This is a genomic window from Archangium sp. (assembly GCF_057119385.1).
Genome location: NZ_DBNGVP010000025.1, coordinates 1 through 52,871, shown reverse-complemented (window position 1 = coordinate 52,871; position 52,871 = coordinate 1). Strand labels below are relative to the sequence as shown.

The 52,871-nt window shown below is 70.5% G+C and carries 36 protein-coding genes and 1 pseudogene; 33 read left to right on the top strand and 4 right to left on the bottom strand.

The genetic code is table 11. The features are described from left to right. Positions 1–494: pseudogene (locus tag AC16DP_RS06820) on the top strand (hypothetical protein); the annotation flags it as partial. Beyond that, on the top strand, positions 491–1,831 hold the full coding sequence (locus AC16DP_RS06815) for a hypothetical protein (RefSeq protein ID WP_483956653.1): 1,341 nt from the start codon (positions 491–493) through the stop codon (positions 1,829–1,831). The pseudogene AC16DP_RS06820 and the gene AC16DP_RS06815, both read left to right, overlap by 4 nt. Before the next feature lie 164 nt (positions 1,832–1,995). Here AC16DP_RS06815 and AC16DP_RS06810 read toward each other — a convergent pair whose 3' ends face one another. Then, entirely contained in the window at positions 1,996–3,921 is a 1,926-nt protein-coding gene (locus tag AC16DP_RS06810) for a GNAT family N-acetyltransferase (RefSeq protein ID WP_329730210.1), read from the bottom strand. Positions 3,922–4,221: 300 nt separating this feature from the next. On the opposite strand from AC16DP_RS06810, the gene AC16DP_RS06805 reads away from it, so the two are divergent. Beyond that, complete coding sequence (locus AC16DP_RS06805) at positions 4,222–7,170, top strand: PAS domain S-box protein (protein WP_329730209.1); 2,949 nt, start codon at positions 4,222–4,224, stop codon at positions 7,168–7,170. 49 nt (positions 7,171–7,219) lie between these two features. On the opposite strand, the gene AC16DP_RS06800 is transcribed toward AC16DP_RS06805, so the two are convergent. After that, on the bottom strand, positions 7,220–11,569 hold the full coding sequence (locus tag AC16DP_RS06800; RefSeq protein ID WP_329730208.1) for a carboxypeptidase regulatory-like domain-containing protein: 4,350 nt from the start codon (positions 11,567–11,569) through the stop codon (positions 7,220–7,222). A gap of 148 nt (positions 11,570–11,717) precedes the next feature. Next, positions 11,718–13,499: a glycoside hydrolase family 88 protein gene (locus AC16DP_RS06795; RefSeq protein WP_329730207.1), complete on the bottom strand. Its 1,782-nt coding sequence runs from the start codon at positions 13,497–13,499 to the stop codon at positions 11,718–11,720. A 166-nt stretch (positions 13,500–13,665) separates the two neighbouring features. On the opposite strand from AC16DP_RS06795, the gene AC16DP_RS06790 reads away from it, so the two are divergent. Next, positions 13,666–14,358, top strand: a complete 693-nt coding sequence (locus AC16DP_RS06790) for a hypothetical protein (RefSeq protein ID WP_329730206.1) — start codon at positions 13,666–13,668, stop codon at positions 14,356–14,358. A gap of 29 nt (positions 14,359–14,387) precedes the next feature. On the opposite strand, the gene AC16DP_RS06785 is transcribed toward AC16DP_RS06790, so the two are convergent. Continuing rightward, a complete protein-coding gene (locus AC16DP_RS06785) occupies positions 14,388–14,789 on the bottom strand; it encodes a 2TM domain-containing protein (protein ID WP_329730205.1) in 402 nt (133 codons plus the stop codon). A gap of 111 nt (positions 14,790–14,900) precedes the next feature. Here AC16DP_RS06785 and mgtA point away from each other — a divergent pair, with 111 nt between their 5' ends. The 29 genes from mgtA to AC16DP_RS06640 form a co-directional block, all read left to right on the top strand. Further along, positions 14,901–17,450, top strand: coding sequence for a magnesium-translocating P-type ATPase (gene mgtA / locus AC16DP_RS06780; protein WP_329730204.1), 2,550 nt, complete (start codon positions 14,901–14,903; stop codon positions 17,448–17,450). A gap of 121 nt (positions 17,451–17,571) precedes the next feature. Next, positions 17,572–18,555 carry a sigma-54 interaction domain-containing protein gene (locus AC16DP_RS06775; RefSeq protein WP_329730203.1) on the top strand — a complete coding sequence of 328 codons (984 nt, stop codon included), beginning with the start codon at positions 17,572–17,574 and terminating at the stop codon, positions 18,553–18,555. Between the two features lie 282 nt (positions 18,556–18,837). Further along, positions 18,838–19,431, top strand: coding sequence for a Pvc16 family protein (locus AC16DP_RS06770; RefSeq protein WP_329730202.1), 594 nt, complete (start codon positions 18,838–18,840; stop codon positions 19,429–19,431). Beyond that, on the top strand, positions 19,428–20,243 hold the full coding sequence (locus AC16DP_RS06765) for a hypothetical protein (RefSeq protein WP_329730201.1): 816 nt from the start codon (positions 19,428–19,430) through the stop codon (positions 20,241–20,243). Before AC16DP_RS06770 ends, AC16DP_RS06765 begins: the two co-directional genes overlap by 4 nt. A 14-nt stretch (positions 20,244–20,257) precedes the next feature. Further along, positions 20,258–22,285: a phage tail sheath family protein gene (locus AC16DP_RS06760; RefSeq protein ID WP_329730200.1), complete on the top strand. Its 2,028-nt coding sequence runs from the start codon at positions 20,258–20,260 to the stop codon at positions 22,283–22,285. 21 nt (positions 22,286–22,306) lie between these two features. After that, the gene (locus AC16DP_RS06755; protein WP_329730199.1) at positions 22,307–22,759 is read left to right on the top strand and encodes a phage tail protein; all 453 of its coding nucleotides are present in this window, start codon (positions 22,307–22,309) and stop codon (positions 22,757–22,759) included. Between the two features lies 1 nt (position 22,760). After that, positions 22,761–25,547, top strand: a complete 2,787-nt coding sequence (locus AC16DP_RS06750) for a hypothetical protein (protein WP_329730198.1) — start codon at positions 22,761–22,763, stop codon at positions 25,545–25,547. Further along, the gene (locus AC16DP_RS06745; RefSeq protein WP_329730197.1) at positions 25,548–26,012 is read left to right on the top strand and encodes a phage tail protein; all 465 of its coding nucleotides are present in this window, start codon (positions 25,548–25,550) and stop codon (positions 26,010–26,012) included. Between the two features lie 2 nt (positions 26,013–26,014). Continuing rightward, positions 26,015–26,704: a CIS tube protein gene (locus AC16DP_RS06740; RefSeq protein WP_329730196.1), complete on the top strand. Its 690-nt coding sequence runs from the start codon at positions 26,015–26,017 to the stop codon at positions 26,702–26,704. A gap of 25 nt (positions 26,705–26,729) precedes the next feature. Beyond that, positions 26,730–26,903, top strand: coding sequence for a hypothetical protein (locus tag AC16DP_RS06735; protein ID WP_329730195.1), 174 nt, complete (start codon positions 26,730–26,732; stop codon positions 26,901–26,903). A gap of 6 nt (positions 26,904–26,909) precedes the next feature. After that, on the top strand, positions 26,910–27,983 hold the full coding sequence (locus tag AC16DP_RS06730; protein ID WP_329730194.1) for a phage late control D family protein: 1,074 nt from the start codon (positions 26,910–26,912) through the stop codon (positions 27,981–27,983). 3 nt (positions 27,984–27,986) lie between these two features. Then, complete coding sequence (locus AC16DP_RS06725) at positions 27,987–28,889, top strand: phage baseplate assembly protein V (RefSeq protein ID WP_329730193.1); 903 nt, start codon at positions 27,987–27,989, stop codon at positions 28,887–28,889. Continuing rightward, positions 28,886–29,608: a hypothetical protein gene (locus AC16DP_RS06720; protein WP_329730192.1), complete on the top strand. Its 723-nt coding sequence runs from the start codon at positions 28,886–28,888 to the stop codon at positions 29,606–29,608. The genes AC16DP_RS06725 and AC16DP_RS06720 overlap by 4 nt, the downstream gene beginning before the upstream one ends. 5 nt (positions 29,609–29,613) lie before the next feature. Then, positions 29,614–30,006, top strand: coding sequence for a GPW/gp25 family protein (locus AC16DP_RS06715; protein WP_329730191.1), 393 nt, complete (start codon positions 29,614–29,616; stop codon positions 30,004–30,006). A 9-nt stretch (positions 30,007–30,015) separates the two neighbouring features. Next, positions 30,016–32,262, top strand: coding sequence for a baseplate J/gp47 family protein (locus AC16DP_RS06710; RefSeq protein WP_329730190.1), 2,247 nt, complete (start codon positions 30,016–30,018; stop codon positions 32,260–32,262). 1 nt (position 32,263) lies between these two features. Further along, complete coding sequence (locus AC16DP_RS06705; protein ID WP_329730189.1) at positions 32,264–34,615, top strand: phage tail protein; 2,352 nt, start codon at positions 32,264–32,266, stop codon at positions 34,613–34,615. Continuing rightward, positions 34,612–36,018 carry a hypothetical protein gene (locus tag AC16DP_RS06700; protein WP_329730188.1) on the top strand — a complete coding sequence of 469 codons (1,407 nt, stop codon included), beginning with the start codon at positions 34,612–34,614 and terminating at the stop codon, positions 36,016–36,018. Before AC16DP_RS06705 ends, AC16DP_RS06700 begins: the two co-directional genes overlap by 4 nt. Beyond that, positions 36,015–37,304 (top strand): hypothetical protein, encoded by a 1,290-nt coding sequence (locus AC16DP_RS06695; protein WP_329730187.1) that lies wholly within the window; start codon positions 36,015–36,017, stop codon positions 37,302–37,304. Before AC16DP_RS06700 ends, AC16DP_RS06695 begins: the two co-directional genes overlap by 4 nt. A gap of 34 nt (positions 37,305–37,338) precedes the next feature. Further along, on the top strand, positions 37,339–38,496 hold the full coding sequence (locus tag AC16DP_RS06690; RefSeq protein ID WP_329730186.1) for a hypothetical protein: 1,158 nt from the start codon (positions 37,339–37,341) through the stop codon (positions 38,494–38,496). 36 nt (positions 38,497–38,532) lie between these two features. Continuing rightward, positions 38,533–39,873, top strand: a complete 1,341-nt coding sequence (locus tag AC16DP_RS06685; RefSeq protein WP_329730185.1) for a hypothetical protein — start codon at positions 38,533–38,535, stop codon at positions 39,871–39,873. After that, positions 39,860–42,520 (top strand): hypothetical protein, encoded by a 2,661-nt coding sequence (locus AC16DP_RS06680; RefSeq protein ID WP_329730184.1) that lies wholly within the window; start codon positions 39,860–39,862, stop codon positions 42,518–42,520. Before AC16DP_RS06685 ends, AC16DP_RS06680 begins: the two co-directional genes overlap by 14 nt. Before the next feature lie 11 nt (positions 42,521–42,531). Continuing rightward, on the top strand, positions 42,532–44,565 hold the full coding sequence (locus tag AC16DP_RS06675; protein WP_329730183.1) for an AAA family ATPase: 2,034 nt from the start codon (positions 42,532–42,534) through the stop codon (positions 44,563–44,565). Between the two features lie 4 nt (positions 44,566–44,569). After that, positions 44,570–47,473 (top strand): eCIS core domain-containing protein, encoded by a 2,904-nt coding sequence (locus AC16DP_RS06670; RefSeq protein ID WP_329730182.1) that lies wholly within the window; start codon positions 44,570–44,572, stop codon positions 47,471–47,473. Positions 47,474–47,475: 2 nt separating this feature from the next. After that, positions 47,476–47,949 (top strand): SMI1/KNR4 family protein, encoded by a 474-nt coding sequence (locus AC16DP_RS06665; protein WP_329730181.1) that lies wholly within the window; start codon positions 47,476–47,478, stop codon positions 47,947–47,949. A gap of 541 nt (positions 47,950–48,490) precedes the next feature. Next, positions 48,491–49,876 (top strand): eCIS core domain-containing protein, encoded by a 1,386-nt coding sequence (locus tag AC16DP_RS06660; RefSeq protein ID WP_329730180.1) that lies wholly within the window; start codon positions 48,491–48,493, stop codon positions 49,874–49,876. A gap of 239 nt (positions 49,877–50,115) precedes the next feature. After that, a complete protein-coding gene (locus AC16DP_RS06655; protein WP_329730179.1) occupies positions 50,116–51,066 on the top strand; it encodes a hypothetical protein in 951 nt (316 codons plus the stop codon). A gap of 69 nt (positions 51,067–51,135) precedes the next feature. Further along, positions 51,136–51,453, top strand: coding sequence for a hypothetical protein (locus AC16DP_RS06650; RefSeq protein ID WP_329730178.1), 318 nt, complete (start codon positions 51,136–51,138; stop codon positions 51,451–51,453). Positions 51,454–51,549: 96 nt separating this feature from the next. Further along, positions 51,550–52,212, top strand: a complete 663-nt coding sequence (locus AC16DP_RS06645) for a phosphoribosyltransferase (RefSeq protein WP_329730177.1) — start codon at positions 51,550–51,552, stop codon at positions 52,210–52,212. Between the two features lie 156 nt (positions 52,213–52,368). Next, on the top strand, positions 52,369–52,871 hold a 503-nt coding region (locus tag AC16DP_RS06640; protein WP_483956652.1), incomplete at its 3' end, for a clostripain-related cysteine peptidase.

Sequence of the window (52,871 nt, the reverse complement as noted above, 5' to 3'; positions counted from 1 at the left end):
CCCGGGGCATGGCCTTCGAGCGCGACATGGTGAAGCTGCTGCAAGAGGACGCGCTGAAGCCTCGGGCCGAGCGCCGCTTCCTGGGGGACTTCGACAGGCCCCGCGTTGAAACACAGGTGGGCGTACGCAAGCCGGGCACCGGCCTGCGCTTCGCGGATGTGCTCGTCATCGAAGAGGGAGGAATTGGCGGTGGGCCACGGCGCGTGGAGGCGTTCAGCTTCAAGAGCCGTGACCTCTCGGGATTGAATTACGAAGCCCTGAAGGCACAGATGATTGCAGACGCGCAGGAGGCTTTGACCAGGTATGGCGAGGTGCTCAACATCCGCCGGGACTCACTCCAGTCCCTTTTTCGCGAGGGCGGCGATGTGACTGTCCAGCGGGTCCGCCTCATTTACGAGGGGGGCGACCTCAAACCGAAGAATGCACGCGACTCAAGGACAGCCATGGAAGAAACCAGGAGCACGGTTCCGGGAGTGGAGGTGCTGTTTCAATGAAGGTGCTCGAATTCTACGGTTCGAGAGATGAGGACTACCTCACGCTCACCTTCAAAGGTGCCTTCGACCCGCTGGCAGCATTCGACAGCGAGTTGGAGCCCTTCTTCCGCGCGCTTGAAGAGTATGCTGACGGATGGATGCCGGACGTCGTCGAGGGCAAACGGCGACGCAAATACGCCCGCGCTGCAATCTGGAAAGCGCTGGAGGAGAAACGTGACGAAAACAGCACGTCCATCGGGCTCTACCGGACGAAGTGGCCCGCATTGGACATGTCGCTCGGACTCTGGCTCCCACCGCGGCACCCCAGACTGACCATCATCATCAAGGTAAAGCCGCTCTCATTCTTCACGGAGGCGGAGCGCTGCCGCCGCTTCGTGGAGATGGTGCGCGCCTGGGCCAGCCGCTACCCGGTCCCTCATGCCATGGCCCACAGCGCTGATGACGGGGAGTTGGCGGACTTTCCGAGCTTCGGCCGCGACGACGAGACATTGTTCAGAGATGGCTTCGATAAAATCTACGAGGTGTTCTGGCTCAACGTCTTCGGCCCCAAGCTGGTGGAGACGGTCGGCCGCGATCGCATGCTGTCCACGCCGGCTCACCGGGTGGAGGAGTTGCCCAATGGCTGCGTCCTCCTGGTGACGTGGCCCACCGCCGCGGACTTCGTAAGCAAGGAGGCACGGCTCGCCCAGGCCCGCGCCCACGCCCACCTCCGGCCGGACCTCGACTTCAACACCGTGCTGCGCTCCTTGAATGAGCGCAGCGCCATGCTCGCTCCCGTGGAGCCCCGTTTCCATCCGGACCTGGCCCTGCTCCTCTCGCTCGTGGTGGATCGTGCCGCCAGTTACGAGCGTCAACGGAGGATTGCCGAGCTCAACGCGTGGCGCCCTCCTGAGCCCGAGGAGTGGCGCCCCGCCGACTCCGCTCTACCTCCGGACGTGGACAACCTGGAGCGCTCGCTCGAGTATTACAGCGATCTCGCCGAGCACCTCGTGGCGCTGCTGCACTCGGAGGTGCCCTCCGTCTTCAAGGCGACGCCCGAGTCGCTCACGGACGCCGACTTCTACTTCTGGTGCGAGGAATTCCCGAAGAGCCGCCTGCGGGAAGCCATCGACGAGCACGCGGTGCCCGCCATTGGCGCGTACCTGGGGGAGGTGCTGGTGCGCAACCTGGGCGGCCGGTGGATTCCGCGCCAGAGGCTCGAGGAGGCCCAGGTCCTCGTGGGCAACCGCGTGTGGCTTCCCTTCGTCCGGGCCCGCAACTACATGCGCTCGCGGCAGTCGCTGCTGGACTACTCCCTCACCTGGCTCTACCGCGTGGCAGAGCGGCACCGGGGCTGACGGGCGAAACGACACGGTGCCTGGTACACGGCGAACTGGAGCCTGGGGGACGGCCCGGGGTGGCTGGAGCTGCAAGCCCAGATGATGCTGGAGCCGGAGGAGGCCGCGCCCTCCTTCGACTTCGCCGACCAGCTCGCCAGGGAAGCTGTTGCCCACGGACATCTTCATGCGCCGGAGCCCGTCGTCCTCCGAGCCGGGTCCGCGCTGGGTCCCTCCCCCGGCGCCCTGAGCCCGCCCGGCACGCGGTCGGGAAACAGCAGCTCCAGGTGGTAGCTGCTGCCCTCCAGGCGGGCCTGCACGGGCAGCCCGCTCTCGTGGAAGACGTCGAGCATGGGCTTGTTCGACACCAGCACATCCGCCTGGAAGCCCGGCAGCCCCCGCGCCTGCGCCGCCTCGCGGATGCGCCTCATCAACGCCGTGCCCACGCCCCGGCCCTGCCAGTCATCGCGCACCACGAAGGCCACGTCCCCCAGCCCCGTCGCGGCCACCACGTCGTAGCGCACCACGCCCACCAGCTCCTCCGTGCCCGGCATGCTCGCCACCAGCGCCATGTTCTGCTCGTAGTCCGGGTTCACCAGCTCCTGCACCTCCTCGTGGGGGTGCCGCTTCTTGAAGCACAGGAAGCGCCGGTACGTGCTGTCGTCGCTCAGCCCGTACAACAGCTCCTGCAGCGCCCGCTCGTCGGTGATGCGCGCGGGCCGGATGAGCAGCTCCTGCCCGGAGAGGATGCGCTCCACCCGCTCCTCCGTCCACGGATAGCGCGCCTTCGGCACCACCTGGTCCGGCAGCACCCAGTGCCGCGCCTTCGCCGCCGCCATCAACTCCGCCCGGAAGTCCGGGTGGGCGATGTGGATCAGCGCCTTGGCGCGCTCGCGGATGTTCTTCCCCCACAGGTCCGCCACCCCGTACTCCGTCACCACGTAGTGCACGTCTCCGCGGCTCGTCACCACGCCCGTGCCCGCCTCCAGCGCCACTTGAATCCGGCTCAGCGAGCCGCCCTTCGCCGTCGAGGGCAGCGCGATGATCGGCCGCCCTCCCCGGCTGCGCGCCGCGCCCCGGATGAAGTCCACCTGCCCGCCGATCCCCGAGAAGAAACACCCGCCCAGCGTGTCCGCCGCCACCTGCCCCGTCAGGTCCACCGCCAGCGCGCCGTTGATGGCCACCATCCGCTCGTTCCGCGCCACCACCCCCGGATCATTGGTGAAGTCGCTCGGCCTCATCTCGATGGCCGGGTGCTCGTGCGCCCACGCGTACAGCTCCCGGGTTCCCATGATGAAGGACGTCACCAGCTTGCCCGGCAGCAGCGTCTTCCTCCGTCCGGTGATGACGCCCGCCTCCACCAGGTGCATCACCCCGTCGGACATCATCTCCGTGTGCAGCCCCAGATCCTTGTGCCCCGTGAGCTGCGCCAGCACCGCGTCCGGAATCCTCCCGATGCCCAGTTGCAGCGTGGCCCCGTCCGGAATCAGCCGCGCGATGTGGCCGCCGATCTCCCGCGACACCTCGTCCTGCGCCTCGTGGGGCCGCTCCAGCAGCGGTTGATCCACCGGCACCAGGCGGTGCAACCGGCTCACGTGGACGAAGGAGTCCCCATGGGTGCGCGGCATGTGCGGATTCACCTCGGCGATGAGCAGCGAGGCCGCCTCCACCGCCGAGCGCACCACGTCCACCGAGACACCCAGGCTCACGTACCCGTGCGCGTCCGGCGGGCTCACCTGCAGCAGGGCCACGTCCACCCGGACGCGGTTGCTCCGGATGAGCTCGGGGATCTCCGAGAGGAACACGGGCATGAAGTCCGCCCGGCCCTCCTGGACCGCCTTGCGCGTGTTGGCGCCGATGAAGAAGGCGATGTGCCGGAAGCGGTGCTGGTACTCGGGCTCCACGTAGGGCGCCGGCCCCAGCGTCATCAGGTGCACCACCTCGTTGTCGGCCAGGTGCTCGCCCTTCTCCACCAGGGCCTTGACGAGGGCCACGGGCTCGGCCGCCCCCGAGCCGATGAGGATGCGCCGCCCCGGCCGGATCAGCCGGATGGCCTCCTCCGCCGTCGACACCTTCTCCGCGTAACGCTCCCGCCAGTCCCGCGCGTCCATGCGCCCTCCCGTCCTGCCGCGCTAGCAACCTTCGTTCCAACGGTGCGTCCAGGGCCCGGCGGTGTCATCCGGCGCAAACCGTGCGCTCCGGTGGGGCACCCGGCGCAACCCCCGCGCGGCTCGCTCTCCCGGGGACCCGGGAAGCAGGAAGGGATCTCCCGCCTCGTCCACCCGGAGGCGGGGCGAGTCCGCGCCCCGCCGGGTGCTCTCCCCCAGGCCCATGGCGTGGGCCGGGCGCCTGTTCATGTTGAGCAGGGTATCCACTCGCAGCGCCACAGGGGCAGTCCCTCCTCCAGAGCCATGACGACGTCGCCGCATCGGGCTTCCCTCCATCGGTTCCAGCAGGGGCTCGCGCGGCTGGCCTCCATCGCCAGTGCGCTCGCCGTCCTGGTCGCCGGTGTCGATCTGCTCGGCTGGGCCCTGGGGAGCAGGTTCCTCACCCAGCTCCTTCCCCTGCCGGGCGCGGGCCTCATGATGCCCAACACCGCCATCGGCCTCGCCCTGAGTGGTACCGCGCTCTGGCTGCTCCACCCGAAAGGAGCGAGCCGGCCGCGGCGCGTGTCGGGCAGGGCCCTGGCACTCATCCCCCTGCTGCTGGGGGGCCTGGTCCTCTCCGAGTACCTCTTCGGGCTCGATGCCGGTATGGATCTCCTCTTCTTCGGCGAGACCGTCCAGCGCATGGCGCCCATGCTCCCGGGACGGCCCTCGCCCATGGGGGCGCTGAACTTCTGCCTCCTGGGGCTGGCCCTCCTCCTGCTGCACGTCAGGACCCGCAGGGGGTGGCTCGCCGCCCGGCCGCTTGCCCTGATCGTCACGCTCACCTCCGCCCAGGTCCTCATCGGGTACCTGTACCTGGAGGGGAGCCTGGCCGAGCCCAGGCGGCTCTTCTCCTTCCTGCCGCCCTTCACGCCCATGGCCGTGCATACGGCGGCGCTCTTCCTGCTGTTGTCACTCGGCATCCTGTCCGTCCATCCCGAGCACGGGCTGACGGGGGTGCTCCTCCGGGACGATGTGGGGGGCATCCTGGTGCGCCGGCTCCTGCCCGCCCTCCTCCTCACCCCCCTGCTGGTGGGCGGCGTGTGGATCCTGGGAGAGCGGCTGGGGCTCTTCGGGACCACCCTCGGAGTCTCCCTCTTCGTGCTCGTCACCATGGTGGCCTTCCTGCTCGTGATCGCGCGCAACGCGAGCACCCTCTCCCTGCTGGATGCGCAGCGCCACGCCATGGAGCAGTCCCTCCGGCTGTCGGAGGCCCGCTTCGCCGGCATCGTCTCCACCGCGGCCGATGCCATCATCTCGGTGGACGAGGCGCAGCGGATCACCCTCTTCAACACGGGGGCGGAGCGCATCTTCGGCTACGCGGCGAGCGAGGTCCTGGGCCAGTCCCTGGATCTGCTCGTGCCCGAGCGGTTCCAGGCCCTCCACCGGCAACACCTCCGGGAGTTCGCGGCCAGCGAGCGGACGGCCCGTCACATGGGAGAGCGGCGGACCATCACCGGCCGGCGCAAGAATGGCGAGGAGTTCCCCGCGGAGGCCAGCATCTCGAAGCTGCGGGTGGACGGAACGCAGCTGCTCACCGTCATCGTGCGGGACATCACCGCGCGCCAACGCGCCGAGGAGGGACTTCGCAACAGCGAGGAGCGCTTCCGGACCTCGTTCGAGGATGCCCCCATCGGCATGGCCCTGGTGGGCCTGGATGGCCGGTTCCTGAGCGTGAATGGCTCGCTGTGTGGGATCGTCGGCTACTCCCCCAAGGAGCTCCTCACCAAGACGTTCCAGGACATCACCTGGCCGGAGGATCTGGAGCTGGACCTGGCCAACGTGCACCGGCTGCTCCAGGGGGAGATCAGCTCGTACCAGATGGAGAAGCGCTACATCCACAAGGACGGCCACCGGGTGACCATCCTGCTCACGGCCTCGCTGGTCCGCGGCGCCCGGGGAGAGCCGCTCCATTTCATCTCGCAGATCCAGGACATCTCCGAGCGCAAGCAGCTCGAGCAGGCGTGGCGCTTCCTGGCCGAGTCGGGCCCACGGCTCGCGGCGTCGCTCGACTCACGGACCACGCTCACCACCGTGGCGGGCCTGGCCGTTCCCGCGCTGGCGGACTGGTGCCTGGTCGAGCAGCTCGACGAGGAGGGACGGGTGAAGCGGGTGGAAGGACTGGCGGCCTCCCCGGAGAAGTCACGGCTCCTCCGCGAGCTGCTCACGCCCCCTCCCCAGGGCGGCCCCTCCCATCCAGGACACCTCATTTCCCAGGTGCTGCGGACGGGGCAGCCGGCGCTCCTGCCGGAGCTCTCCGAGGCGGTGCTCGAGTCGGCGGCGGAGGACCCCCATCACCTGGAGCTGCTCCACCATCTGGAGCCCCGCTCGGGCCTGATCATCCCCCTCGTCACCCGCGGGCGTACGCTGGGCGCGCTCGTCCTCGTGATGTCCGAGTCCGGGCGCCGCTACGAAGCCCGGGACCTGGCGCTGGCGGAGGAGCTGGCCCAACGCGCCGCGCTCGCCCTCGACAATGCCTGCCTCCACGAGAAGTCCGAGCAGGCCACCCGCACCCGCGACGAGGTGCTGCGGATCGTCGCCCATGACTTGCGCACCCCGCTCAACGTCATCTCGCTGAGCACGAAGGTGCTCCTGAAACATCCGCCCGAGAAGCGGGCCACCGACACGAAGCCGCTCGAGGCCATCCAGAAGTCGGTGGACCGGGCCACCCGGCTCATCCTGGATCTGCTGGACATCGCCCGGATGGAAGCCGGCCGTCTGTCCGTGGACCGGGGATGGGAACAGACCGCGCCCCTCGTCCGGGAGGCCGCCGAGCTGCATCGCGCGCTCGCGGAGGAGAAGTCCATCCAGCTCAGGGTCGCCGTCCCCGAGGACGCGCCCCCCGTCTTCGCCGACCGCGACCGGGTGCTGCAGATCCTCTCGAACCTGCTCGGCAACGCGCTCAAGTTCACGCCCATGGGAGGGCGGATCCTCCTCCGGGCCGAGCCGGTGGGGAGCCGGGTGCGCTTCTCGGTGAGCGACACGGGCTCCGGCATTCCCGAGGAGGATCTGCCCCACCTCTTCGAGCCCTTCTGGCAGGCCTCCGCGGGAAGGAAGCAGGGAGCGGGCCTGGGACTGGCCATCGTGAAGGGGCTCGTGGACGCGCACGGCGGACAGATCTGGGTCGAGAGCAGCCCCGGGGTGGGGAGCACCTTCTTCTTCACGCTCCCCACCGCGAGTCCGGCCGAGGCCCATCCCCCGGCTCACGCGTGAGACACACGGGGAGGCAGCGCGACGGCCCGCCTCCCCGTGCCCGGACCGCCTAGCGATCCGGCCGCTGGAAGACCCTCACGGCGTTGACGAGCGGATCCCCATACCCCTCGCGCGGGACGAACCGGAGGTTGAGCTGGCCGTCGGTGACCTCGAGGAAGAAGCTGTGGTCATCCGCCCTCCGCCGGCCCACCTCTCCGGCGATGTCATGCGCCGGCAGCAGGAGGGTCTGCTCGCCCACCACGTCGAAGACGCGCTCCAGACGATCCTCGCTCTGGATCTCCGCGAAGCGCAGATCGATCTGATACACGCCCGGCGGCAGGCCATCGAAGCGGTACTCGAAGAAGCCGCGCCGCCCCGTCTGGTAGAGCGGATCATCGTCCGTGCCACTGATGGAGGAGCTGGTCCGCACCGTCCGCGACGGGTCGACATACCCCCAGCTTCCGCGGCTGTAGCGCTGATCGGCCGCCCAGACGTTGCCCGCGCGGTCCACATAGGTGCCATCACCCGCGTTCACGCCCTGGTAGTACGCCGGGACGATCATCACGATGGGGATCTGCAGCGTGGGCGCGCGCCCGCTGTTGCTCTGCAGGTACAGCGTGGCGTGGTAGATGCCCGGCTCCAGGCCCGTGGCATCGGCCGTGACGGCGATCCGCTGGCTGAGGCCCACGCCCAACGTCCCGCTGTCCGGGCTCTCCGAGAGCCAGGGCACGTCCGTGAAGACCGGCACGCCGCTCTCGATGAGGTACGCCTGGCGGCTGTTCTGGCTGACGGTCCACAGGTTGCCCTGCTCGTTCAGCTCCAGGCCCGCGCCGCTGAAACCGGGGTTGGGGTGCGCCAGGGTCGCCAGCACCGTGCAGGTGTCCGGGTTGAGCTCGTAGAGGGTGTCGCTGGGGCTGTTGGTGGCCATCCAGAGCACGTTGAAGGACGGGTTCCACGCCAGGCCGGAGATGCTGCCATCCGCCGGACTGCACTGGCCGATGACGGCGCCCCGGTCCGGATGGGACAGGCCCTTGACGTGGTAGATGATGCCCTCGTTCCAGCCACCGACGTAGAAGGTGTCGTCATCGGGCCGGTAGGCCAGGCCGCGCTGCGAGGTGGCCGTCCAGGGGAAGTCGCCCGTGATGGCGTCCATCACGGCGCCCGTGGCCGGCTCCCAGCAGTGGATGCCGTTGTCACCGCCGACGTCGAGCTGGCACATGAGGCCTCGGCCCGCGTCATGGGCCATGTCCGCCGGCCACTGCCCCACCCACGTCGCCAGCCAGTCGCGCCCCGTGTCCACCCCGTCCACGGTGAACTCGTGGTTGCTCCGGGAGGTCGGATCCGAGAGCCAGACGTTGCCCGTGTAGCCCACCCCCCAGGGCAGCTCGAGCCCCGTCGGCCAGCTGCGCAGGACGTCTCCCACCAGCGTCGGCCCCCAGCCGGGAAGCGGCTCGCCCCCGAAGACGTCCCGCGTGGTGTGGCTGTTCGGATCGAACTTCAGGCCCGGGGTGGGCCGGCGCCGCGGGACGACGCTCGCCCGCTCTCCGCCCGTCTCGCGCAACCTCCACTCCAGGGGCGCGGAGCCCGTGTTGCTCAACGTCAGGTACTGGGTCCGCCGCTCGCCCCGCGGCACGATGAACTCGAGCACGGTGGGGGTGATGACGGCACGCGCCGTGCGCAGCACCCAGTCGCGCGTCACCCCCTCGCCATCCGTGGAGAGCGTCACCGTGTCCGTCCCGGTGACGTAGTTGGGCGCGGAGGCCTCCAGCGTGTACGTGCCCAGGAAGAGCTGCAGGCGGTAGCGGCCGTCCGCGCCGGTGGTGACCTGGCGCACCACCGTGCCCCCCGCGAGCGCGCGCACCGTGGCCCCCGCGATGGGCAGCCCATCGTTGGCGTCGGTCACCACGCCCTCGACGAAGCCGTTGGGCGGCAGGACGAAGCGGATGGCCCGCTCATCCCTCAGCGCCGGGCTGTTGAACGAGTACTGCAGCGCCACGGTGCCCGTCTCGTTCTCGATGCCCACCGTGGCCGACTCGCCCCGCTCCAATCCGGTGTCCGCGAGGTTCCGGTACTGCATCAGGACCTGGCCCCGCTCGGTGAGGATGATCTCGAAGTCGACGCGCTGGGACGTATCGGTGAGGAAGGCCACGTTGCGCCACTCGACGACGAGCTCGCGCGCCGGAGCCTCGCCACGCGTCAGCGTCAGGACGCTGGACTCCCCATCGACGAGCAGATCGTCCCAGAGGGCGTAGATGGCGGCGTTGGGCGGATTCGGGCTGGGCAGGGACTCGTTGGCGAAGTTCGCGTTGGGCGCGAGGAAGTTCAGGTTGCCGTTGGTGGAGACGTAGGCGGAGCCGTACGTCTGGCCATAGAAGGTGAAGGGAAAGGGCAGGCCCACCTGGACCACGCTGTCATCCCCCGCCAGCGGGAGGGGCGTGGTGGCCTCGACATAGGCGGGCGCCTCGTACCGGCAGGAGTAGCCGTAGGCATCCGTCCGGGACTCCAGCACCAGGTCCAGCGACTCGCCGCCGTCCACGAGCAGGTGCTCGGTGCGAGGCAGGAAGCAGCCGTCCGCCTCCACGCGCACGTCGTACTCGCCCTCCGGCACGCGCTCGAAACGCCAGGCGCCGGCCGCGTCGGTGAGGACGGTGCCCAGGGGGGTGCCCAGGAGGGTGACGCGAGCGAAGGCGATGGGCGCCCCGGAGGCGTCGAGCACCCGGCCCGAGACGGCATGCGAGGGCACCGGGCTCAGCGCGAAGTCCACGGGGGTGACACTGCCCTCGGTCACCTCCACGGCTTCCACGACGCGGCGCTCGTAGCCGAAGAAGGTGGCGGAGACGCGGTACGTCCCCGTGGGGAGCGTCAGGGAGTACCGGCCCTCCTCATCCGTGAGGGTGTCCCGCGAGAAGGGACCCTCGGCCAGGACGCGAGCGCCGGGCAACGGGGCGCCGGTGGAGGCATCCGTCACCACGCCGCGCACGATGCCGGTGGGGCCCGTGGGAGCGCGCTCCACGGCGGCGAAGGCGTCGAGCTGGCCCTCGCCCCAGACGTTGTTGTCCGCCGCGGTGCCGCCGCAGCTCAGGTCCTCCCGGTCCACCGCCGACGCATCGAGCAGGGCACGGGTGGCCTCCACGTCTCCCACCAACGACGGAGCGGCGGACCACATCAGCGCCACCGTGGCGGCCACGTGGGGCGTGGCCATGGAGGTGCCACTCAAGACTTCGTAGCCGCCGCCCGTGAAGCTGCTGCGCACGTTGACACCGGGCGCGGCGATGTCGGGCTTGGTGAGGCCGTCGAAAGCCGAGGGGCCCCGGGCGGAGAAGGAGGCGATGTTCCCGTTGATGTCGAAGGCGCCCACCCCGTAGCTCTCCGGGTACGCGGCCGGCACGCCCACGCTGCCACAGGGGGCGGGATCCGGGTTGCCCACGGCGAAGGTGGGGAAGATGCCCGCGGCGACCCACGCCTGCACGATGGGCCGGAAGAAGGGATCCGACGGCCCGTCTCCCCACGAGTTGTTGAGGATGTGCGGCCGCAGCTCCGGCCGCGGGTTGTTGCCACTCAGGTCCGTGGGGGCGAGCATCCACTGGCCGGCGGCCAGCAGGGCCCCCGTCGAGCAGCCCAGGTCCTCGCACCCCTTGGCGGAGATCCACCGCGCGCCCGGGGCCACGCCAATCTGGTTGCCGCTGTCATCGTCCCCCGCCATGGTGCCCATGGTGTGCGTGCCATGGCCCACGTTGTCGCAAGGGGCCAGCGAGGGGCTGCCACAGACGCTGGAGGGATCGAACCAGTTGTAGTTGTGATCGAGACTGCCATCCGCGAGGCGTCCCCGGTACTGCCGGGCCAGCGCGGGGTGATCGAACTGGACGCCGGTGTCGATGCTCCCGATGACGATGCCCTCGCCGCGGGTACCGAAGGTGGACCAGACCTCGGGGGCGCGGATGCGGGCGATGTTCCACTCGATGTCCGAGGGAGTCGGAGGCGAGCGAGTGCCGGGGATGGGCGTGGGGATGCGGTAGTCCCCTTCCTGGAGGATGTGATCGACGTCGGGCCGGCTGGCCAACGCCTTGAGGGCCGCATCGTCCGCCTTCACGCGGACGGCGTTGACGAGCCAGAAGGACTGGTGGTCCAGGCCGTGGGCCCGCAACTGGTCGCGGAGATCACCCTGGCTGCTGCGGGCCACGGACTGGAGTTGCTCCACGACGAAGCGTCCGCGGGCATTCCAATCCTTCATCCCGAAGGCCGGGCTCAGGTCCGCCTGCTGACGGAGGAAGACCCAGGCGGTGCGGGCCGGGGCGGGCGGCGGGGGTGGCGGATCCTCCGCGGGAGTGTCTGGTTTACACGCCTGCAGGAGCACGGCCAGCGACAAGAAGATCGCGAGCAGCCGTGCAGTCGGCCTGACAGCGAGGAACGCGTGTTTCATCCGTGTCATGACTCCCCCCACCGCTCCTGGAAGAGCGGCTGGCATTGCAAAGGCTTGCGTTATGAGCCATTTCGCGCCGCCCCTCCATCGGCCGCCGGGGTCGGGGAGAGCCGCTCTTCCAACACCTCCCGGAATCCCTCTGGTGGGCCTACTTCTTGTCCGAAGGCGGCGGCCGGCGCGAGGGCCGCGGCGTGCGCGCCTTGGAGGCGGGCTGGGCGGCCGGGGCCTGGGCGGCGGCCGTCTCCGGCCTCACGGTGTGGTTCTGCACGCGGATCTCGTTGTCGAAGATGGCGCTCTTGAGCGCCACCTTGCCCACGTCATCGATGGCGGGCGCACCGGTCCGGAAGACGTAACGATCCGCCACGAGGATGGGCGCGCCTCCCGGAGGAGTGATCCAGACGCTGTAATTCCTGGCGGTGAGATCGGCCCGCATCCGGATGTGGTAGGTCTTGTTGGGATCGTACTGCACCGGGGTGATGGCCGCGAAGTCGGTCCCCCGGCGGACGTCGAAGGTTCCGCTCCGGTTCAGGCGGATGGTCATGGGCAGATCATTGTAGGACGTGGGGTTGGTGGAGGTATCCGTGTAGCCGATGACGGCATCCACGGGCTCGGTGAGCGGGGTCACGTCGAACTCGACCACCTGGACGCCGGTGTTGGCGGTGCCCAGGCTCTGCACGCTCGGACCGAAGGAGATGGACGCCACCCACCCGCCCGCGGCCTGCAGCTTGTAACGCTGCAGCGCCTCGGCGAAGTAGTAGTCCGAGTAGATGAGGCCCGCGTTGATGTCCTGCCCCTTCTCGTAGAAGCCCACGCCCCGCTTGAGGACCGCGGGGCTGTTGCTGGTGCCCATGACCAGGTAGTCCGGCGAGCTGAGGACATCGAGCGTGGCGAGGGCCGCGTTGCGGTAGCGCTGGGAGATGACCGGATCCCGGACGTACCGGCTCAGCTCCAGCATCGCCGAGGCGGCGATGGCGGCGGCCGAGGAGTCCTTCTGCTGGGGCGCCTGGGGATGGAAGTCCCAGTTGGGGATGAAGTCCGCGGGCAGGTTGTTGAGGTAGAAGTCGGTGACCTTCTGCGCGGTGGCCAGCATCTGGGGATCCGTCGTGTAGCGGTAGGCCATGGTGAAGCCATACATGGCCCAGGCATGCCCGCGGGCCCAGGTGGCCTTCGTCTGGTCGGCACAGCGCGTACAGCCCTGGTACGAGCCCTTGGAGCGGATGGCGCCCGTTTTGGAGTAGTCCACCACGTGCCAGGTGCTGCCGTCCGCGCGGACCATGTCGGTCATCGTCTTGCGGGCATGGCTGAGCGCCTTGTCGTTCATGCTCGCGTCGCCCCCGTTCCGGGCCGCCCAGAAGAGCAGCTCCAGGTTCATCATGGTGTCGGTGACCATGGGGACGTCCCACTGCGGCGCGTTCCAATCGCAGCAGCTGATGACACCCACCTCGGCTTTGTAGCGGGTGGCCAGTGCGCGCGCGGCGTTGAGCAGCACGCCCTGGTAGGCGGTATTGCCCGTCAGGCGGTAGCCCTGGCCGTAGCTGTTGAAGAACTTGAAGCCCATGTCATGCGTGGTGGCGTTGTTCTGCTGCACCGCCAGCGGCGTGGTCCACGTCTCCGCCCGCGTCCGCCATGCGGGGTCGCGGGTCTTGTCGTACATCTGCCAGAGCAGGCCGGGGAAGAACCCCTGCGTCCAGCCGGGGAGGTCATTGGCGGCGACGGTCGTCCAGCTCCCGGAGTCCAGCGGACTCGTCTTGGGATACTGGCCCGGCGTGCCCTCGGCGGCCGTCCAGAACATCTGGTGTTGGGTGAACTGCCGGGAATAGTCCGCTTTCGTCTCGTTGAAGTCGGCCCGGGCCGGACTCGCCAGCCCCCCCAGGCAACCCGCCCACACCCAGACGAACACCCTTGCTCGATTCTTGGCAATCATTGTCATCCTTCCCTCCAGTGCTCGCGGGAAGATGGCGCACGTGGAGCCGGAGACCATTGGCTCATTGGTGGACGGAAGGTTGAAGGGTGGACGCGCCCCCCTCCCACCCGGCCGATGGCGGCCAGGGACTCGCGTGCCATCTTGTCCGCCCACTCACATGGAGCCGGAATCCATGCACGCCCGCGACACCGCGTTCTACCGGCGATGGATCCTCGCGAATGGCCTGGCGGAAGCCGCCGGGCTGGGAACGACCTTCGTCGCGGGACGGTGGGTGGCGCCCCACCTCGAGCGGGTGACGGGCGTGACGGCCATCCTCGGAGGAGCGCTCGCCGCGGTCCTCCTGGGCATCCTGCTCGAGGGCGTGGTCGTGGGCGTGCTCCAGGAGCGGGTGCTGCGTCAGCGCCTCGTGGACCTGCGCCGGGGAGCCTGGGTCCTCGCGACCGCCGCCGGGGCCGGGCTGGCCTGGCTGCTCGGGATGGTGCCGAGCACGATCATGGCTCTCGGCACCCAGGCGTCCTCGGGCCCGGCCCCCGAGGAGCCGGGAGCGCTGCTCAAGTCCGCTCTGGCCATGGGGCTGGGGCTCGTCACCGGCCCCATCCTCGGCCTCGCTCAATGGACGGTCCTGCGCGGCCTGGTGCCGCGGGCGGGCCGCTGGTTGTGGGCCAACGCCCTGGCCTGGGCCGTGGGAATGCCCGTCATCTTCTTGGGGATGGACCTCGTGCCGTGGACGGGGCCCTTCGGGCTCGTGGCGATCAGCCTGTACCTGCTCTGCGGCGTCACGGGCCTGGTGGTCGGCGCCATCCACGGGCGGGTGCTGGTGCGGCTCCTGGAGCCGCCCGGGCACCCGCCCCCCTCCAGGCCATGACCCGGAAGTCTGGAATCAATGTCTTCCACTCAAGGGGCCAGGGGCCGGGGTGGCCGGGGAGGGCCGCCCGTGCGCTCCCTGTCGCGCTCCATGAGCTGGCGGGTCTTGCGCTCCTCCCACCGCTCGCTGAAGAAGGACCCCTCCATGAGCACGGAGAAGCCGTGCATCATCACGACGATTCCCCAGCCGATGAGCGGCCAGTAGAACCAGGGCCCGCCGGGGGTCGCCATGTCGATGGCGAACAAGCCGAGGTTCACCACCAGGTACCACATGAAGTGCATGTAGAAGTCGCGCAACGTGACGACACGTTTGTGCGCGCGCTCGTATGCCTGGTTGTTCTTGTCGGGCTCGGGCATGGGGTTCTCCTCCACCTTCGAAGCTGGGGAGCCGTCCCGGCCCGCGTCCAGCGGCACGCGCAAGCCCCTGTGCATGGCCCCCTGCCCGGGCAGCGGTCCCCGCGCCGGAGCCCCGCTCCCGCTTCAGCGGCCCGAGTCCCACGATAAGGGGCACGGCTCCCCGAGCCAGGTGCCATGGAGCTGGCCATGAAGCCTCGGAGTCCCACGAGCCAACCGGAGGAGCCGCCCGCCTGGTGCGGGCCACGGGAGGCCCTGCTGTCACGGCTGGCGTGCTCGCCCGGGGGGCTGACGCAGGACGAGGCCACGGAGCGGCTCGCGCGGTACGGGCCCAACACCCCGGGGCAGCAGGCCCGGCGCCCGGCCTGGGTGCAATTCCTCCGGCGCTTCACCAACCCGCTCGTGCTGGTGCTGCTGGTGGCCAGCGGGGTGTCCTTCCTCACGCATGAGCTGACGAGCTCCGCCATCATCGCCAGCATCGTCCTGGTGAGCGTGACGCTGGACTTCCTCCAGGAGTGGCGCGCGGACAACGCGGCGGAGCGGTTGCGGAGCTCCGTGGCCCTGAAGGCCACCGTCCTCCGGGACGGCGCGCAGCGGGAAGTGCCCGCCCGGGAGCTCGTCCCGGGGGACGTGGTGCTGCTGTCCGCGGGCAGCCTGGTGCCGGCGGACGCCCGGCTGCTGGAGGCGAGGGATCTCTTCGTCAACCAGGCCATGCTCACCGGCGAGTCCTACCCGGTGGAGAAGCAGCCGGGAGAGGAAGCCGTGGGGGGGGAGCCCACCGAGGCGCGCAACGCCGTCTTCATGGGCACCGCCGTCATCAGCGGCACGGGGCGGGCGCTCGTCTTCGCCACGGGGGGGCGCACCACGATGGGGGACATCGCCCGCGCGCTCGCCGAGCCCACGCCCTCCACCGCCTTCGAGCGGGACACGCGCCACTTCGGCCTGATGCTGATGAGGCTGACGGTGCTGCTGGTGCTCTTCGTCCTGCTGGCGGCCGTGCAGGCACACCGGCCGCTGCTGGAGTCCTTCCTCTTCGCGGTGGCGCTGGCGGTGGGGCTGACGCCCGAGCTGCTGCCCATGGTGCTGTCGGTGACGCTCGCGCGAGGGGCCATGCGGATGGCGGCGCGCCATGTCATCGTCAAGCGGCTGAGCGCGGTGCACGACCTGGGCAGCATGGACGTGCTGTGCACGGACAAGACGGGCACCCTCACCGAGGCCCGCATCCACCTGGAGCAGCACGAGGACGCCACGGGGCAGCAGAGCGAGCAGGTGCTGCGGTGGGCCTGGCTCAACAGCCACTTCGAGTCCGGGCTGCGCAGCCCCATGGACGAGGCCATCCTCGCCCACTCGGAGGTGGAGGCACGGGACTGGCGCAAGGTGGACGAGGTGCCCTTCGACTTCGAGCGCCGCCGGGTGTCCGTGCTGCTGGAGCACGAGGGGCGCCGGGTGCTGGTGGTGAAGGGCGCGCCCGAGGACATGCTCACCCGCTGTACCCGGTACGAGCTGGACGGGGCGCCGCGCGCGCTGGACGCGGAGACCCGGGCGCGGGTGCGGGCGCGCTTCGAGGCCCTGGGCGCGGAGGGCTTCCGGGTGCTGGCGGTGGCCTGGCGCGAGGAGTCCCCGGACATGCGGGTGGCCCACCTGGACGACGAGACGGAGCTGGTGTTCGCGGGCTTCGCCGCCTTCCTGGATCCGCCCAAGCAGAGCGCGCGGCCCGCGCTGGAGGCCCTCGTGCGCGCGGGGGTGATGGTGAAGGTGGTGACGGGCGACAACGAGCGGGTGGCGCTGCACGTCTGCCGCCAGCTCGGGCTGGAGGTGGAGGGGGTGCTCACCGGCGCGGAGGTGGGGACGATGGACGAGCCCGCGCTCCGGGTCCGCGCCGAGCGCACCACGCTCTTCGCCCGCGTCTCTCCGGGGCAGAAGAGCCGCGTCATCCACGCGCTGCGCGGGCGGGGGCACGTGGTGGGCTACCTGGGAGATGGCATCAACGACGCGCCCTCGCTGCACGCCGCGGACGTGGGCATCTCCGTGGACAGCGCGGTGGACGTGGCCCGCGAGGCGGCGGATCTGCTGCTGCTGCGCCAGGACCTGGCCGTGCTGTACGACGGCGTCCTCGAGGGCCGGCGCACCTTCGGCAACGTGATGAAGTACATCCGCATGGGGACCAGCTCCAACTTCGGCAACATGCTGAGCATGGCCGGGGCCTCGGTGCTGCTGCCGTTCCTCCCCATGCGTCCCATCCAAATCCTGCTCAACAACCTCCTCTACGACGTGTCGGAGCTGGCCATCCCCCTGGACGAGGTGGATCCGGAGCTGCTGGAGCGGCCCACGAGGTGGGATCTGCGGCTCGTCCGGCTCTTCATGGGGGTGCTCGGCACGCTCAGCTCCGTGTTCGACGCGGCCACCTTCGGCGTGCTGCTGCTCTTCTTCCACGCGGGCGCGGCGCTCTTCCAGACCAGCTGGTTCATGGAGTCGCTCACCACGCAGGTGCTGGTCATCTTCGTCATCCGCACCCGCCGCAATCCCCTGCGCAGCCGGCCCTCGCGGTGGCTGGTGGCCAGCTCGCTGGGGGTGGTGCTGGTGGCCAACGTGCTGCCCTTCACGCCGCTGGGCGCCTGGTTCGGCTTCGAGCCCCCACCCCTCGCCCTGCTGGGCGCGCTCGCGGTGCTCGTCGTGGGCTACCTGCTGTCCGCCGAGCTCCTCAACCGCTGGTTCTTCCGCCGCTACGTCCCGGGCTGAACGGACGATTCGAGGACGGCTCAGGGGAACCCCTCAAACCTGTCTCCAAAACCACACTTTCCCCGTCCCGCGGTTCAATGCCCACCGGGCGCCGTGTGGCCCAGTCTGCCTGCCCCGACGTATGACGACGCCCATCCTTGGCACCAGCGGCACCCACGCCCAGCTGCTGGAGTTCGTCGCCTCCGCGGCGAGCTCCGACGCGGAAGTCCTCATCCAGGGCCCCAGTGGCGTGGGCAAGGAGCTCTACGCCCGGAGGATCCACGAGCTCAGCGCCCGCGCCCAGGCCGCCTTCGTCCCCGTCAACTGTGGCGCCCTCCCCGCGGACCTCTTCGAGAACGAGCTCTTCGGCCACGCCCACGGCGCCTTCACCGGGGCCCGGACCCGCTCCAACGGGCTCGCCGCCGAAGCCCACCAGGGCACCCTCTTCCTGGACGAGATCGACTCCCTCCCCCTCGCCAGCCAGGTCAAGCTGCTGCGCTTCATCCAACTGAAGGAGTACCGGCCCCTCGGCGACCCGCGCCTGCGCCACTCGGACGCGCGCATCATCGCCGCCACCAACGCGGACCTCGTCACCGCGGTCCGTGAAGGGCGTTTCCGCGCCGATCTCTTCTTCCGCCTGCGCGTGCTGCCGCTCGTGGTTCCGCCCCTGCGCGAGCGCCGCGAGGACATCCCCGCCCTCCTCGAGCACTTCCTGCGGCGCTACGCCGCCGAGTACGGCAAGCCCCCCGTCTCCTTCTCCCGCCAGGCCCTCCAGCACCTGTATGCCTATGACTGGCCCGGCAACATCCGCGAGCTGGAGAACTGTGTCCGCTACCTGCTGTGCACCCGGAGCGGGGGCACCGTCCACCCCGAGGAGCTCCCGCTGTTGAGCCACCTGGAGCAGGAGACCGCGGCCGCGTCCCCCCCCGAGTCCGCCGCTGCGCTCCACCAGGAGACGTTCCAGTCCGCCAAGCGCCGCGTCGTCTCCGCCTTCGAGCGTCAGTACCTGCAGCGCACGCTCCAGGCCCACCACGGCAACATCGCCGCCGCCGCGCGCGCCAGCGGGAAGCACCGCCGCGCCTTCTTCGAGCTCATGCGCCGGCACGGGCTCACCCGCGAGCAGTGAGCCTCCCTCCACGGTAGCCACCCCGGGCCCGGGCCTCTCTCCACGCGGGGAGGAGCCCGGGTGCGTGCGTCTTCCGCGCGCCCTCCCCCCTGGACGAATCCATCCACCCTCCTCCCTCGGGCGCGCACGCGGTTGTCCCGCGCGGGTGGATGATTTCGTCCCACGCCTCCACCCCCTGAAGACAAACACACACACGAACCCCCTGGAATCACACCGCGCCCGGCGCCAGGCGGGCTGGCGCGGACGTTGCTCGACAAGAGGCGAGGAGAGGAGGGGTGTTCGGTGGCAACCTACGCGGCAATCCCAGCCATCGGGCAGGCACTCCTCGGGTTGTTGAAGCAGTCCTGTCCCAAGCCCGAGTTCGCGAACGCCAGCTTCGAACTCTACCAGGCCAACAACTTCAAGAAGCCCATGGAGGAGGGCATCTCCCTCTTCCTCTACCGCGTCACGCCCAGCACCGCCCGCCGCAACCTCCCGGGCCGCGTGGACGCGAAGGGCCGCCGCTTCCGCCGGCCCCTCGCGTTGGATCTCCACTACCTGCTGACGCCCTGGGCCCGCACCGCCGCCCAGCAACACAAGCTGCTCGGCTGGGCCCTGCGCTTCCTCGAGGACAACTCCAGCATCCCCGCCAACGTCCTCAACCACTTCGGCCTCCAGGGGACGGATCCCTTCCTCCCCGACGAGAGCGTCACCCTCGTCTTCGATCCGCTCGGCATCCAGGACTTCCTCAACGTCTGGGAAGTCGGCAAGCCCAACCTCCAGGTGTCCGCCACCTACCTCGTGCGGCTCATCGCCATCGACTCCACGGTGGTGGAGGAGGAGCACCCGCCCGTGGGCGAGCGCGATGTGCGGCAGGGAAGGCCCGGCGAGTCATGAGCCCCTCCGTGCACTCGTACCACCTGGTGTCGCGCGAGGCCTGCTTCGGCGTGCGCTTCCGCGACGCGGCCACGGGCCAGTACATCGGCGACGGGCTGGTGGTGAGCGTCTGGCCCGAGTCCCGGCCCGCCCTGCGCCAGCGCGCGTCCGTCAACCCCTCCAGCGTCTGGGTGCTGAGCGATCTCCCCGGACTGCGGGCGCTCCCGCCCGGAAGCCCCCGCAAGCGCTTCTCCGTCGAGGTGCGGGACACGGAGGGACGCTTCCTTCCCTGCTCCTTCCAGGTGGAGCTGCCCTCCCGGACGCTGCTGACGCTCGAGTGCCTTCCGGACACGCCGCCCTCGCCCCTGTGGCCACCGGAGCCGGCCCTGCCGCTCTTCTCCGCGCCCTCGCGCCACGCCTCGCCCCTGCTGGCGGTGGTGCGCGCGGAGCTGTGGGACGTGAAGGCGGAGGCGCCCGCCGCCTGGGCCCGGCTCGAGGTCCGCGTGAAGGACGAGCTCGTGGCGCGCGGCCTGGCGGACGCCCAGGGCCGCGCCGCGCTCTTCTTCGACTCCCCCGCCATCCTCCAGGACGCGCCCCTGCGCGAGCAGTCCTGGACGCTCCGGCTCGAGGCCTTCTACACGCCCGCCGGGCCCGTGCCCCCCCTGGCCCCGGATCTCCGCGGCACCCTGCGCCAGCCCGCCGCCCGCCTCTGGCCCGACACCTCCGGCGCCCAGCCGCACCTCGAGCTCACGCTGCACTACGGCCAGCCACTCGTCGTTCGTACCCAGCAGGACACCCACTCCCGGCTCCGGCTCACGCCCGCCGGCTCCTAAGCGAGGAACCACCGATGCCCGAATATCTCGCTCCCGGCGTATTCGTCGAAGAGGTCTCATTCCGCTCCAAGAGCATCGAAGGCGTCAGTACCACCACCACGGGCTTCATCGGCCCCACCCGGTACGGCCCCATCGAGCTGGAGAACGAGCTCATCACCAGCCTGGGTGAGTTCGAGCGCACCTACGGCAGCCGCCTGCAGCTCAACTTCAGTGACACCGGCCGGCTCCACAACTACCTGTGGCACGCCGTGCGCTCCTTCTTCGAGGAGGGCGGCAAGCGCCTCTACGTCAGCCGCGTCTTCCGGCGCCAGGACAAAGAGGCGTACACCGGCTTCGATACGAAGGCCGCGGTGGTCCCTGTCGACGCGCCCTACCCGGATGGGCACGCCCGCGCGCTCCTTCCCGCCGACGCGGCGGCGGATGCGCCCTCCCTCTTCCTCCACGCGCGCTACCCCGGCTCGTCCGGCAACATGGCGCTGCGCCTCACCCTGCGCGTGGGCCAGAACGTCCTCTCCTACAACCAGGCCGGCGAGGTGCGCGTGGGTGCCCTCCTGGACAGGGACGTGGTCCTCATCAACGTGGTGGACGCCAAGAACTCCGGCGACTTCTTCCTCGCCCTCCAGGACGCGACCGGCGCGTGGACCTTCAAGCCCTCCACCGGCAAGACGCTGACGCTCGCCGACATCCAGGCAGGCGAGGTCCCGCCCCTGAACGAGGGGGGCGGCGGAGGTGGAGGCGGAGAGGGTGGAGGCGGAGGGCGTGGAGGCGAGGCGGAGGAAGGCGAGGGGGGCGGCGGGCGAGAGGCGAAGAGGCGGCGGTTCGAGCTCCGCGTCATCACCGTCACGGCCAGCATCCTCCCGACGAACGACTCGGATGCATTCCTGGTCTGGGACGGGCTCGCACTGGATCCGCAGCACTCCCGCGCGGGCACCGCGGACTCCCTCACCGCCCGCTTCATCCATGACCCGGGGACTCCCTCGCGCAACCGGGAGATCCCCCTCGTCCTCGAGGCGCGGGAGATCCCCGACGGGCTCACCCTGCTGCGCACCCTCATGGGCGCGCGCCTGGCGAACCTGAGGGACCTGACCTCCTCGGACGAGGAGCGTTCCGCCGATACCCTCCTCCGGGGCGGCAACGACGGCATGCGGCCCGTCTCCGGTGATTACGAGGGCCGGGAGGTGCCGGACACCACCCGGAAGACGGGCCTGCGGCAGTTCCAGGATCTGGAGGACATCTCCATCGTCGCCGCGCCGGGCGCCACCTTCGGCTACGAGACCGGCTACGGCCCGCACGCGGCCACCATCGTCAACTCGCTCATCTCCCACTGCGAGCGGATGAAGTACCGCATCGCGGTGCTGGACAGCGGCGATGGGCAGACGGTCCAGAAGGTGCGGGAGATGCGGGCCAAGCTCGACTCCAGCCACGCCGCCCTCTACTACCCGTGGGTGAAGGTGATGGATCCGGTCACCCGGCAGCCCATCGTCCTGCCGCCCAGCGGCTTCGTGGCCGGCATCTACGCGCGCAACGACGTGCAGCGCGCCGTCTACAAGGCGCCGGCCAACGAGGTGGTGGTCTCCGCCATCGGCTTCGAGTCCATCCTCAACACCGCCCAGCAGGAGGCGCTCAACCCCGAGGGCATCAACGCCTTCCGCTTCTTCGAGGGCCGCGGCTTCCGGCTGTGGGGCGCGCGCACCGTCAGCTCGGATCCCGAGTGGAAGTACGTCAACCTGCGCCGCTACTTCGCCTACCTGGAGCGCTCCATCGACAAGGGCACCCAGTGGGCCGTCTTCGAGCCCAACGGCGCGCAGCTGTGGGCCAACATCCGCCGCACCATCGAGGACTTCCTGCTCAACGAGTGGCAGAACGGCGCGCTGCTGGGAGATCGCCCGGACGCGGCCTACTTCGTGCGGTGCGACCGCTCCACGATGACCCAGAACGATCTGGATAACGGCCGGCTCGTCTGCCTGGTGGGCGTGGCCCCGCTGCGTCCCGCCGAGTTCGTCATCATCCGCATCGGCCAGTGGACCGGTGACCGGAAGTAACCCCACACAGGAGGAGCCGAGATGGCCACCTTTCGAGAGCGTCCCTACGTGCAGTTCAACTTCCTGGTCGACCTGGGCACCGGCACCACCGACGGGGCGGATGCCGGCTTCCAGGAAGTCAGCAACGTCGGCATGGAGGTCACCGTCGCCGAGTACCGCAACGGCAACGAGAAGGAGAACGCCGTGCGGAAGATCACCGGCCTCAACAAGGCCACGGACGTCACGCTGAAGCGGGGCGTCATCGGCTCGCTGACGCTCTACAAGTGGTTGGATCAGATCCGCAACGGCGATCAGAACGCGCTGCGCACCGTCACCATCCAGCTGCAGAACGAGGACCACACCGCCGTCGTCCAGACGTGGAAGCTGCTGCGCGCGCGCATCATCAAGCACGTCAGCGGCCCCTTCAACGCGAAGGGCACGGAGGTGGCGATGGAGGAGCTGACGCTGTCCTACGAGCGCCTGGAGATGGAATAACGTGCCTCGCGCCTCCACCAGACGCCCACCGGGCATCCGCTTCGAAGCGCAGCCGCCGTCCGCGCCGGACGAGCTGCCGCGCATGGACGTGGCGGCCTTCGTGGGTTTCGCGGCCTCGGGGCCGTTGGATCAGCCCGTGCTGGTGGAGGACGTGGCGCGCTTCCAGGCCCTCTTCGGGGAGGACCTGCCCATCGCCCTGGACGTCGAGCGGGGAGAGCGGGTGCACGCGTACCTGGCCCCCACGGTGCGGGCCTTCTTCCGCAATGGAGGCCGGCGCTGCTGGGTGGTGCGCGTGGCGGGGCCCGGCGCGTGCTCCAATGTCTTCCCCCTCCCGGGGCTGCTGCGCACCACCGCCTCGGGCGATGCCGCTCCCGCCCACGCCCGCGCGCGCTCGGAGGGGAGCTGGTCGGATCCGCTGCTGCTCGCGGCCAGCCTCTCCGCCGAGCCCTTCGCGCTCCTGGGCGGCTCCGGCACGGATGCGCCGCTCGCGCTGGACGTGGCGCCTCCCCTGGAGCCCCTCGCCGGAGATCTGCTCCGCGTCCGCTTCGAGGCGGCGGGGTACACGCTGCTGCTCCCCGTGGAGACGGTGGAGGCGGTGAAGGACGAGGAGAACCCGGAGCGGACGGTGGCGTGGCGGAGCTCCGGAAGCCACCCCCAGTGGCTGCGCACGGGCACGCGTCCGGAAGCGCTCCAGGGGAACGAGCCCGTCCCGCTGCTGTGGGTGGGCCCCGGCGAGGAGCCGCCCCTCCGGCTCACCGCCCGGGTGGCGGACACCGGCGAGCTCGAGCTCGAGCAGAAGCCACCGCTCATGGCGGAACCCCGCCCCGGCTCGCTGCTGTGCCTCGACGAGCGGGTGCGGCGGCACTGGTTCATCGTCGGGGAGCTCCATCCGGAGAAGCCCGGGGTGACGATGTCGGGTGAGTGGGTGGAGCTGTTGCCCACTCCGCCCACCGACGCGGAGCTCGGACCCTTGAAGGAGGGCCGGGGTGAGCGGCTCACCTTCGGCCTCTGGGTCCGGCGCGGAGGCGAGGCCCCGCAGCGCCTGGAGGGATTGGGCTTCTGCCCCTCCCATCCACGCTACTGGGGCGCACTGCCCACGGATCTCGCGTGGCTCCAGGGCACCGAGCAGGAGGGGCCCGCCCTCCCCTACTCGGAGCCCGAGCTCCACGAGGCGCTGCGCCAGAGCGCGCTCGAGCCGCGCTTCCCGCTCGCGGCCCCCCAGGACGAGGATGAGGCCTTCTACTGGCCGCTCGGGATGGCGTTGCTGCCCGAGCCGTACCTCGGCCGCGTCCCGTCCGCCGAGCCCGCGCTCGTCCGCGACGGCCTGGAGCGCCTGACGGCGGTGCCCTTCCTCGACGAGGCGATGGAGGGCGTGGGCACCCTGGCCCTGCTGGCGCAGGCCCACTTCATCCAATACCAGAGCCCCCAGCCTCGCCCGCTCAAGGGCATCCACTCGCTGCTCTCCAAGGAGGAAGTCACGCTCGTGGCGGTGCCGGACGCCGTCCACCGCCCGTGGAGCCTGGAGCAGGAGCGGTGGCCGGAGGCGCCCGAGAACACGCTTCACCCCCTGGCGCCTCCCACTCCGCCGCCGGAGGCCCTCCCGGGCGCCTTCCATGACTGCGTCTACCTCGCCCCGCCCAAGCCCACCGGGCTCGAGGTGACGCCCGCATCACCCGCGCTCGGCCAGGCCTTCGAGCTGTCCTGGTCCCTGGAGGAGGCGCAGGAGCAGCCCGTCGTCTACACGCTCGAGGTGGCCACCTTCCCGGAGTTCCAGGACGCGGTCGTCCTCTACGAGGGGCCCGCCGAGCGCATGACGCTCTTCGCGCAGAACGCGGGCACGTACCACTACCGCGTCCGCGCCCGCCGCGGCATCTACCCGGGCCCATGGTCTCCCACGCGGACGATCTCCATCTCCGGCCAGCCCGGCTGGAGGCTGCGCCCCGCGGAGACGTATGGCGAGGCCGAGAAGAATCACCTGAAGGCGATCCACGGCGCGCTCCTGACGATGTGCGCCGCGCGGGGGGATCTGCTCGCCGTCCTCTCGCTGCCCGCGCACTTCCGGGAGGACGACGCCACCGGCCACGCCGACAGCCTGCGGCGCAAGTTCCCCCTCGAGGGGGACGCGGCCTCCTCGCTCGTGGGCACCAACGCCCCCAGCCACGGCGCGCTCTACCACCCGTGGCCCCTCGTCTCCGAGGCGGGAGCGCTCCTCGAGCCGCGCTGGATTCCACCGGATGGGGCCGCCTGCGGCGTGCTGGCGCGGCGCGCGAACGAGCGCGGGGCCTGGGTGACGCCCGCCAACGAGCCCTGGAACGACGTGGTGGCCCTCGCGCACAAGCTGGAGCGCCAGACGTGGCTGACGCTGCGGGACGCCCAGGTGAACACCCTGCTCCAGGAGCCCCGGGGCTTCGTGTCCCTCACCGCCTCCACGCTGACGGCGGATCCGGACCTGGAGCCCATCCACGTGCGGCGGCTGCTCGCGCTGCTGCGCCGGGCCGCGCTCCGGGCCGGCAGGACCTACGTCTTCGAGAACGACTCCCCGGACCTCCGCCGCTCCGTCCAGCGCGGCTTCGAGCAACTGCTCAGCGGCCTCCTCACCCGCGGCGCCTTCGCCGGCAGCACCCGGGAGGAGGCCTTCCAGGTGGTACTCGCCTCCGATCCCGGCACCGGCTCCGGGCAGGGCCGCTTCGTCGTGGAGCTGCGCGTGGCGCCCTCCTCGCCCCTCACCTTCCTCAACGTCCGCCTGGTCCAACGCGAGGACCGCGGCCTCTTCACGGAGGAGCGCTGAATGAGCGACGCCCTGTTCACCGCCTTCAACTTCCGGGTGGAGCTGCGCGTCGGGGACTCCCCTGTCTCCCTGTGCGAGGCCTCCTTCGCCGAGTGCGACGGCCTGGAGATGACCCTGGACGTGAAAACCATTCGCGAGGGCGGCAACAACGGCCAGCAGATCCGCCTCTTCGGTCCCGTCAGCTACGGCCAGCTCACCCTGCGGCGCGGGATGACGCCCAACCATGATCTCTGGCTGTGGTTCGAGACGGTGGTGGCCTCCCCCCGGACGAAGCGGGCCCAGGGAGAGGTGCTCCTCCTCTCTTCCGATGCGAAGACGATCCAGGCGCGCTTCTTCCTCGACCGGTGCATCCCCGTGAAGCTCAAGGCCCCGGCGCTCCACGCCAAGGACGGCATGGTGGCCATCGAGGAGCTCCAGCTCGCCTACCAGTCCCTCACCCGCGTCCAGCCCCGAGGAGGAGCCTAGCCATGCCCCTGCCCCTGGCACTCGCCAAGGCCGAGCTGCGCCAGCTCGACGAGCGGCAGAACGAGGTCAACGAACAGAACTGGGTGATGGTCCAGTTCAACCCGGAGACGCTCAAGGTCTCCCTGTCCAACCAGCTCTCGGGAGATCAGAAAGGCACCGGAGGCCGGCAGTACGTGGGCGAGGGCACCACCAAGCTCTCGCTCCAGCTGTGGTTCGACGTCACCGACCCGGATACGAACTCCCAGGAGAACGACGTCCGCCGGCTGACCCGGAAGGTCGCCTTCTTCATCTCCCCGACGGAGAAGGTGAAGGAGGGCCAGTACATCCCACCGGCCGTGCGCTTCGTCTGGGGCTCGTTCCAGTTCGACGGGGTGGTGGAGTCCATGGAGGAGTCGCTGGAGCTCTTCTCCCCCGAGGGCCGGCCGCTCCGGGCCAGTGTGACGCTGGGGCTGTCGCAGCAGAAGATCGACCCCTACGTCATCCGCACGGACAAGTCGCCCGTCGTCGGGCCGGGCGCGCGCATCACCGGCATCGAGCGGCTCACGCCCGCGCCCGCGGGCAGCACCCTGCAGGGCATGGCGGCGAACGTGGGCCGGGAAGCGGAGTGGTGGGAGATCGCCAAGGCCAACCGGATCGAGGATCCGCTGCGGCTCCCCACCGGACAGCTGATCAACCTGAAGGCCGGCGGCTGAAAGGCCAGGCCAGGAGGAGCGGCACATGCCGGTGGTCATCAACGACTTCGAGATCATCCCCGAAACACCCCCCGCCTCCGCCAACGGCGGCAAGCCGGAGCCGGGCCCCGCGCCCGTCCCCGAGATCCAGAGGCAAACGGAGCTCCACCGGCTTCTCACGCGCGGCCGGGAGCGCCAGCTGCGCCTGCGCGCGTACTGAATCGCCATGGCCGACGGGACCCACTCCACACCCCTGCGTCCCTCCCGCCCCACCTTCCACGTGGGCGGTCAGGAGATCGCCACGCTCGGCGGCGGGCTGCTCGCGCTCACCATCGAGGAGGACACCGGGGGCCTGTACCGGTGCGAGGCCACCTTCGGCAACTGGGGCGCCGTCAGCGGCGGCATCGGCTTCCTCTACTTCGACCGGAAGACGCTCGACTTCGGCAAGGGCTTCCAGGTGAGGCTCGGCCGGGACACGCTCTTCGACGGGCGCATCTCCGCGCTCGAGGGCCGCTTCCAGGAGAACGGCCCTCCCGAGGTGGCGGTGCTCGCCGAGGATCGCCTCCAGGATCTGCGGATGACGCGGCGCACGCGCACCTTCGAGAAGGTCAGCGACGCGGACGTCCTCCAGCAGCTCGCCTCGAAGCACGGGCTGGGAGCCCGGGTGGACGTGCAGGGGCCGCAGTACGACGTGCTCGCCCAGGTGAACCAGAGCGACCTGGCCTTCCTGCGCGAGCGGTGCCGGGCGGTGGGCGCGGAGGTGTGGGTGGAGGACGGGACGCTGCACGCCCAGGCGCGCCCGGATCGCGCCTCCGGCACGCCCCTGACGCTGACCCATGGGAGCGAGCTGCGCGAGTTCACCGTGCTCGCGGACCTGGCCGGGCAACGCACCTCGGTGTCGGTGAGCGGCTGGGACGTGCGGGCCAAGACGGCGCTGAAGTACACGGCCACGGACTCGGTGCTCGGCGCGGAGCTGGACGGGGGGACGAGTGGCGCGAGCCTGCTCTCCTCCACCCTCGGAGACCGCGAGGAGGTGCTCGTCCACACGGTGCCGCTGTCACTCGCGGAGGCCAGGGCCCGCGCGGAGTCCTTCTTCCGGTTGGGGGCGCGGCGCTTCGTCACCGGCCGCGGCACCGCCTGGCCAACGCCCGGGTTGCGCGTGGGCGTCCGCGTGGAGCTGAAGGGCCTGGGGAAGCTCTTCAGCGGCAAGTACTACGTCACCGGGGTGAAGCATCTCTTCGACGCAACGAATGGGCTGCGCACCGAATTCACGGCCGAGCGCCCGGGACTGGGGAGGTAGCACATGGGGGGGCACCAGGCCTTCGAGGCCATCATCGACGAGCGGGTGCCGGAAGGGCTCGGCGGGCGCATGTACGGCCTCTACCCGGCGCTCGTCACGGACGTGAAGGATCCGGACAACCAGGGCCGCGTGAAGGTGGTGCTGCCCTGGGCCCCGGACACCGCGGGGGCTCGCTACGAGGCCTGGGCCCGGCTCGTCACGTTCATGGCCGGCAACAACCGCGGCTCCTGGTTCATCCCGGACGTCAACGACGAGGTGCTGGTGGGCTTCGAGGCCGGCGATCCCCGCCGCCCCTATGTGCTGGGCGCGCTCTGGAATGGCACGGATGCGCCGCCGGACGCCATGGACGGCCAGGGGCTCAACGCGCGCAAGGTGCTGCGCTCGCGCAACGGGGTGAAGATCACCCTGGACGACTCGGACGGCAAGGAGACGCTCCTGCTCGAGACGCCCGCGGGCCAGAAGGTGACGCTCCTGGACTCGCCCGCCTCCATCGAGGTGAAGGACTCCAACGGCAACACGGTGAAGCTGGAGGCCGCCGGCATCTCCATCACCACCCCGTCCTCGGCCAGGCTGGTGGTGAACACCGGCACCATGGAGGTCACCGCCTCCAACAAGCTGTCGGTGACGGCCAACACCGTGGAGGTCACCTCCGCCGGGAAGGTGTCGGCCACCGCCAACACCGTGGAGGTCACCTCCGCGTCCAAGCTGACGGTGAACGCCGCCGCCTCGGTGGAGTTCAACACCGCCTCCTTCAAGGTGACGGCCGGCACCCTGAGCCTCACCGCCGGCACCATCTCCGCCACGGCCGGCATCTCCCAGTTCGCCGGGCTGCTGCGCGCGGACATCATCAACACCAACACCGTCATCAGTCCCACGTACACGCCGGGCGGAGGCAACACGCTATGAGCACGTCCACGCCCCGGTGGCTGAACCCCGCCACCCTCTGGGATGCCACCGTCCAGGACGATCCGGTGAAGCGCGGCGCCCCGCTGCTGCTGCGCTTCGTCTCCGAGCGCTTCATGGACGACCTGGGCTCGCGGCTCAAGGCCCTGCCGGCACCGGATCTCTCCGCGCTCGTCGCCCGCCCGGAGAACTCCGAGGCGCTCAAGCTGTACCAGCCGGTGCACGGGCGCTACTACCTGGTGATGGCGCGGCTGGTGTCCTCGCCGGACGTGGACACCGATTATCTGCCCGACTCCGGCCTGGACGAGCAGGTGGGCTTCGTGCTGCGCCGGCTCCGCGCGGATGGCGGCGAGGAGGCCTGGGTGTCCCCGCCCCGGGATGACGTGGAGCCCTCCTGGCTCGAGGTGCCCGGAGGCGGCGCGGAGGCCCTGGCTCCCGACGAGGTGCCCACGCCCGTGTTCCCGTTGACCTTCGGCCCCCGGGAGCGGCGCCGCCGGTTGCTGGTGGGCTCCGTCCCCACGGGCGCCACCGGCAGGTTCGTCGCGGCGGAGCCTCCGGGCAGCGGCCTGTATGCCCTCCGCTTCGTGCTGCACCGCACCGGCGAGGGGCCATTGCCTCCGCCCGTGCTCAGTGACCGCTCGGAGGCCTTCCTGCTGGCGGACTTCGCGGATCCGCAGGCGCCGAAGCGGCCCCTTCCCCCCGAAGCCCAGGCCGCGAGGTGAATCGCATGGACGCTGGAAGTCTGCTGGGACGAGGCATCGGCTTCCCACCCAGGGTGGGCTCCGATGGACGTCTGCGCTGGTCCGAGGGCGAGCGCAACGTGCGCGAGTGCATCCAGATCATCCTCACCACCGAGCAGCGCGAGCGGCTCCTGCTGCCCGACTTCGGCGGGGGACTGGGCTCCTTCCTCTTCGAGCCCAACACCGTGGCCACGCGCCACCGGCTGGAGGAGCGCATCACCCGGGCGCTGGCCCTGTGGGAGCCCCGCATCACCGTGGAGTCCGTCCTCGTCGAGCCCGATCCCGCCGACGCCCGGACCGCCCTGGCCACCATCACCTACCGGCTCGTCGCCACCCAGGCGCGCGAGCGGGTCAGCCTGAGCGTGTCGCTCGCCGGATGAGGCGCCTCCATGCCACTGACCGTCCCCACACTGGATGACCGCCGCTACCAGCAGCTGCTCGACGAGGCCCTGGCGCGCATCCCCATCCACAACCCCGAGTGGACCAACTTCAACAAGAGCGATCCGGGCGTCACCCTCATCGAGCTCTTCGCCTTCCTGACGGAGAGCCTCCTCTACCGCGCCAACCAGATCCCGGAGCGCAACCGCCGCAAGTTCCTCTCCCTGCTGGGCGTGCCGCTGCAGCCGGCCACCGCCGCGCGGGGGCTCGTCACCGTCACCAACGAGCGCGGGCCGCGCCAGGTCTTCACGCTCGGCGAGGGCGTGGAGGTGCTCGCCGGACAGGTGCCCTTCCGCACCCTGCGCTCGCTGGACGTGCTCCCCATCGAGGCCCGCGGCTACTACAAGAAGCGCGTCAGCCCGGGGCCGGAGCAGCGCGACTACTACGAGCAGCTCTACGCCTCGTTCCGCACCCAGCCCACCCCGCCCGAGCTGACCCTGTACAAGGCCACGCCCTTCCCCGCTCGCGGCAACGAGCCGGTGGACCTCGGCGCCGATGCGATCGATCAATCGCTCTGGGTGGCCCTGATGGTGCGCACGGTGGACAAGCCCTACTCGGACACGCTCGAGGAGGTGCGCAACGCGCTCAAGGGCCGCACGCTCAGCCTCGGACTCGTCCCCGCCATGGGCGAGGAGGGCGTGCACCTGCTCCCGGGAAGCACGGCGGTGGGCCGGGAGTCGAAGCTGATCCAGGTACAGATTCCGCGCCTGCCCTCGGGGGGCCTTCTCCCGGACGAGCCGGATCAACGCAACGCCACCTACCAGACGCTCGCCACGGTGGAGGTGCCCCTGGAGCCCACGGTGATCGAGGTGCCCCTGCCCTCGGACTCCGGCGCGCTGAAGCTGTGGAGCAACCTGGAGCCGCTGGAGAAGGGGATGCGGGACTTCCCTCCGGCGTTGGAGGAGGACAAGGACAAGGAGCGTGTCATCACCTGGCTGCGCATCACCGCCCCCGGCGAGGTGCGCCTGAAGCTGATGTGGATGGGCATCAACGTGTCGGAGGTGACGCAGCGCGCCCAGGTGCGCCGCGAGCCGCTTCCGGAGGGGACGGGCGAGCCGGATCAACAGGTGAAGCTCGCACACGCGCCGGTGCTGCCGGGCAGCGTGCGGCTCTCCGTCACCGTCAACGGCGAGACGCAAACGTGGGAGGAGATCGACGATCTGTCGGCGGCGGGCCCGGAGGTGGTGGTGCCGGATCCGCGGCAGCCCCCGGGCACCACGCCCCCGAGCAACCCGCGGGTACGCGTCTTCGCGGTGGATCCCGAGGCGGGCCTCATCCGCTTCGGAGACGGGCTGCGTGGGGCCCGGCCGCCGCGCGGCGCGGTGCTGCGCGCGGACTATGACCATGGCGTGGGCCAGGCGGGCAACGTGGGCCCGGGCGCCATCACCAGCGCGCCCACGCTCCCGGCGGGCCTCAAGGTCACCAATCCCCTGCGCACCTGGGGCGGCGCGGACGCGGAGACGGTGGCCGAGGGCGAGAAGCAGATTCCGAGCTACCTCCAGCACCGGGACCGGCTGGTGAGCCTGCAGGACTTCGAGACGCTCACCCGGCGCACGCCCGGCGTGGACGTGGGCCGCGTGGAGGTGCTCCCCGCCTTCCACCCGGGCACTTCCACCGACGCGCCCGGGGATGCGCCCGGCGCCGTCACCGTGCTCGTCATCCCCCGCACCGAGCAGGAGCCCCCCGCGCCGGGCGCGCCCGACGCCTTCCTGGACACCATCGCCTGCTGGCTCGGGCCCCGGCGGCTCGTCACCACGGAGCTCTTCATCCGGCGGCCGCGCTACGTCCCCCTCTGGGTGTCCGTGGGCATCACCGTGGTGGCCGGCATGCAGCTCGTCGCCGTGACCGAGCGGGTGAAGCAGGCGCTGCGCGACTTCCTCTCGCCCCTGCCCGAGGAGGACACGGACAAGCCCGGTGCGCGCCGGGGCTGGCCGCTGCGCAAGTCCGTGCTCGCGCTGGAGCTGGCGGCCGTGGTCAGCCGCGTGGAGGGCGTGGCCTTCGGCAAGGTGCGGCTGGCCCAGGGCACCAGCGCCGAGCAGGACGAGGTGCCCATGAAGGGCCTGCAGCTGCCGAGCGTGGCCGGCATCGGCGTGGCCGTGGGAGAGCCGGCCCCGGTGAACGAGCTGCGAGGCACCACCGCTCCCGCCCCCGCGCGTTCCACCCTCGCCGTCCCCGTCGACCCCGAGGAGGACCTGTAACGTGGACGTCAACGGCACCCGCTACCACCTGCTGCTCGGGCGCGACGACTGGGGGCGTTGCCGCCAGGAAGGCCAGGCGCTCGACGAGCGCTGGAAGGAGCGCGAGCAGCGGACCCCGGTGCGCTGGGATGACGAACGGGCCGCGCTCACCCTGCGGCCGCTCCTGTTCCGGTTCACCGCGCCCGTGTCCGCCCCCGCGCTGGACGTGGACGAGCGCCGCGGTGCCGGGAGGGATCAATACGGCAACATCTACTGGGTGGACGAGAGCCGGACGTCCATCCGGGTGCAGTCCAGCGGCACGGGGAAGAGCAGCACCTTCTGGTCCCTCGAAGCTCCCCCGCTCCCTCGCGCCACCACCGGTGACTTCGGCCCGGTGCCCGTCCGGCAATCCACCTCGCGCCAGCTGCTGAGCGGGCTCGCCGTCACCCCGCTCCACTACCTGGTGGCCGGCTCCCTGGAGCCCGCCGGGCTGCTCGTCTTCGATCTGCACACGGGCAGCCCACCCCTGCGGTTCCTCTGGCCTTCCGGAGTGGCCTTCGTCCCGTTCGATCTGTCGCCCACGCCGGAGGGCGGAGTGCTGGTGCTCGACCGGGAGCACCGCCGCTGCTGGACGCTGGACGCCACCTTCCGCGTGGTGCGCACCGGCACCCGGGCCAGGCCGCCACCGCGCGAGGCGCTCTTCCACCCCGTGGGGCCGGAGCCCGTCGGCACGCAGGACGCGCCCTCCCCCATCGTCCCGGAGCTCTCGGAGGAGGATGCCTTTCTGCTCGAGGAGGTGGATCCGATCGCCGTGGAGGCGCTCCCGGACGGGCAGGTCCTCGTGCTCGACCGCCGCGCGGAGCCGGAGGCGAGCCACCTCCGTCTGTACCGCGACGGCGTCCCCCGGGGCGACGCCCTCCCCCTGTCCGTGAGCGGCATCCTCGAGGAGCAGGAGGAGTCCCACCGTTTCACGTTGCGCGCCCACGATGCCGCCTTCGTGCCGGAGGGGACGTCCGAGGTGGCCGGCCGCCTCTACGTGGTCTCCGCCGATGGCAACCAGACCTTCATCTTCCGTCTGAAGGTGAAGGACGGCGTGCCCGGGCTCTCGCCGCTCTCCGAGTACCTGCCCATGCGGCTGTTCAGCGGCCGGGGGCTGGTGACGGGCCAGGGACGGCTCTTCTACGACCTGGCCGATGGCTACATCCCGCTCGTCGCCCAGCGGCTGCCCCGCTACGAGCCCGAGGCCGTGCTCCTCACCGAGTGCTTCGACAGCCGCCTGCCCGGCTGCGTCTGGCACCGCCTCTTCCTCGACGCCCACATCCCCGAGGGCACTCGCGTCCAGGTGCGCAGCCGCGCGGCCGATACGCCCCAGGAGGTGGAGCGCACCCCCTTCCAGCTCGAGCCGGAGCCCTACCTGCGCACGAGCGGCTCGGAGCTGCCCTTCACGCCCCGCCCCTCCGGCGAGCACCGCGGCACCTGGGAGCTGCTCTTCCAGCACCCCCGCGGCCGCTACCTCCAGCTCGAGCTCACCCTGCGCGGCCCGGGCGGCGCCACGCCGCGCCTCCACGCCCTGCGCGCGTACTACCCACGCCCCTCGTACCCCGAGCGCTACCTGCCCGCCATCTACCGGCAGGAGCCCGCCTCGGCCAGCTTCCTGGAGCGCTTCCTCGCCAACATGGAGGGCTTCTACACCCACGTGGAGGATCGCATCGCCGCGGCGCAGGTGTTGCTCGACGCGCGCACCGCCCCCGCCGAGGCCCTGGAGTGGCTGGCCAGCTGGTTCGGCCTGGCGTTGGATCCTTCCTGGGACGAGCAGCGCCGCCGGCTCCTCCTGCGCCACGCCGCCGACTTCTTCCGCTGGCGCGGCACCCCTCGCGGTCTGCGCATGGCGCTGCGCCTGGTGCTCGACGAGCCGCCCGGCGACGCCCTCTTCCAGGAGGAGGAGGATCCGCTCCGCGCGTCCATCCGCATCATCGAGCACTTCCGCTCGGCCCAGGGCGCCCAGGACAGGCCTGGCGCGGCCCACCGCTTCACCGTCTTCCTTCCCGTGCCCCGGGGGACGCACGCCGCGCAGCTCGGCACGCGCCTGGAGCAGGCCCGGCGCCTGGTGGAGCAGGAGAAGCCGGCGCACACCGTATTCGACGTGCGCTTCTACTGGGCCATGTTCCGCGTGGGCGAGGCCCGCCTGGGCGTGGACACGCACGTCAGCCTGGGCGCCCGCGCACCGGAAGCCCGGAGCGCGCTGGTGCTGGGCAGCGCGTACCTGGCCGAGGCCTTCCTCACTCCCAACCCCGCACGGGCCGCCACCGAGCGCTGGTGCATCGGGAGGGATCGCCTCACCCACCATTCCACCCCCGGAGGGGACATCCGATGAGCACCGCATTCGGACCCGCATCCACATCCGTGCCACAGAAGCCGGCGGATCCCACCAAACACGTCAACTACGTGCTGGGCATGATCCTGGGCGCGGAAGACTTCACCCAGGAGTTCGCCTACCTGTCCGAGAGGGATCGCCGGGTGGTGCGCGAGCTGCTCGGCTACGGCACGGCGTGGGGGCTCGCCGTGAGCACCCGGACGGGCAAGGGGGGCCTCGAGGTGGAGGTGGCCCCGGGCATGGCGGTGAGCCCCAGCGGCCAGTTCATCCACGTGCAACCCGCCCAGTGCGCCTCCCTCCCCGGCTGGGTGGCCAACCACGCGGACGCACTGAAGGAGAAGCTGAAGGACGTGGGCGCGGCCAACAAGGCCCACCTGCCCCTCCACGTGGTGCTCGGCTACCAGGAGCAGCGGACGGATCCGATCCCCATCCCCGGCGAGCCCTGCCGCTCCGAGGAGGAGGCCCACCCCGAGTCGCGCATCGCCGACAGCTTCCACCTGGAGCTGCGCCTGGAGCCGCCTCCCACGGGCGAGGAGCTGGCGGTACGCGAGCTCATCCTCTGGTTGAAGAACAACCTCGACCCCACGCCCTTCGCGGGCGGTACCGACGACGCCACCCTCCAGGCCTTCCTCGAGCGGCTGCGCACGGAGTGGCCCGAGGCCCGGAAGCAGTGGCCGACCCCGGAGGGGGCCGGGAGATCGCCCCACACCGCGCCCCCGCAGGTGATTCCTCCGGAGGAGCTGCCCCGGTACCTGCGCGCGGCGTTCCGCCTCTGGGTGACGAAGCTGCGCCCGGACTGGCACGACCCGAAGCCCGGCGAGAAGCAGGCCGAGGACGGGGTGCTGCTCGCCGCGCTGTGGCTGCCCCTCACCCGCGCCAGCGAGCAGGCCGCCTGGGAGCTCGCCACCACGGAGCCCGGCAACATCCGCGTCGACGAGGAGCAGCGGCCCTTCCTCCTGAGCCAGAGGCTGCTCCAGGAGTGGCTGGTGCGTGGCATCTCCACCCCGGCGGCCACCACGAGCCCGCAGCCGCCGGAGCCTCCGCCGCCCCAGCCCGCCGTCTACCAGGTCGTCGCCGCGGGCGTCGTGAAGGGCGTGGACGAGCCCGGCATGGAGGACACGTTCGGCAACCTGCGCGCCCTCCGGGCCGGGAAGGGCGAGGTCCTCTTCACCTTCGACGGCTACGTGGATCCGCAGTTCCGGCAGTCCGGCTACGTCGTGAAGGTGCTGCCGATGAGCATCGAGCAGGTCCGCGTGCCCACCGTCGTCTTCGGCGGCTTCGAGGCGAAGGGCTTCTCCGTCTACGTCTTCGATCACCAGGGCGTGCCGGTGGAAGCGGAGGTCATCCAGAAGCTCCGCTTCGTCATCGAGGTGAGCTGGTTCCCGCTCGGAGGCAAGCCATGAGCCTCATGCTCGACACGCCGTACTTCGACGACGGCATCCGCTCCACCCACTTCTTCAACGGACGGCTGCTGTCCGGAGAGGATCTGCGCCAGGAGCAGGAGGCCCGCCGCGCGTGGCTCACCCGGTTCGGCCGGGCGCTCGGCGAGGGCATCGTCCACGGGCTGGAGGTGAACGCCACCCTCGGAGGCAGCTCGGCGACGGAGCCCACCGTGACGGTGGCTCCCGGGCTGGCGCTCAACCGCCAGGGCCAGACGCTCGAGCTGCACCAGGTGGTGGAGGTGTCGCTGGCCCGGGCCGACAAGCCCCGGACACAGGCCGCCCCGGGCTCGGGAGGCTTCCATGACTGCCTCCAGCCCCCGAGCGTCCCCATCACGGGCACGGGGCTCTACCTGCTGACGCTCGCCCCGGTGGAGGACCTGACGGGGCGCGCGCCGGTGAGCGGCCTGGGCCCCAACACGGCGGCCTGCAACTTCCGGCACGTCGTGGAGGGCGTCCGCTTCCGGCTGCTCCGCGTGCCGCTCGACGAGGCCGGGCTGCAGGAGGACGACACCCGCCTGCGCAACCGCGTGGCCCACCTGTGCTTCGGCACGGGGGAGCCGCGCTGGCGCGAGGCGCTCGTCCACCCCTTCGGGCAACCCCTGGAGCGCTACGGGTTGTTGGACGGGCTCCGGCCGGATCGGCTCACGGATCAGGAGGTGCCCCTGGCCCTGCTGCACTGGCGGGAGCTCACCGGCCTGCGCTTCGTGGACATGGGCTCGGTGCGCCGCCACCCCACGCCGCCGCCGCACGCCGGGCGCTGGGCCCCGTGGCTGGGCGCCCGGCGCGCCAGTGAGGCCGAGGCCGTGCTGCTCCAGTTCCAGGAGCACCTCGAGGCGCTGCTGCGCGGGGACAAGCCGCAAGAGGTGAGGGCCACGGACCACTTCGACTACCTGCCGCCGGCCGGCGTGGTGCCGCTCGAGCTGGGCTCCCTGCGCGGCTTCAGCGCCGAGCGCTTCCTCGAGGGCCTCACCTGGCGCAAGCACGTGATCGAAGGGGCCCGCCTGGAGCCGCTGCTGCGCCAGTCCCTGGCCTACCCGCCCATCGAGCTGGCCGAGCGCGAGATGCTCTGGGTCTACCTCATCCGCGAGAACCAGCAGGCGCTGACCGGCCCCCGGAAGGCCCAGCCCTACCTGGTCTTCACGAGCGGACACCTCCCCTACCAGGGCGACGCACGGCTGGACGTCGGACGCGTGGAGTTCGCCCACCTTGCCCTCCCCAGGCCCGGCGAGGAGCCGCCCACGCCCTGAGGAGCGCCACCCACCGCGCAGGAAGGAGCCGAGCATGTCACCATCATCTCCCAGGGTGCTCCCTGGCAGCCTCATCACCGCCGAGCTGCTCAACGGCATCCTCGAGCGGCTGGAGGAGCACGAGAAGCGCCTGGGGCAACTGGAGTCCGCGTTGCCCGGCGGCAAGGCCGGGGTGGCCATCACCGCCCTCTTCCCCTCCGGCCCTGTCCGGGTAGGCGACGAGCTGCGCCTGGTGGGCCGCAACTTCGGCCTGCCGATGAACAACGTCGTCACGGTGGCGGGCGTCCGGGTGGATCAGTTCAAGCCCGGCAGCAGCGACACACAGTTGCTCTTCGACGTGCCACCGCTTCCCGGTGAGTCCGAGCAGACGCGGCCGGTGACGCTCACGGTGAGCAATCCGCTGGGCTTCGCCTCCGCCACCGTCATCGTCTCGCCCCCGGCGCCCGCCCTGCCCACGGGCCAGGTGATGATCAGCCTCACCGGCGCGCCCAAGGCGCCCACGCTGAAGGCGGGCCAGAGCTACGACTTCACCTACACGCTCACCGTCCTCACCAACATGGACGAGACCTTCACCCTCACGCCCGTGGTGGAGCCGGCGTGGACGGTGGAGGTGGTGGATGCCGAGGGCCATGCGCTGAAGCCGGCCGAGCTGCTGCTGCCGCGAGGCAAGGCACCGGAGGGCACCTTCAAGGAGGTGCGCGTCCGGCTGGCCATCCCGCCCAACCTGCCCGAGAACACCTCGGCGCGGCTGCGGCTGATCGCCACCTCGCGGCGCAATCCGGAGCTCAAGGGCTCCTCGGGCGAGCAGCTCGTCACCGTGGGCAGCCCGCCCCCCGTGCACTCGGACTTCCAGCTCACCCTGGCGTCCGCGCGCGACGGGGCCACCGTGGCGGGCAGCGAGGTGGTGGTGGACGCCACGAAGCGCGTCGCCCGGCTGCGCTACCAGGCGCAGTTCCTCGAGAAGGGGGACTACCGCTTCGAGCCGTCCGTGAAGGGGGATCCGGGTGGACACTGGACGTTCACCGTGGGCCTCGGCGATCGCATCCGCGTGGAGCAGCCCGGCTTCGTCACCATCGATACCCGGCTGTCCGCCGACAACATGGCCACCCGGGCGGAGCTGGTGCTGCGCATCGTCTCGGAGACCCGCCCCGGCGTCGCGGGCGAGGTGTCCCACCGCATCCGGCTGGAGTGAGGCAGCCCCCAGCCCCCACAGGAAGGAGACACCTCCATGAAGGTTTCGACACAGGCTTCGACGCGGGCTTCGATGAAACGGGCGGCGCTGCTGTTGGTGGTGGGGCTCGCGCTGCTCCCGGAACGCGCACTCGCGCAACAACGCCTCTGCTTCCCGGAGGCCACCGCGCTCCCCGGCGAGCCGGCCACGCCCACCGTGGACGGGAAGGTGCAAGGAGACATGGGGTGGAGCAGCGCCTTCCGCTATGTCTTCGAGAACGCCTCCCCGGGACCCCACGGCGCCCTGCAGGGGCTGCGGACCCCCTCCGACTTCTTCCTCTCCATCGAGGTGAACGGCGACACGGGCTTCGACGAGGACGACACCGTCGTCCTGGCCCTCCATGCCGTGGGCTCGGATCAGTACTGGCGCATCCACATCAGACCCCTGCCTCCCGGCGTGGGGGACGCCACCAACAGCGCGCCCCAAGAGGTGCTGGCCTGGAAGGCGACGAGCACCACCCCCTCGGTGGACTGGAGCCAGACCACCGCCAGCGCCAATCCCCCGTGGCTCCAGGTGCGCACGGCCACGTCCGGAGCGGAGACGGCGCGCAAGGCCTGGAACGTCGAGGTGCGTCTGCCCCGCGCGTCCCAGGAGGGCTTGACGCTCTCCGGGGTGGAGGAGCTCGACTTCTACGTCGCCGCGTTCGTGGCGATGACGGGCACCCCGGGCTCGAAGGGGACGGCACTCGTCTGGCCCCGGGGCGCACCGGCTCCGGACATCGACAATCCGCTGACCAGCACCCCGCCCTCCACCACCTGGGGCCGGGCCTATCTCCGCGAAGAGGACTGCGGCGGCGTGACCCTGGCCGCGGACGGCCTCCGCCTCCTGGTCGGAACCGAGGCCAGCGCCCAGGTCAGCCAGGAGCAGTCCAACCGGTTCACCGCCACCGTGCAGAACAAGTCGGTGGACGCCGCGAGGATCGCCGCCGCCGCCGAGGGGCTCTCCGCCACGTTCCGCATCTCCAACGAGGGCATCACCGACCCGGATTACGAGCGCTGGCAGATCTTCCCGGCGCCGGGCAACCCCACGGCGCCGATGACCCTCCCGGCCGAGGCGACGGAGACCCTGGCCACCGGCGAATGGACGCTGACGGAGGCGCAGCAGGGCGTCTACGCGCGGCAGCCGAAGCAGGTGGTGCTCGTGGAGCTGGACGCGAGTCCGGGCTCGGGCACGTACATCACCCGCCGGAGCGCCACCCGGGAGGTGCGCTTCGCGCAGGGGGGCAACGGCGGCGGCGGTGGTGGAGGGCTCCTGGGCATCGTGGCCGCCATCGTCGCGGCGCTGGGGGCGCTCGTGTTCGGCCTCCTCAAGCGGGGGAAGGGCAATGCCAAGGCGTGAGGGAGGCCGGGCGGACGGAGCCCTCATCGGCCAGTTGCGCGTGCGGAGCAGCGCTTGCGAGCCGCTCTCCGCCCGGCTGCGGCTGGAGGGGCTCCTGGGCTGCCTGGACTTCTTCCCCGGGGGCCTGCCGCCCTCGGCCATCGTCTGCATCCAGAAGCTGGAGGATCCCAGGCCCCGCACGCTGCGCCTGCACCGGTATGAGCTCCGCCCTCCCGCCGAATGGGAGCGGGCCTTCCGGGAGTCGCTGAGGGCCCGGATCTCCCGTGCCGCGCGGCCCGCCCGGGGCGTTGTTCCCGAGGGGGCCGGGGCGGTCGTCTTCGCGGATCCGGCGGAGCTGTACGCGTGCCTCGCGAACGACGTGGGCTCCGGAGTGGCCACCTCGCGCTGGTGGTGGACGGGCCGCTTCCTCGGAGCGGACCCGTACCGGGCCTTGCTGACGGAGTGGAACCGGGCGCCGGAGTACGTCCCGGCCTCGCTGGAGTTGCTGGCGCGCTGGGGCCGTGCGGAGGCCTTCCTGCGGCGCATGGGAGAGCGGGAGGCGCGAGAGCTCCTGGCGGGAGTGAACCGGCGCTTCGGCCTGGGGGCCCTGGAGCGCGCACTGGCGGAGCAGCGCACGCACGCGGTGGAGCCCGGGGAGGAGGCGCCTCCCTGGGCGAGCTGGCTCCCCGAGGCGGACGCGGCGGCGCTGGGGCTCGAGCCGCGGACCCTGCTCGGGGTGGCGTTGATGATCCGGCGTGCGCCCGGGGTGGTGGACCTGCCCCGTACCGCGACGGCGGTGGCCAGGTGGCGGGAGCGGATGCGCCAGCGCGGAGCGGCCGTGCCCTCGGGAGGACGTGCTGGCCCGGCGCTTCGCGGCAATCCGCTCCCGGTGCATGCACTCGAGCCAGGACATGACCACACGGGGGACCTTCCGGGCGCGGACTCGAGCAACTGGTCCGATGGTCGGACCAGTTGGAACAGCTCGCGGCCGGATGGCTCACCTGACCCAACGGGCGCCGCCCCTTCCCAACATCTCCCTGACACGCTCGTCATGGAGACGAAGACCCACGCGCCAGCGGACGCCACTTCCGCGCATCCGCCTCGTGCGGCCACTCGCGAGGCCAGGGCCCACGCACCAGCGGGAACACCCCCGCGGCTCCCCACCACGACAGCCGCGGAGGCGGACACCCGCACCGGAGCGGAGAACATCACCCGCTCACGGGCTCCCGCTGCTCCCATCAAGACAGTCCCCCTCGCTTCAGCGGACACCCCGTCCGCGCGTCCGCCTCATGCGGCCACTCACGAGGCGGAGGCCCTCGCTCCAGCGCGCACGCCTCGTGCCTGGCATCCACCCAGCGGGACAGCCCCAAAGACAGACACCCACGCCGAGGTAGCGGGCATCACCCTCGCTCCAGAGGGCACGGCACACTCCCAGCATTCCCCCACCGGGACAGCCCCAAAGACAGACACCCACGCCGTTCCATCGGACATCGACCACGCTCGGCACGACCACACCGCTGCCTCTTTCGATGCGGTGCCCCACGCCGCGACGGACGCCCCTGCCGCGCGTCCGCCTCACGCGGCCCCCCACGAGACAGATGCCCTCGCTTCAGAGGGCACGGCACACGCTCGGCCCCCCCCCACCGGCACGGCCCCGGAGACAGACATCCACACGCCAGCGGAGGCATGGGTCGCAGCCAGCTCGCACACGCGAGCGCCCTCCCCTTCACCCACGGAGGAGCCACGCGCCGAACACCCCTCGTCCACTCCCATCGGGGAACAGCCCGCGCGCCTTCCCCTGCCCACCTCGCTGGCGGCCGGGAGCGCCGCCCCCCCTGGCACCGGGGAGCCCACCTCCGCCGCCGGAGCGCGCATCCCCGCCCCACCGCTTCCCGAGCCCTTCTCCTGGACGGGAGAGCCCATCCACACCCGGCTCGGAGGAACCTTCTACCTGCTCAACCTGGCCCTGGCCCTCGAGCTCTACGGGGACTTCACCCAACCGGCCTTTCCCGGACTGCGCCTGCCCGTCTGGGACTTCCTCACGCTGCTCGGAGACGAACTGCTGGCCAAGCCCTCTCCGGAGGATCCCCTCTGGACGCTCCTGGCCAGACTCGCGGGGCGTCCGCCCGGCACCCCCGCCGGAGACGGTTTCGAGCCACCCTCCGAGTGGCGGCTCTCCCCCGCGTGGTTGAAGGCCTTCCGTGAGCCGGGCACCTGGCACTGGAGCACGGTGCGGCAATCCTCCGTCGAGCGGCTCCACGTGCGGCACCCCGCCGGCTTCCTCGTGCTGGACGTGGCGCGGACGCAAGAGGAGCCGGAGGCACAGCTCCACCGCGAGACCGGGCCCCATGCCGGCTCCACCCCCTTCTCACTGGCTCCGGAAACCCGGGCCCCCGGGGAGGCCGAACCTTCGCCCCTGGAGCGCTGGCTCGGCTGGCTCGTCCCGTACGTGCGAGCGCGGCTGGCGCGGGCGCTCGGCACGGAGGGGCCGGAGGAGCTGTCCCGGGTGCTGCTGGAGCACGAGGCCCGCGTGCACGTGACGGAGAGCCACGTGGACGTCGTCTTCCCGCTCGCGTCGCTGCCGCTGCCCGTGCGCTTCGCCGGCCTGGACCGGGACATCGGCTGGATACCGGCGGCCGGCCGGCACGTGCTGTTCCATTTCGACTGAAGGAAGGCCCCATGTCCGACTCCTTCCAGCACTTCAAGCTCTACCTCTTCGCGGCCCTCTCGCGGCTGCTGGCGCAGGCGGTGCGGGCACTGGAGTCGAGGGAAGCGCTGCTCACCCGCTTCCCCTTCGCGGCGGAATACCGGGACGAGCTGGGGCGGCTGGGCCTGGACGCGCTGGACGCGGAGGCGGGAGCGGGAGCCTGGAGCGAGGCCATCGCCGCCTGGGAGGAGGACGCACCGGCCCACCTGCCGCTGCGGGCGCTGCGGGAGGCGGCGGCGCTGGACCACGACGCGCTGACCCTGCTGATGGCGGTGGGGCTGGTGGAGGAGGACGCGCGCTTCGGCCCCTTCTTCGCGGCCATGCAGGGGACACCGGGACTGCACCGGCCCACGCAGGGGCTGCTCAACGCCTGGTGGCGCCCGGCGGAGGACCGGGGCGAGGTGCGCGCGAGGCTGCGCCGGCTGGGCGAGCTGGGACTCGTGGAGGTGGTGGATGCGCAGGCACCGCGCACCGAGCGGGCGCTGCACGTGCCCGGCCCACTCTGGGACGCGCTGAGGGGCGAGGCCCACGAGCACCTGGCGCCGGGCCTGCGGCACTTCACGTGGGAGACGCTGCGGACGGACGAGCCCCTCATCCTGCCGGAGGGCTCGAAGGAGGCGCTGTCGCGGGTGCCGGAGCTGCTCGAGTCCGGCGAGGCGCGAGCGCTCATCGTGCGAGGCCCGAGACACAACGGCCGCCGCACGCTGCTGCGCGCGGTGGCGAGGGAGCTCGGGCGGAGCGTGCTGGAGGTGGAGGGCCGGGGCCCGGGAGACGAGTCCCGGTGGCGGGGCGTGGGCGCACTGGCCACGCTGCTGCACGCGATGCCGGTGGTGGTGCTGGATCCAGGCCCGGGCGAGACGGTGGAGCTCCCGGAGCTGGAGGGCGGGGACGCGCCACTGGGCGTGGTGCTGGGCCGGCAGGGAGGCGTGGGGGGCGCGGGGGTGGAGCAATCGCTGACGCTGGAGCTGGGGGTGCCGGGGCCCGAGGAGCGGCGGAGCCACTGGGAGCGGGGGCTCGGGAGGGCCGTGCCCGGACTGGACACGCTCACGGCGAGCTTCCGGATGACGAGCGGCAACCTGCGAAGGGCGGCGAAGCTGGCGAGGGCGCACGCGGCGCTGGCGGGCCGGAGCCAGGTGGAGCCCGAGGACGTGAGACAGGCGAGCCGTGCGCTGCACCGGCAGACGCTGGACACGCTGGCGGTGAGGCTGACGGGCGGGGGGGACTGGAGCCAGCTGGCGGTGGGGGCGGAGACCCTGAGGGAGTTGCGCAACCTGGAGACACGGTGCCGGCACCGCGAGCACCTGGCGGGGCACGTGGGCGAGGCGCTGAGGAGACAGCTGACGCCGGGGGTGCGGACGATCTTCCAGGGGCCGAGCGGCACGGGGAAGACGCTGGCGGCGAGGATGCTGGCGACGGCGCTGCGGATGGACATGTACCGGGTGGAGCTGTCGGCGGTGGTGAACAAGTACATCGGCGAGACGGAGAAGAACCTGAGCCGGCTGTTCGCGCTGGCCGAGGAGCTGGACGTCATCCTGCTGTTCGACGAGGGGGACGCGCTCTTCACGCAGCGCACGGGCGTGGGCAGCTCGAACGATCGGTACGCGAACCTGGAGACGAACTACCTGCTGCAGCGGGTGGAGTCGTACGAGGGAATCGTGGTGGTGACGACGAACGCGCCGGAGGCGATCGATCCGGCGTTCCATCGGCGGATGGACGTGGTGGTGGACTTCCGGGCGCCGGAGCCGGCGGAGCGCTGGAGCATCTGGAAGCTGCACCTGCCGGAGAGGCACGCGGTGGACGAGGAGCAGCTGCGCGAGGTGGCGGCGCGCTGCAACCTGAGCGGGGGGCAGATCCGCAACGCGGTGCTGCACGCGACGATGCTGGCGCTGGAGGACGGAGGGACGGTGGGATTCGGGCACGTGGAGGCCGGGGTGCAGCGGGAGTACCGCAAGCTGGGCGCGGTGTGCCCGCTGCGGCGCGTGGGGACGCAGTCGCCGAGGGGGTGAGCACATGGCCGCACCATTCCGATCCAGAACGCCACCACAGCGTCCTCCAGCGCCAGCCTCCGAGCGGGGTCTGGTGGGTGCTCGAAGCACGACACCGGCGAGGCCCCTGAGCTACGGGAGGGCCCCGGCACCCACGGCGAGTCCAGGACCCGTGGGGGCCGTGCCCTCGGTGGGCACTGGAGTGAAGCTCGGGGGAGATGCCCAGACGGACCCCCGCTTCCAGAGGCTCGTCGAGAACCTCAGCAAGGGAGCGGCGGCGCCTCCACTGACCCCTCCGGCGGCCCCTGGTGGCGGAGAGCCCCTGCCTCCACGAGTCCAGGAGACCCTCGGGCGAAGCCTCCAGGTGAACCTGGGAGGCGTCCGCGTGCACACGGACACTCGCGCGCAGAGCGCGGTGAAGAGCCTGTCCGCGCGGGCCGTGACGTACGGGAGCCAGATCTTCCTGGGCCCGGGAGAGCGGAGCACCGACCTGGGGCTGATGGCGCACGAGGCCGCCCACGTCGTGCAACAGAAAGGCGCGCCCACACCGCAGCGGTGGGCACCGGGCCAGGGAGGGGCCCACGAGGCGGAAGCACACCGTGCCTCCGAGGCCGTCCTGCGGGGCGAGTCCTTCACCGTGCGCGAGCGGACCAGCGGCTCGCGGATGCAGCGGCTGGGTATCGGGGATGCGCTCAACTTCTTCGCGGACAAGGCGAATGCGCTGCCCGGCTTCCGGCTGCTCACCCTCGTCCTGGGGGTGAACCCCATCAACATGAGCCGGGTGGAGCGCAGCGCCGCCAATGTCATGAAGGCGGTGGTGGAGTTCATCCCCGGGGGTGGGCTCATCACCCAGGCGCTCGAGAACCATGGAATCTTCGAGCGCGTGGGCGGGTGGGTGGAAGAGCAGCTCCGCTCGCTCGGGATGGCCGCGGGCACGTTCCGGGAGGCGCTCAACCGCTTCCTCGACACGCTGAGTTGGAAGGACATCTTCAACCTGGGCGGTGTGTGGGAGCGTGCCCAGGGCATCTTCACCGAGCCCATTGGCCGCATCACCCGCTTCGTGCGCGGGCTGGTGGGCGGCATCACCGACATCGTCAAGGACGCCATCCTGAAGCCCTTGGCGAAGCTGGCGGAGGGCACCCGCGGCTATGACCTGCTCAAGGCGGTACTGGGCAGGGATCCGATCACGGGCGAAGCGGTCCCGCGCAATGCCGAGACCCTGATCGGCGGCTTCATGAAGCTGATCGGCCAGGAGGAGGTCTGGAACAACCTCAAGAAGGCCAACGCGGTGGGCAAGGCCTGGGCGTGGTTCCAGGGAGCGCTGGGCGAGCTGCTCGGCTTCGTCCAGGAGATTCCAGGGCTCTTCATGCGAACCCTGCGCTCACTGGAGATCGCCGACCTGGTGCTGCTGCCGCGAGCGTTCGCCAAGGTGGCGGGCGCCTTCGGCAACTTCATGGGCCGCTTCACGAGCTGGGCGGGCAACACGGTCTGGGGCCTCCTGGAGATCATCTTCTCGGTGGTGGCGCCGGGCGTGATGCCTTACCTGCGCCGCGCCGCGGGAGCCTTCCGGGCGATCCTGCGCGATCCGATCGGCTTCGCCGGCAAGCTGGTGCGCGCGGGCATCCAGGGGCTGCAACAGTTCGCGGGCAGGTTCCTCACCCACCTGAGAAAATCGCTGATCGACTGGCTCATGGGAGCGATGAGCGGTGCCGGCATCTACATCCCGCAGGCGCTCGAGCTGCGCGAGATCGTCAAGTTCGTCCTGAGCGTGATGCGCGTGACCTGGCAGTTCCTCCGCCAGAAGCTGGTGCGGGTGGTCGGCGAGAAGACCGTGCAAGCGCTCGAGACGGGTTTCGAGCTCGTCAAGACGCTGGTCACCCAGGGGCCGGCCGCCGCGTGGGAGAAGATCAAGGAGAGCCTCGGCAATCTGCGCGACATGGTCATGGAGCAGATCATGACCTTCGTGAGAGACCGGGTAGTGCAGGCGGCCATCATGCGGCTGGTGACGAGCCTCAACCCGGTGGGCGCGTTCATCCAGGCGATCATCGGCATCTACAACACGGTGATGTTCTTCGTGGAGAGGTTGCAGCAGATCAAGCAGGTGGCACTCTCCTTCCTCGAGTCCCTGCCCACCATCGCGGGCGGCGTCATCGCAGCCGCGGCGACCCGAGTCGAGCAGACGATGGCCGGGATGCTGACGCTGGTGATCAGCTTCCTGGCGCGCATCGCCGGACTGGGCCGCGTGAGCGATGCGGTGCTCAACGTGGTCAACCGCGTCCGCGCGGCGGTCGAAAAGGCGCTGGATCGGGTGGTGGACTGGATCGTCGCGCAGGCAAAGCGGCTGGGACGGTTCATTGCACAAGCCGGAGTGCCGCAGGATCCGAACGAACGGCTACGGCTCGGACTGAATGCCGCTGCCACAGCGGTCAATGCCCTTCGCGGGAGGGTTGCAGCGCCCGTAATCGACGGTGTACTTGGAGCCGTACGAGTTAGATACGGATTCCAGGCACTTCGGCCGGTAGAACAGGACGGCGTTTGGTGGATCGAAGGTCAGCTCAATCCGAAGGGTAGCAAGAAGACCAACAAAGAGACCAAACCAACTGATGAGAGTACCGCTGGATATTCAGACACTCCTCCAATCCGGAACTTCCATCTCGCGGGAAAAAAGCATCCGATTACCGGTGTCCCGTTCGACAGCCAGGGCTACCCCGATTTCAGGGCTGCTGGTAAAGTTGAAAAAGAAGTAGAGATTACATACACTGGCTCCCGGTCTAGTGATTTCACCGCCGCAAACAAAAAGGCTGGACTCAAAGAGACACCCAAGGGCAAGACATGGCATCATCACCAAGACAGAAAGACCATGCAACTTGTCCCTACAGACATCCACGCTAAAACGGGACACACCGGCGGCTTCTCTGGAGGTCGATAACAATGAGCTACTTGCTTCATACTACCGAAGGAGGACCTCCCCTCAATGAGGAGGAACTCAGGTCATTTGAAATAAAGAATGGCTTTACATTCCCTGTTGCCTACAAGGCCTTCTTGTTGACAACCAATGGAGGACGGCCTGAACGAGATCTATTTGCGATCACAGGCCTTGCAAATAACCCATTCGGCCGAATCCATTTTTTCTTTGGATTAAATGATCCTGTCGAGTCGTGTAACCTCGATTGGAACCTGGATGTGTTTGGAGATCGCATTCCCGACACCATGCTTCCGATCGCAACGACGGAAGGCGTCGACAAGATTTGTTTGGCGGTTTCGGGTGAGCGGTCGGGCGAAATCTTCTACTGGGATGGCCATGCTGGCGCGAGCGAGAAAAACCTCCACTTCCTGGCCAGTGATTTCGCCTCGTTCATATCCTCGCTCCGCGCAGATGAGAATTCGCCACGGTTCGAGTCATGACGATGTTCGTATGTCGCTCCCAGTGTCAGGGACGGCTGAAGACGTGTCGTCTCCGTTCCTAATGTGACGGTCCGTTCCTAATGTAACGGAGTCCGACAGCCCAGCTCGCTCCCCCCCAGCCGTGCGAATCCCTCTGTGCGCTGCTGAACCGGCCGCTCCACCCCACGAGCACTGGAGCCGACCCGGTGCGCGGACAGGCTCCAAGAGCATGGTCTACAAGGCATCCTGACCGAGCGGCTCACCTTCGGTGACGAGGGGTCCATCCCGGAGCTGTTCGCGGTGGATGACACGGTCCTGTTCGCCGCCTGGGACAACCTGGAGCTCGACGATCCACGGCAGCACGGCCAGGAGTTGTGGAGAACCGAGGACAGCGTGTCGAGCACGCGCCTGCTATGGCCAGCGGTCGCATGCCCTCTCCCCCTTTTCCATCGAACAGCCCCACGGCCCGCGTCCGGATGCACGCGCGAGCCGGTGGGTGCCGCTCTGTTGCGCGGGGTAACGGCGCGCCGCAACGTGAGGGGTGGGACTGGAGGATGGGGACATGGCCGCACCGCTCCTGCTCAGGACACCACCACCGCGCTCCTCTGCCCGGGTCTCCGAGCGCGAGCGGGTGAGCACCCGAGCCAGGGCCCTCCAGAGAACGCCAGCCGCCGGGAAGAGCCCGGGGCAACTCGCGATGCCCCCGGTGAGCACGGGAGTGAAGCTCGGAGGCAATCCCCAGCAGGACCCCCGCTTCCGCAAGCTGCTGGAGAATCTCCACCAGGGAGCGGTGAGTAACGGGAAGCCGGCAGTGGCGAGCGCTCCGTCGGCCGCCCGTGGCGGAGAACCCCTTCCCCTGCCCGTCCAGGCGGCCATCGGGCAAAGCCTCCAGCTGGACCTGAAATCCGTCCGCGTGCACACGGAGACCCCTGCGCGAAGCATGGCGAGGAGTCTGTCCGCCCGGGCCGTGACCCATGGGAGTCATATCTTCCTGGGCCCGGGTGAACGGACCACCGACCTCGGCCTGATGGCGCACGAGGCCGCCCATGTCGTGCAGCAACAACGAAGCGCGCCCACCCCGCAGCTGTCCGCGCCTGGCCAGGGCGGAGTCCACGAGCGGGAAGCCGATCAGGCCTCCGAGGCCGTCCTGCGGGGCGAGCCCTTCCGCGTGCGGGAGCAGGCCAGCGGCTCCACCTCCCTCGCGAAGCGGGACGCCGGCCCCGAGCCGGCGGATGTGACGGCGGGAGGGGGGACGGTGCTCGAGGTGGAGGGATTGCTGCGCGCCCTCTATGACGAGGCGGACCAGGCCATCTCCCAGACGGCCCAGCGGCTGATCGCCGAGGGACGGCCGGTGGAGGAAGTCGCGCGCTGGGCGAACGCGGCTCGCAACGAGGCCAAGGTCAGGATCCGCCGCTGGGATCTCGACGTGCTCCGCCTGCTCGCCGAGCAGCGCAACCTCCGCAAGTACGAGAACCCGGTCGGCCCCTCCTACGAGAAACTGCGCACGGGAGACGCTCGGGGCATCACGCCCAAAACGGACAAGCAGATCATCGAGAGCGCGGCCAGGGCCAATCTCAAGGTGAACAAGTGGGTGGGCCGGCTTCGGATCGCGGGGCGGATCCTGATCGCCATCGACATCGGCATCGCGTCCTACCGGGTGGCGACCGCGGGAGTGGAGTGGCCACGGGTGGCGCTCCAGGAGGGACTCGGGGTCGCCGGAGCGGCGGCGGGCGGCTGGGCGGGAGCGAAGCTTGTCGGCGCGATTGGCGCGGGCATCGGCACATGGTTCGGCGGGGCGGGAGCGATACCGGGTGCGGCCATCGGCGCGTTCATCGGCGGGGTGGGCGGTGCCATCGGCGTGGGATGGCTGGGCCGCAAGGGAGGTGAAGCGCTCGTGGACAAGCTCTTCCCGCCCCAGCAGACGGACATCGAGGGCGCGTTCCGATGAGCGGCGACTGGTTGTGGTGGGGGAGGGAGGTGGAGCTCCGGGCCTCGTCGCCGTGAAAAGCGATCCGGGGTGAGCCGCACTCGCCCGCACTCCAGCCGTGCGCATCCCTCTGTGCGCTGCTGAACCAGCCACTCCATCCCGCGAGCACTGGAGTTGGCTCGAGGCGCGGACAGATTTCCAGGGGCATGGGCTGTCACAATGACGGCTGGATGCTCCTTCCTTGAAGGAAAGGACAGACCATGTTCAGCATGCTGAATGTCTTGCTCGGCGTCACCTTCATCTTCCTGCTGATGAGCCTCATCTGCTCGGCGGCGGTGGAGGTGATCGAGATCCTCCTCAAGAAGCGCGCGTCGGCGCTCCACGAAACCATCCGGGGCATGCTGGGAAACGAGGGCGCCGACAACTTCTACTCGCACGCGCTCATCCGGGCGCTCCACAAGGAAGGAGGCCGTCTGCCTTCCTACATCCCCACGCAGACCTTCGTGGTCGCCCTGCTCGAGGGCGTGCTGCACCGGGGCGCCCGGGGCACCGTGGAGGATCTCGAGCGGACGGTCGCCTCGCTGCCCCCGCAGGCCGCTCGCTTCCAGCAGGCCCTCCAGGCGCTGCTCGCCGACTCGGATGGGAACCTCCGCAAACTCCAGACGGGTGTCGGCGACTGGTTCAACGCCTCCATGGAGCGGCTCTCCGGTTGGTACAAGCGCCGCAGCCAGGTCATCGCCTTCTGTATCGGTCTGCTGTTCGCCGCCGCCTACAACATCGACACCATCCAGGTCGTCAACCAGCTCTCGCGCAATGACACCCTGCGCGCCGCCGTGGTCTCCGCCGCCGAGAACGCGCGGCCGGCCGGCGTGTCGCGGGGGGAGGACCTGATGGCGGCCGAGCAGCAGCTCGAAGCGCAACTGACCGTGCTCGGTGATATCGGGCTGCCGCTGGGCTGGAGCTTCCACAAGGACACCCCCAAGGAGCCCCAGGAAACGTCCATGCCCTCGCTCGCCGACATCCGCCAGCCGCCGGGGACGTTCGGGGGGTGGGTCCTGAAGGTGCTCGGGCTGTTGCTGACGGGCCTCGCCGTCTCCCTGGGCGCGCCCTTCTGGTTCGACATCCTCAACAAGATCGTCGTCATCCGCTCGACGGTGCGTCCCGGCGAGAAGGCCGCCAAGGAGCGCCCGCAGCAGGAGCTGCCCGCCTAGCCTACGGCCCCGAGCCCGGCTCCTGGCGGGCTCCCGGGTGCTTGCGCAGGTTGTAGCCAGGAGGCCAACATGCCCGTCCTGTTCGCGCTCTTCGCCCTCGCCGTCCCCCGGTTGTTGATGCTCGTCCTGTGGTTCTTCACCAGCTGGTTCCGGGGCATGTTCGACACGCTGCTCTGGCCCATCCTCGGCTTCATCTTCCTGCCCACCACGCTGCTCTGGTACTCGGCCGTGCAGCACTGGTTCGGCGGGCAGTGGACGCGCTGGCCCATCGTGGGGCTGGTGCTCGCCCTGATGACCGACGTGTGGAGCCAGCACGGCCGCACCGGCCAGTCCGAGCGCCCACCGCCCCGCCGCACGCGGGCCTCGCGCCGCACCGTCCCGGTGTAGCCCCGCTCGCCGGGGGCCTGTCCATGGCCGGCCTCCACGACGCCCGGGGTGTCACGTCCGCGCGAGGGTGCGCGGCATTCCTCGGGGAGGATGCACATGAGGTTCATCGATCGCACGGATGCGGGCAGACAGCTGGCGTCGCTCCTGGGGCACTACGCCGGGCGGAATCCCCTGGTGCTGGGACTCCCCCGCGGAGGCATCCCCGTGGCCCATGAAGTCGCGCGGGCGCTCGGCGCGCCCCTCGACGTCTGGGTGTCCCGGAAGATTGGCACGCCCGGCCGGCCGGAGCTGGGCGTGGGAGCGGTGGCGGAAGGCGGCGCCATGTACCTCAACCGCCCCCTCATGAGGCGGCTCGGCCTGGAGGAGGAGGATCTCGCCGGCGCGGCCCAACGGGAGGCCCGGGAGGTGGCGAGGCGGGCCCTGCGGTTCCGGCACGGGGGGCCTCCTCCCGAGCTGCGCGGACGGACCGTCATCCTCGTGGATGATGGGATCGCCACGGGAGGAACCGTCCGGGCCGCCATCCGTTCCCTTCGTGAGCACCACCCGGGGGAGCTCATCCTCGCCGTGCCGGTGGCCGCGAGCCAGAGCCTGGAGGAGATAGCGCCCGAGGCCGACGAGGTGGTGTGCGTGGAGGCCTCGCCCGCGCTCTGGGCCATCGGCGATTGGTACGAGGACTTCACCCAGGTCTCCGACGACGAGGTGCTGCGGCTGCTCGAGTCCTCGAGGCGGGAAGAGGCCCCGGCCTCCCCCACGCGGTAGGAATGGGGGCCCGGCTCGGAACGAGGCCCCCGCTCCCCCGGCCTTCCTCCTCCCGGCCGGTTCCGGCCCCACCGCCTCCTGGCACTCCGGGCCCCTGTCCGGGGGAGCCCCCCGGACTCCACCTTCCCATTGGACTCACGGACAAGGGGGATGCACATGCCAGCGCCACAGAAGAAGCAATGGACGGTCATGGTCTGGATGGCCGGCGACAACAATCTCGAGGACGCGGCCCTGGATGATCTCCAGGAGCTCAAACAGGTGGGCTCGACGGATGACGTGGACATCCTCGTCCAGCTCGACAGGATGGGCGACCAGCAGACGCGCCGCTACCACGTCCGCAAGGGGACCACGGCCGATCAGGACATCGTCGAGGAGATCGGCGAGACGAACACCGGAGATCCCCAGTGCGCCATCGACTTCTTCACCTGGGGTATCCAGCGCAGCCCGGCCAACCACTACCTCACCGTGCTGTGGAACCACGGCTCGGGCATCGATGAGACCAACGTGTACAGGCAGGCGTCACGGCTCGGCATGAAGATCGAGCGCCGCGCCACGCCCACCGGGGACACCGTGCCCCTGGGCCGCGTCCACGGCGCCATGTCCCACGGCTACCACCGCTCGCTCTTCTCCACCACGGTGGCCACGGCGCTCCGTGACAG

Coding starts and splice junctions, on each gene's coding strand:
- AC16DP_RS06815 (WP_483956653.1), top strand. CDS start 491: ATGAAGGTGCTCGAATTCTACGGTTCGAGAGATGAGGACTACCTCACG.
- AC16DP_RS06810 (WP_329730210.1), bottom strand. CDS start 3,921: ATGGACGCGCGGGACTGGCGGGAGCGTTACGCGGAGAAGGTGTCGACG.
- AC16DP_RS06805 (WP_329730209.1), top strand. CDS start 4,222: ATGACGACGTCGCCGCATCGGGCTTCCCTCCATCGGTTCCAGCAGGGG.
- AC16DP_RS06800 (WP_329730208.1), bottom strand. CDS start 11,569: ATGAAACACGCGTTCCTCGCTGTCAGGCCGACTGCACGGCTGCTCGCG.
- AC16DP_RS06795 (WP_329730207.1), bottom strand. CDS start 13,499: ATGACAATGATTGCCAAGAATCGAGCAAGGGTGTTCGTCTGGGTGTGG.
- AC16DP_RS06790 (WP_329730206.1), top strand. CDS start 13,666: ATGCACGCCCGCGACACCGCGTTCTACCGGCGATGGATCCTCGCGAAT.
- AC16DP_RS06785 (WP_329730205.1), bottom strand. CDS start 14,789: ATGCACAGGGGCTTGCGCGTGCCGCTGGACGCGGGCCGGGACGGCTCC.
- mgtA (WP_329730204.1), top strand. CDS start 14,901: ATGAAGCCTCGGAGTCCCACGAGCCAACCGGAGGAGCCGCCCGCCTGG.
- AC16DP_RS06775 (WP_329730203.1), top strand. CDS start 17,572: ATGACGACGCCCATCCTTGGCACCAGCGGCACCCACGCCCAGCTGCTG.
- AC16DP_RS06765 (WP_329730201.1), top strand. CDS start 19,428: ATGAGCCCCTCCGTGCACTCGTACCACCTGGTGTCGCGCGAGGCCTGC.
- AC16DP_RS06760 (WP_329730200.1), top strand. CDS start 20,258: ATGCCCGAATATCTCGCTCCCGGCGTATTCGTCGAAGAGGTCTCATTC.
- AC16DP_RS06755 (WP_329730199.1), top strand. CDS start 22,307: ATGGCCACCTTTCGAGAGCGTCCCTACGTGCAGTTCAACTTCCTGGTC.
- AC16DP_RS06745 (WP_329730197.1), top strand. CDS start 25,548: ATGAGCGACGCCCTGTTCACCGCCTTCAACTTCCGGGTGGAGCTGCGC.
- AC16DP_RS06740 (WP_329730196.1), top strand. CDS start 26,015: ATGCCCCTGCCCCTGGCACTCGCCAAGGCCGAGCTGCGCCAGCTCGAC.
- AC16DP_RS06735 (WP_329730195.1), top strand. CDS start 26,730: ATGCCGGTGGTCATCAACGACTTCGAGATCATCCCCGAAACACCCCCC.
- AC16DP_RS06730 (WP_329730194.1), top strand. CDS start 26,910: ATGGCCGACGGGACCCACTCCACACCCCTGCGTCCCTCCCGCCCCACC.
- AC16DP_RS06725 (WP_329730193.1), top strand. CDS start 27,987: ATGGGGGGGCACCAGGCCTTCGAGGCCATCATCGACGAGCGGGTGCCG.
- AC16DP_RS06720 (WP_329730192.1), top strand. CDS start 28,886: ATGAGCACGTCCACGCCCCGGTGGCTGAACCCCGCCACCCTCTGGGAT.
- AC16DP_RS06715 (WP_329730191.1), top strand. CDS start 29,614: ATGGACGCTGGAAGTCTGCTGGGACGAGGCATCGGCTTCCCACCCAGG.
- AC16DP_RS06710 (WP_329730190.1), top strand. CDS start 30,016: ATGCCACTGACCGTCCCCACACTGGATGACCGCCGCTACCAGCAGCTG.
- AC16DP_RS06700 (WP_329730188.1), top strand. CDS start 34,612: ATGAGCACCGCATTCGGACCCGCATCCACATCCGTGCCACAGAAGCCG.
- AC16DP_RS06695 (WP_329730187.1), top strand. CDS start 36,015: ATGAGCCTCATGCTCGACACGCCGTACTTCGACGACGGCATCCGCTCC.
- AC16DP_RS06690 (WP_329730186.1), top strand. CDS start 37,339: ATGTCACCATCATCTCCCAGGGTGCTCCCTGGCAGCCTCATCACCGCC.
- AC16DP_RS06685 (WP_329730185.1), top strand. CDS start 38,533: ATGAAGGTTTCGACACAGGCTTCGACGCGGGCTTCGATGAAACGGGCG.
- AC16DP_RS06680 (WP_329730184.1), top strand. CDS start 39,860: ATGCCAAGGCGTGAGGGAGGCCGGGCGGACGGAGCCCTCATCGGCCAG.
- AC16DP_RS06675 (WP_329730183.1), top strand. CDS start 42,532: ATGTCCGACTCCTTCCAGCACTTCAAGCTCTACCTCTTCGCGGCCCTC.
- AC16DP_RS06670 (WP_329730182.1), top strand. CDS start 44,570: ATGGCCGCACCATTCCGATCCAGAACGCCACCACAGCGTCCTCCAGCG.
- AC16DP_RS06665 (WP_329730181.1), top strand. CDS start 47,476: ATGAGCTACTTGCTTCATACTACCGAAGGAGGACCTCCCCTCAATGAG.
- AC16DP_RS06660 (WP_329730180.1), top strand. CDS start 48,491: ATGGCCGCACCGCTCCTGCTCAGGACACCACCACCGCGCTCCTCTGCC.
- AC16DP_RS06655 (WP_329730179.1), top strand. CDS start 50,116: ATGTTCAGCATGCTGAATGTCTTGCTCGGCGTCACCTTCATCTTCCTG.
- AC16DP_RS06650 (WP_329730178.1), top strand. CDS start 51,136: ATGCCCGTCCTGTTCGCGCTCTTCGCCCTCGCCGTCCCCCGGTTGTTG.
- AC16DP_RS06645 (WP_329730177.1), top strand. CDS start 51,550: ATGAGGTTCATCGATCGCACGGATGCGGGCAGACAGCTGGCGTCGCTC.